A 57,671-nucleotide genomic window follows, 5' to 3' on the forward strand; every position below is an offset into this window, starting at 1 on the left:
GGCTGGCGCCGCGCCGGACCGCGGACCTGTTCGGCCTGCGCTTCGAGAGCGTCTCGCCCGTGCCGTTCGCGTTCGGCGCCGGCGTCGTCGCGCTGGCCGCCCTCGTCGTGCTCGAACGGCGGCGCGAGCGCGCCGGGCGGCCCGTGCTGGTCGACCTGACGCTGTTCGAGCTGCCGAGTTTCCGGTACGGCTCGATGGCTGCGGTGATCGTGGCGCTGGGCGAGTTCGGCATGATCCTCGTGCTGCCGCTCTTCCTGCAGTCCGCGCTCGGCTACACCGCGTTCCGCGCCGGGCTGGTCATCGCGGTGCTCGCCCTCGGGACCTTCCTCGCGGGCGGCCTGGTCCCGGCGTTGTCGAAGCGGTGGTCGCCGCGCGCGATCGTGCGGGCGGGCCTCGGCATGGAGGCCGTCGGCGCGGCCGGGATCGGCCTGTCCCTCACCCCCGGCATGGGCCCCTGGCGGCTCGTGCCGTGGCTGCTGCTCTACGGCGCGGGCATCGGTTTCGCGACGGCCCAGCTCACCGGCGTGCTCCTCGCCGACGTGCCGGCCCACCTCTCCGGCGGGGCCTCGGCCCTGCAGAGCACGATCCGCCAGCTCGGCGCGGCCCTGGGGGTCGCCGTCCTGGGCGGAGTGCTGGTGGCCGGGCTCGGCTCGGCCGTCGAGCGCGGGCTGGCCGACCGGCCCGAGCAGGTGCGGGCGGGCGTGGCGCGCGTCGTCGAGGAGAGCGCCGGCGCCGCCATCCCCTCGATCCGCGACCCCGCGATCCACGCGGCGGCGGTCGAGGGCGCCGCCGAGGCGACCCGCAGGGTCGCGCTGATCACGGCGCTGGCGCTGCTGGCCGGGGTCGGCGCCACGCTTCTCCTCCCCCGTACGCCGGCCTCCCCGGACGAACCGGACGAGCCGGGAGAACCGGTGGCGGCGGCGGGGCCCGATACTGGAGGGCGCGACCCGAAGACGTAGCAGCCCTGGAGGGGGAGATGCCGAGGATCAGCGCGGCGACCGTCGCGGACCACCGGGCCAACCAGCACGCCGCCCTGCTCGACGCGGCGCGGGAGATCCTGGCCGCCGAGGGCGTCCACGCGCTCTCCCCGGCGGCCGTCGGCGCCCGGATCGGCCTGGCCCGCTCCAGCGTCTACCGCTACTTCGCCTCCACCGCCGACATCCTCGCCCAGCTCGTGGAGGACGCCTTTCCCCGCTGGTCAGCGCGTCTGCGCGCCGCCGTCGCGCCCGCCGGCGGCCCGCTGCCCGACCGGATCCGCGCGTACGGCAGAGCGGCGCTCGACTTCGTCGGCAGCCCCGACTACGCGCTGATCCCGGCGCTGCAGGCGATCGGGCTGCCGCAGGAGTGCCGGATCAGGGTGGAGGAACTGCACGGCGAGCTGACCGCGCCGCTCGCCGACGCGCTGCGCGAGGCCGGGATGGACCATCCCGCGCTGCGGGCCGACCTGGCCTGGGGCGTGGTCCGCGCGGGGGCCCGCCGTCTGCAACCGGACCTCGCCGGGCACGGGACGCCGCCCGCCGAGGGCCCCGGAGCGGAGCCTCCGGAGAAGATCGTCGAACTCACTCTCGACGTGCTGACCCGGGCCCTGTGCTGACCCGGGCCCTGTGCTGACCCGGGCCCTGTGCTGACCCGGGCCCTGTGCTGACCCGCCGTCGATTCGTCGCCGCCGGGACCGTTCGCCCGGGGACAAGGGGGGACGCCTGAGGACGGGAGGGGACGGGCGGGGACGGCTGGTCAGGGCATGCCGCCGACCGCCCCGAAGATGCCGGTCCTGTCGTCGGCCTGCACCTCCCAGGGAACGTCGGGCCGCCACGCCTGCACGGGCACGAGGCCGGGTTCCAGGATCTCCAGACCGTCGAAGAACGCCTCGATCCGCTTGAAGGGTCTGCCCACGAGCCCGCCGGAGGAGGTGGCCGCGTACACCTTTTTGCTCTCCTCGACGACCTCCTCGGCCACCTCGTCGGTCGTCAGGATGTGCGACAGCACCAGGTGACACCCCGGGACCATCCGCTCGCGGATCCGGGCGACGATCCGGTCGGCGTCCTCGTCGTCCGTGACGAAGTGCAGCACCGAGACCAGCAGCACCGCGAACGGCCGGGCGAAGTCGATGTGGGCCCGCACCTCCGGGTCGTCGAAGACGGCGTCCGGGTCCCGCACGTCCCCGGCCACCGCGATCGTCTCGGGATTGTCGGCCAGCAGCGCCCGCGCGTGCGTGAGGACCACCGGGTCGTTGTCCACGTACACCACCCGCGCTCCGGGGGCGTGCCGCCGCGCGACCTGATGGACGTTCTCCTGCGTCGGCAGGCCCGCGCCGATGTCGACGAACTGCGTGATCCCCGACTCGGCCAGGTGCCGCACGGCACGCTGCAGGAAGCCGCGGTTCTCCCTGGCGACCTCCCGTCCGTCGTTGCCCATCTGCCGCCCGATGGCGAGCATCTTCTCGGCGGCCTCGCGGTCGGCGGCAAAGTTGTCCTTGCCGCCCAGGTAGTAGTCGTACATCCGGGCGATGTTCGGGACGGTGGGATCGACGCCCTCCGGTGCCCGCCTCGAATCGTCCAAGCGTCTGCCCCTCGCCTGTGGAACCGCTTTCATGCATTGTAGGCGAGGAGCCGACGGAAGATCATCACCCTCGGGTCACGCTCCGGGATTGAAGAAGGGCGCGCGGGGCAGCGGCCGGACGACGATCTCGGGACGATTTCGGGAGGACGCGTGACGCCACGCATGACCCTGTCCGCGACGGTGCTCGACGCGCCGGACGCGCGGGAGCTCGCGGCCTTCTACCAGCGGATGCTGGGCTGGACGATCGACTCCGACGAACCCGGCTGGGTGACGATGCACGCGCCCGGAGGCGGCGCCGGGTTGTCGTTCCAGACCGAGAAGGAGTACGTCCGGCCGGTCTGGCCCGCCGGTCCGGGAGACCAGCGGATGATGCTGCACCTGGACATCGAGGTGGACGACCTGGAGACGGCGGTGGCGCACGCGACCGGCGCCGGGGCGACGCTCGCCGGCCACCAGCCCCAGGACGACGTGCGGGTCCTCCTCGACCCCGCGGGGCATCCCTTCTGCCTTTGGGTCAGGACGGACGGCTCCACACCGGAACCGTGATGATCCGGTGATGCGGGCGGCGGCCCGGTGAGAGCGGATTAATGCGGACGACATTCCACGCACGGTGACCGCGTAACAGCGCCGGGTCAGACTTCTGGGCATGAGCGAACCGAGAAACGCCGCCGACGAGAGCGGCCATCCGACTCCCGGCCCGCTTCCCCGGCATCACGGCGTCCGATCCTGGCGGCGGGAGATCGCGGAACTGGCCGCGCTCTTCCTCGCCGTCGGGCTCGCCCACGTGCTCGCCACCCTGCTCGGCCACCGCGACCCCGGCCCGGTGGTGCTCGTCGGCGTCGGGCTGGCGTTGATCGTCGGCTCGGCCGTGCACAAGAGACTGTCGGTTCCGGGGGCCGTACGCGGGCGCGTCCGCCCGGGCACGGATCACGCGACCAGCCTGTGGCGGGTGCGGGCCAGGGTCGCTGAGCGCCCCGGCCGCCTCGCCGCGCTCGCCGGGGCCTTCGCCCGCCTGGGCTGCAACATCCTCTCCCTGCAGATCGCCCCGGCCGGCAGCGCGGCGATGACGCGGGGAGGCTGCGACGCCCTGGACGAATTCGTCGTCGAGGCCCCGGCCTCGCTCACTCCGCAGGACCTGTGGCGCGCCGTCGACGCGGCCGGCGGCGCCGACGCCGTCATCGTTCCCGCCCAGGTGAAGGACCTCATCGACCCCGGCATCCAGGCGCTGCTGCTGGGTCAGCGCGTACGGGACGATCCGGGCGAGCTGCTCCCGGCCATGACGGAACTGCTGCGTACGACGGACGTCCGGTGGCGGGAGCCCGGTGAGCCGGCTCCGGACAGGACGCCGAACACCGTGATGACGGTTCCGGTGAATCCCGGCGCCGCCCTGGTCGTGACGAGACGGGACCTGCCGTTTACGCCGACGGAGGCGGCGCGGGCCGCCGCGCTCGCGGCGGCGGCCCGGCACCGTCAGTGGGCCGACGACTGGCCCGGCGAGTGAGACGGCGCTCAGCCGGCGGCGTCGAGGCGGCCCAGCTCCTCGGGAGTGAGCTCCAGGTCCACCGCCTTGACCGAGTCGAGAATCGTCTCCGGCCGCGACGAGCCGGGGATCGGGATCACCACCGGCGCCTTGGCCAGCATCCAGGCCAGGCACACCTGCTGCGGGCTCACCTCGTGGGCCTTCGCGACCTCCGCGAACGGGGCGAAGCGCGACCCCAGGTCGCCGGCCTTGGAGATGCCGCCCAGCGGGCTCCACGGCAGGAAGGCGATGCCCATCCGCGCGCAGAGTTCGAGCTCGGCCTCGCTGGAGCGGAACGCGGGCGAGAACTGGTTCTGCACGCTCACGAGGCGACCGCCGAGGATGTCGCCGGCCTGGCGGATCTGGTCGGGGTTCGCGTTCGAGATCCCGGCGTAGCGGATCTTGCCCGCGTCGAGCAGGTCGCGGAGCGCCCCGATCGACTCCTCGTACGGCACCCGCGGGTCGGGCCGGTGGAACTGATAGAGGCCGATCGCCTCGACCCCCAGCCGCTTGAGGGAGGCGTCGCACGCCTGCTTCAGGTGCTCGGGCGAGCCGTCCTTCGTCCAGGAGCCGTCGCCCGGGCGCAGGTGGCCGCCCTTGGTCGCTACCAGCACGTCCGAGGTGTCGCCGCCGTAGCCTGCCAGGGCGCGGGCGATCAGCGATTCGTTGTGGCCCACCTCGTCCGCGTGCAGGTGATAGGCGTCGGCCGTGTCGATCAGCGTCACTCCGGCGTCCAGCGCCGCGTGGATGGTCGCGATGGAGCGCTGCTCGTCGGGCCGCCCCTCGATCGACATCGGCATGCCGCCGAGACCGATCGCGCCGACCCCGAGATCACCGATGCGGCGAGTCCGCATGAAGGATCCTCCTTGCGAGAAGAGACAGAGACGTGTCCCCTATCCTGCGGGTCCCGTATCAAGCCCGCCATCCGAAGATCCTCCTTACATCGGAACATATCTACCCAAATACGGATAGTTCACGAACAGGCCAACCTATATTGGTACGAAGCGCACGAGAGGTCCCGGGTTCGCCGCCGGGGCTCGCCGACAGCAAAGGCACAACCATGAGCGTGCATGTTCACGTCCGCCTCGACGACGGCCTGGCCGTGACCGAGGACGGCCGGTTGCTGGAGCTGACCCGCTGCCGCTGCGGAGCCTCGTGGACCAGGACCTACCACGTGCACGAGGGCGAACCGGAGGCCTGACCGCCCGTCCGTCCGCCACCGCACCGGTCAGGAGGGGTAGCCGAAGCGGCCGTGCAGGCGGACGAAACTGGCCAGCGTGAGGACCTGACGGGGTTCGAGGCCGATGACGGTGCGCTCGAAGAGCACGACCTCCTCCCGGCCGCCGGTGCCGATGGGCTGCACCAGCCGCCCGCCGGGCCGCAACTGCTCGACCAGCGGCGCGGGGACCGTGGGAAACGCCGCCGAGACGATGACGGCGTCGTAGGGAGCGTGCTCACGCACGCCCTGGCCGCCGTCGCCGACCCGCACCTCCGCGTTGCGGATGCCCTGCCGGGCGAGGTTGCGCCGCGCCGCCCGCACGAGGTCGGGCCACAGGTCGACGCCGACCACGTCGCCGGCCATGCGGGCGAGCAGCGCGGTCTGGTATCCGAGGCCGGAGCCGACCTCCAGCACGTGCTCCACGCCGGTGAGCGCCAGTCCCTCGATCATCGTCGCCGACAGGGACGGCTGGGTCGTCACCTGCCCGTGCGCGATCGGGATCGGCGCGTCCTCGTACGCGTGCGCGGCGTGCGCGGGCGGGACGAATCCCACCCGCGGAGTCGAGCGCACCGCCCGGAGCAGGCGCTCGTCACGGACCCCCGCCGCCCGGACGGCCCGGACGAGGTCTTCGGGACAGGCGGCTGCGGTCACGTCCACCACGCTCACGTTCGACGCCGAGCGCGCCTCCCCCTCCAGCGGCCCGCTCTCCCCCGGTGATGCCCCCTGAGCGGCCCCGGAACCGCGCCACCGGCTCAGGCCGTCCGAACGGCTCGGGATGTCCGGACGCCTCAGGGGGTGCCGAAGTCGACCTCCGCCGTGGGGACGGTCGCCGCGCCGCGGCCGGGCGCGGTCTGGAACTGCCAGTAGAGGTTGGTGTGCGCGATCACCTGCTCCGGAGCGGGAGCGCCGTAGGCGGTTAGGTCCTCGGTGGTGTGCGCGTCGCCGACCAGCGTCACGTCGTAGCCCCGGACGAAGGCCCCGTGGAGGGTCGAGCGGATGCACGCGTCGGTCTGGGCGCCGGTGACGACGACCCGGCCCACTCCGCGCTCGGCGAGCCGCGCCTCCAGATCGGTGTCCTCGAACGAGTCGCCGTAGATCTTGTGGACGAGCGGCTCGTCGTCACGCCGCACCAGCTCCGGCACGTACTCCCAGGCCTCGCTCTCCCGCTGCAACTCGCGCCCATCGGAGTGCTGCACCCAGATCACCGGCACGTCCTGCGCGCGGGCCCTGCCGATCAGGGTGTCGATGTTCGCGATCACGGCGTCGCGGTCGTGCGCGCCCGCCACCACCCCCTTCTGGACGTCGATGACGAGCAGCGCGGTGTTCGGGCGTTCGGCCAGGGTTGTCATGGGTGTTCCCGTCTTTCGTCACGGATCCTGTCGCCGCCCAACCCTAGGACCGGCTACCGACATTTTCGCCGGACCGGAACGTCCGGCCCACCCAAATTGGAGTGCAAAATACCGATTTGCTAGGGTCGAGACGTGCGGTTGACGAAGTTCACGGACCTGGCCCTGCGCGTGACCATGCGCCTGGCGGTCCTGGAGGAGGGCACGTCGCTCACCACCCGCCAGGTGGCCGAGGCGATGGCGATTCCCTACAACCACACCGCCAAGGCCATCGCCCGCCTGCAGCACCTCGGCGTCGTGGAGGCCCGCCGGGGACGCGGGGGCGGGCTGGAACTGACCCGGTTCGGCCGTACGGCGTCGATCGGCTGGCTGGTCCGCGAACTGGAGGGAGAGGAGGAGGTCGTCACCTGCGAAGGGGAGGTCCCCTGCCCACTCCGGGCCGCCTGCCGCCTGCGCGGCGCGCTGCGCGCGGCGCAGCATGCCTTCTACGCCTCCCTCGATCCGGTCACGGTCGACCAGTTGGTCTCCTCGCCGTCGGGGCCGGTGCTGCTCGGCCTCTCCTGACCCGCGTACGCGGGAAGAGTCCGGCAGATCCATGCCTTTTAATACGCATATTAGATACCAATTTGGAGGAATCATGCTGTCCCCGGAGTCGGCCGCGACCGTCCGCGCCACCCTGCCCGTGATCGCGGGCGCGATCCGGAGCATCACGGCCCGCTTCTACGACACGTTGTTCGCCGACAACCCCGAGCTGCTGCGCGACCTGTTCAACCGGGGCAACCAGGCCAATGGCGAGCAGCGCGTCGCGCTGGCGGGCTCGATCGCCGCGTTCGCGACCGCGCTGGTGGACCACCCGGGCGGGCTTCCCGGCACGATGCTGTCCAGGATCGCCAACAAGCACGCCTCCCTCGGCGTCACCGAGGAGCAGTACGCCGTGGTGCACAAGTACCTGTTCGGCGCCATCGGCGAGGTGCTGGGCGACGCCGTCACGCCCGAGGTCGCCCAGGCGTGGGACGAGGTCTACTGGCTCATGGCCGAGACGCTGATCGGCCTGGAGCGCGACCTCTACCGCGAGGCGGGCCGGGGCTGGACGCGGGCCACGGTGACCGAGCGGCGCGACGAGACGGCGGACGCCGCCTCCTTCCTCCTGCGCCCGAGCGCCCCGCTGCCGTTCCTGCCGGGCCAGTACGTCAGCGTCCGGGTCACGCTGCCCGACGGCGCGCGGCAGATCCGGCAGTACAGCCTGTCGAACGCCCCCGAGCGCGGCGATTGGCGGATCACGGTGAAGAGGGTGCGCGGCGGGAGCGCGCCCGAGGGAGAGGTCTCGACCTGGCTGCACGAGCACGTCCGGGCCGGTGACGTGCTCGACGTCTCCGCGCCCTTCGGCGATCTGACCCTGCCGGAGGGCGACGGCGCGCTGCTGCTCGCCTCGGCGGGCATCGGGGTCACCCCCGTGCTGTCGATGCTCGATCACCTCGTCGCCACCGGGTCGGGCCGGCGGGTGGTGGTCGTCCACGCCGACCGCTCCCCCGGTTCCCACGTCCACCGGGAGGAACTGGCGGACCTGGTCGCGGCCCTGCCCGGCGCCACCCTACACCGGTGGTACGAGAACCTGCCGGAACAGGACCTGAGCGGTCCGGCTCCGTCGGCCGGCCGGGCCGACCTGTCGGCGGTCGACCTGCCCGCGGGCGTCACCGCCTGCCTGTGCGGGCCGCTGCCGTTCATGCGGGCCGTACGCGCGCAGCTGACGGCGCGCGGCGTGTCCGCGTCCGAGATCCGCTACGAGGTCTTCGGCCCCGACCTGTGGATCGCCGGGGACTGATCCGGTCCCGCCGGGGAGGTCAGCGCAGGAGGCCGACGCCCGCGTAGCCGTCCACGCCGGGGATCCTCGGCAGCCTGGGCTCGTCGGGCTCGGGACGCCAGTCCTCGGTCACCACCAGGCCCGGCTCCACCAGGTCGAACCCGTCGAAGAACCGCAGGAGCTCGGCGTGGGTCCGGGGGGTGACGCCGGCGGCGGAGGTGCTCTTGTACAGCTCGCGCCCCTCGCGGATCTTCTCCTCGTCGAGGTCGCCGTACGACAGGTGGCTGAGGGCCATCGCGCTGCCGGGGGCGAGCCGGTCGCGCAGGGTGGCGACGATGCTCCCGGCGTCGGGGATGAAGTGCAGCACCGCGACCATGAGCAGCCCCACGGGCCGGCTGAGGTCGAGGTGCTCGTTGATCCGGGGATCGCCGAGGATGCCCTCGGGGTCGCGCAGGTCGCCGTCGACCACGATCGTCGTGGCGTTGTCGGCGAGCAGGGCCCGGCCGTGGGTCAGCACGATCGGGTCGTTGTCGACGTAGACCACCCGCGAGCCGGGGGCGGCGCGCAGCGCGACCTCGTGGACGTTCTCCTGCGTCGGCAGCCCGGCGCCGATGTCGAGGAACTGGCGGATGCCCTTCTCGGCCATGAGGGTCACGGCCCGGCGGATGAAGCGCCGGTTGCTCCGGACCCCTTCGCGCGCGTTCGGAGTCAGCTCGATGAGCTTCTCGGCCGCCGCCCGGTCGACGGCGAAGTTGTCCTTGCCGCCGAGGAGGTAGTCGTAGATCCGGGCGACGCTGGGGACCGTGACGTCGATCCCCGGCGGCCCCTGCTCCAAGTTCATCGTGCTGCCCCTGATGCCGTGCCGTACTTTGATCACCAAAGTAGCCGACAAATCGGGATTCGGCGCACCAAAATGGGAATTGACCGACATACTTGACCGCTGTCGAGCGGGGCCTCGGCCGGTCGGTCAGCCCAGGTCGCCCCCCGAACGGTCGCCCCGGGGAGTGCCCGCCACCAGGACGTCGACGGGCGGACCGGCGGCGACGGGATCGGCGACGTCGAAGTCGTCCGGGCCGTAGCCGTAGTGAGCCCTGCCGTAGCCACCCGTGCCGTAGCCGACCACGCCGGGGTCCCCGATGACGGGCCCGGCGATCACGGGATCGGTCATCACGGGATCGATGAACAGCGGCTCGGGGGCCAGGGGGCCGTCGATCACGGGATCGGCGATGAACTCGCGCATCCAGCGGAAGCTGGACTTCGGCGTGCGCTCCTGGGTCTCGTAGTCCACGTGCACGAGCCCGAACCTCGCGGAGTACCCCCGGGCCCACTCGAAGTTGTCCATCAGCGACCAGGCGAAGTAGCCCCGCACGTCGGCGCCCGCCGTCATCGCGTCGTGGGTCGCGGCCAGATGGTCGCGCAGGTAGTCGACGCGCCCGGCGTCCTCCAGCACGCCGTCGTCGCCGTAGCCGTTCTCGGTGATGTAGACCGGCGGCAGGTCCGGATAACGGGTGGTCAGGCCGACCAGCGTCTCGTACAGCCCCTCGGGCTCCACCACCCAGCCCAGCCCGCTGGTGCGGGCGTCCTCCGGCGTGACGGTGCGCACCCCGAGGTCGAACGCCGTACGGCGGCCCGGGTCGGCCTCCTCGTAGGGCGCGGCCTCCACGTGCAGCCGGTAGTAGTAGTTCACCCCGAGGAAGTCCACCGGCGTCCCGATGGTCTCCAGATCGCCGTCCCTCCGGAACGAGAAGTCGGTGATCCGGCCGAACGTCTCGGCCATGTCGGCGGCGTAGGAGCCGCCGAAGAGCGGGTCGGTGAACTGCCGGTTGACCAGCAGGTCCATCCGCCGCGCGGCCGCGGCGTCCTCCGGCGAGGTGGTCGCCGGCACCGTGGGCGACATGTTGAGCGTCACCCCGACCCGCTGGTCGGGCCGGGCCAGCGCCCGCAGGCGCGCGACTGCGAGGCCGTGACCGAGCAGCAGGTGATGGGCGGCGGCCAGTGCGCCGTGCCCCTCCGTCGCGCCCGGCGCGTGCCGGCCCTCGCCGTACCCCACGATCGACGAGCAGTACGGCTCGTTGAGCGTGATCCAGTTCGACACCGAGTCGCCGAGCGCGTCGTACATCACCTCCGCGTAGTCGGCGAAACGCTCCGCCGTCTCGCGGACCCGCCAGCCCCCGCGGTCCTCGATCGCCTGGGGCAGGTCCCAGTGGTACAGCGTGACGTACGGCTCGATGCCGCCCTCGCGCAGGGCGTCGACGAGGCGTCGGTAGAAGTCGAGGCCGCGCCGGTTCACCGGCCCGCGCCCGTCCGGCAGGACGCGCGGCCAGGCCACGGAGAATCGGTAGGCGGCCGCCCCCAGCTCCTTCATGAGATCGACATCCTCTTGCCAGCGGTGATAGTGGTCGCAGGCGATCTCACCTGACTCGCCCCGCGCCACCGCGCCGGGCATCCTGCAGAAGGTGTCCCAGATCGAGCGCCCCCGGCCGTCGACGTCGACGGCCCCCTCGATCTGGTACGCCGCGGTGGCCGTACCCCAGACGAAGCCGGCCGGGAAGGCCCGCGGCCCGGCGGGGCGGTGTTCGATCGCCGTCATCCTGTGATCGCTCCAGACTCGGCGCCCGCGCACGAGTGATCGGCCCGCGCGCCGAGACCGGCCGTGCGGGCGATGGATCCGTTCCTCCGTAAGCCGCGGGTATCGCCGTACGGGACGACGACCGGACGCGCGGGCAGGCGGAGTTTCGCAGCGGACACCTGGACTCCTTCACAGGAGAAGGGATGCGGCTGCGAGATGGCGACAGCGGCCGAGCCCGTGGCAACGAAGCAGCGTCGGCCGATGCCCGACATCACACCTAAGAAGAAGGGAATGTGTCAAGTCACAGAAACGTAACTGTGGGAAATTTCGATTACGGGTTGCGAGCGGCCCAGGAAGTACGTACTTTGTGAGAACGGTCCATGAAACCGGTTACAGCGAGATGCGATAGCGTTTGGTCCGTGGCAACGATCAGAGAGCTGGCGCGCCTGTGCGGCGTGTCCCCGGCGACCGTCTCCCGAGTGTTCAACAATCCCGAGGTAGTCAACGCGAAAACCAGGGAGCAGGTCCTGCGGACGGCCCGCCAGATCGGCTACCTGCCCAACGAGTCGGCGCGCACGCTGGCCACCAAGAAGTCCTTCATGGTCGGCCTGCTGTGGGACACCGACCACCGCCGCCCCGGCTGGCGCCATCCGTTCTTCCAGGAGATCCTGATCGGCCTGAAGACGGCGCTCAGCGGGCGCGGATATCACCTGCTCATGCTCGCCACCAGCGGGGAGCACACCGACGACGCGTACGTGCGGGCCGCCCGCAGGCACAACCTGGACGGCGTGGTGATGATCGACAGCGGCACCTGGGATCCGTCGCTGCGGCACCTCGCCGAGTCGGGGGTGCCCTGCGTCAGCCTCGACCGTCCCGTGCAGGGCCCCAAGGCCACATACGTGACCTCCGACAACGTGGGCGGCGCCCGCCAGGCCGTACGGCACCTGCACGAGCAGGGCCGGCAGGCCATCGCCACGATCACCGGGCCCGCGCACACCCGGCCGGGGGCGGAGCGCCTGCAGGGCTACCAGGAGGAACTGGCCCTGCTGCGCCTGCCGTACCGGCCCGAGCACGTGGCCGAGGGGGACTTCTACGTCACCGGCGGGGAGGCGGCGATGCGGCGGCTGCTGGAGACGGACGAACGGCCCGACGCGGTGTTCGTCGCGGGCGACGAGATGGCCGTCGGCGCGCTGCGCGCGATCGCCGAGGCCGGACTGAAGGTGCCCGAGGACATCGCGGTGGTCGGGTTCGACGACATAGAGGTCGCGGCCCTCGTGCCCCCCGGCCTGACGACGATCGCCCAGGACAAGGACGGTTTCGGCGCGGCCGCCGCGGAGGCCCTGGTCTCAATGATCAACGGCGCCGACGCCCCGCCCGCCCGGATCCTGCCGACGACACTCGTCGTACGGGGCTCCAGCACGCGCGCGATCTGACGGCCGCCGTGGCGGGACGGTTCCCCGGCGAAAAGAGCGGTTTCGGGCGAATTCGCCGCCGGAGCCGCTTATCGTGATGGGGCATCCCTGTGCCTCACCCCCGGAGACCCACGTGTCCGAGCACTCCTGGCCTGTCCGCATCCGCGCCGAGTTCGCGCAGCGTGTGCTGGACCTGCGGCACCAGCACCCGGGCGTCCTCGCCTCGCTGGACCAGCACATGGCCGCCGTCCGGCAGGCCATCTCGGGCCTCGGCGAGCGGGTCGGGCCGTCCTCGCTGCTCGCCTATCTGATCGGTTTCTGGGACGGGGCCCAGGAGAAGGGCTGGCGGACGCCCGGGCCGGACCAGCCGCTCGACTTCGCCGTCCTGCGCATGACCGCGGTCTGCCTGCTGCTCGACACCGCCGCCGAACCCGCCTGACGCCACGCCGGCCCCGCCCGGTTGAAACGGGTGCGGGGCGCCCCTGGACGGGACGCCCCGCGAAACGCGACGGAGGAGACGGCGGTCAGCGCACCGGCGGAGGCTCCTCCGGCGGCGTGGGCCACGAGGAGGCGGGACCCGCCTCACCCGGGGCCGCCTGACCGGGGTTCGGTTCACTGCGCGCCGACCGACCGCGCGGGTCCGCCGGGCTGATCGGGGTGGTCGCCGCGCCCGGAGCGGCCGGCGCGCCCTCCTGCGGGTACGCGCCCTCCTGCGGGTACCCCGTGGTCGGGCTCTCCGGGGACATCGGCTGCGGAGACACCGGGGCCTGCGGGGAGCCGGCGGTCTGCGGGTACGCGGTGCGCGCCGGCTGGGCGAAGGCGCCGGCCGTCTGGCGCGGGTAGGTCTCCCGCGGCATGGCCTCCTGCGGCACGTGGACGGTCTCCATCGCGTCGGAGCGGCCCTGGCTGTAGGCGGCCGCCTGGGCGCGGATGGTCTCGGTCTCCACCTCCGCACGGTTCAGCCAGTGCTCCCAGCGCTGCTGCATGGGCCGCACCAGCCCGCCGCCGACGCCCACGATGACGACTCCGGCGACGGCCGCCAGGAAGGCGATCAGGACCGGCGTGGTGACGGTGGTCGCGACCTCGATCTGGTTGAGCGCCGCGATGACGCCGAGGCCGATGATGAAGACCGACGCGATCGTGGCGAGCGTCCTGCCGTACGACAGGGAGCCCAGCGCCGCGCTCACGATGTCCTTGACGGCCCTGGCGATGGCGGTGGCGACCACGATGATCACGATCGCCACGGCGGCCTTGGGCAGCCAGGCCACGACGCCGGCGAGCAGGGCGCTGACCGGGTTGGGGCCGAAGACGGAGAAGGCGATCTGCAGCGTCACCAGCAGGATCGCGTAGTAGACCAGTTTCGCGAGCAGGTCGGACGCGTCGTACTTGCTGCGCGCGAGCACCCGTCCCACGCCGCCGCGTTCGACCCAGCGGTCGAACCCGACGCGTTCGAGTACGGCGTCCACCACCTTGCGCAGGGCCTTGGCGACCAGCCAGCCCACCACCAGGACGACGACGAATGCGAGGAACTTGGGGACGAAGGTGACGACCGACGACCAGGCGTCGGCCACTCCTCTTCCCCAGTCGACCGGAGCGGCCATAAGTCCTCCTGTTCAGAGCCTTCCACCGCCGGGGCGGGGACCTACGAGGGCGGCAGCTACCCGGTGACCCGCGTCTCATTCGCGGCCGGTGTCCGCCCCCGCACGCACGGCGACCGCCCTTCCCGGCGATGACGCAGGTCACACGCCGCGGGGGCCGCGCCGAAAAAGCACCGAAAAAAGCGGCAGAAAACGCGCGAACCATCCGCGCCCAGGCCCGCTCAGGACCCGCTCAGGTTCACTCAGGCGACTCAGGTCCGCTCAGGCCAGGCGGACGACCTCGACCACGACCTCCTGGCGTCCGGAGACCATGCCCTGGTAGACGCCCTTGATGGGCGGCACGTCCGTGTAGTCCCTGCCCCTGCCGACGACGACGTGGGCCTCGCCGCCTCTCGTGCGGTTGGTCGGGTCGAGGGCGTTCCACTCTCCCGTCCAGTACTCGATCCACGCGTGGCTCTGCCCGGCGACCGCCTCGCCGATCTCCGCCTCGGGCCGGGGGTGCAGATATCCCGAGACGTACCTCGCCGGGATGTCCGCGGCGCGCAGCAGCGCCACCGTGAGATGCGCCATGTCCTGGCAGACGCCCTTGCCGTGCTCCCAGACCTCCTGCGCGCTGGTGCGCACGCCCGTCGCCCCCGGCACGTACGCGATCCGCTCGTTGACGTGCCACGCGAGCGCCTCGGCCGCCTCGTGCGCGTCCAGCCCCTCCGCACGCTCCCGGGCGTCCGCCGCCAGCCCGGGCGAGATCGCGGTCTGCGGGGTCGGCCGGAGCAGTTCGCCCACGGGCCCGCCGGCCGCGCGCAGGTCGTCCCGGGCCGGCGGCACGCCGAGCGGCGGCGCGGCGGAGGTGTCCACCCGGGCGTACGACTCGATGGTCAGCGACCGGTGCGGCGCGGGCAGGTCGAAGACGCCGACGATCGTCCCCCAGTGGTCGGTGTAGGTCCAGACGGGCGCCGAGGGACGGACGACCAGCCGCCGCTCCAGCGTGGTCTGGCCTCGGTCGCTCAGCGGGGTCATCCTGACCTCGTTGTACGACGCGGAGGCCGAGCCGTCGTAGTCGAACCGGGTGACATGACTGATCTTCACGCGCCAGCCCACGAGGAGCCTCCCCTCACCCAGCCCGCCGGGGCGGCGCCGGGGAAGAACCGGTCGCCGATCGCGAGCATGGCCGCCGCGCCCGCCTCCCGGATCTCGTCGAGCAGCCGGGGAAGCCGGGCGGGCAGCGCGGCCGTGTCGGCGTACTCCAGCGTCATCCGGACCCGGCCGATCGCGGCCCGCGCGGCGTCGGCCGTGCCCGCGCGGCCCTGGTTCGGGGCGAGTTCGGCCAGGCACCGCTCGGCGGTGGCGAGGGCGTGCACGACCGACCGGGGGAACAACCGGTCGAGCAGCAGGAACTCCAGCACCTTCGTGCTGTCGCCCCGGTGCGTGCGGGTGAACGACTCGTCGGCGCCGCACGCCTCCAGCAGCATCCGCCAGGCCGCCGGATCGGCGAGGAGACCGGTCTGCACGGCGATCAGGCGCGAGGTCATGTCGGCCCGTTCGAGGCTGCGCCCGAGCACCAGGAACCGCCACCCGTCGTCCCTGCTCATCGTGGCGTCGGCCAGTCCGGCCAGCAGCGCCGCCCGCTCCCTGACGTACCGCAGGTACACGTGCGGCCCGAGCCGTTCGGCGGCGGCCCGCGTCTCCGGCAGGGCGTTCCAGGTGACGTTGAGGCACTCCCACACCTCGGTGGAGATGATCTCGCGGACGCCCCGGGCGTTCTCCCGGGCCGCGCGCAGGCAGCCCGCGATCGAGCCGGGATCGGCCGGGTCGTAGGCGAGCCGGCGCACCATCGTCGCGGCCGTCGGCGGGCCGGCGTCCGGGACGGGCAGCGGGTGGCCGAGGATCGCGAAGACCGCCGTCGCGTCGTCCTCGCCCGCCAGGGCGCGACGCAGCGAGACGTCGAGGATCCGGGCGATGTCGTCGGCGCGTTCGACGTAGCGCCCGATCCAGTACAGGGTCTCGGCGATCCGGCTCAGCAGGTCTCTCGCCACTGCCCTCTCCCTTCTGTGGGTGATGGTGCCGCCGATCACTGCTGCCCGGCGTCCCAGGCGGCGCCGCGGCTCGGCTCCCACCACGGCGGCGGCCCGGCCACCGCGGTGGGAGCCGGACCCGGCACCGCACCGGGCACGGGACCGCCCTCGGCGGGCAGCACCCAGGTGTCCTTGGAGCCGCCGCCCTGGCTGGAGTTGACCACGAGCTCTCCCTCGGGCAGCGCGACCCGGGTGAGCCCGCCGGGCAGCAGCCAGACGTCGTCGCCGTCGTTGACCGCGAACGGCCGCAGGTCGATGTGCCGGGGACGCGGCAGGTCGCCGATCAGGCTGGGGGCGGTCGACAGCGCGACCGGCCGCTGCGCCACCCAGCCCCGCGGGTCGGCCCGCACGGTCTCCGACAGCTCCCGCAACGTCTCCTCCGACGCCCGGGGGCCGATCACGATGCCCTTGCCGCCGGCGCCGTCCACCGGCTTGAGCACCAGGTCGCCGATGCGCGACAGCACCCACTCCAGCGTCTCCGGGTCCTCCAGGCGGTAGGACTCGACGTTGCCGATCAGCGGTTCCTCGCCCAGGTAGTAGCGCATGAGGTCCGGCACGTACGTGTAGACGAGCTTGTCGTCGGCGACCCCGTTGCCGACGGCGTTGGCGATCGTCACGTGCCCGGCCCTGGCGGCGTTGAGCAGCCCCGGGCAGCCGAGGGTGGAGTCCCAGCGGAAGTGGAGGGGATCGAGGTAGTCGTCGTCCACCCTCCGGTAGATCACGTGGACCGGGCGCCTGCCGTTCGTGGTGCGCATGTGGACCCGGTTGTCCTCGCAGACCAGGTCGCGGCCTTCGACCAGCTCGACGCCCATGAGGCGGGCGAGCAGGGCGTGCTCGAAGTAGGCCGCGTTGTGGACGCCCGGCGTCAGGATCACGACGGCCGGGTCGGTCACGTGCTCGGGAGCGGCCCTCCGCAGCGCGGCGAGCAGGCGGGCGGGATACTCCTCGACCGGCCGCACCCGCTGCTCGGCGAACAGCGCCGGCAGCGTACGGCTCATCGCCAGCCGGTTCTCCAGGACGTAGCTGACCCTGCTGGGCGTGCGGACGTTGTCCTCCAGCACCCGGAAGCCGCCGTCCTCGTCCCTGACGATGTCGATTCCGGCGACGTGCACGCGGACGCGCGCCGCGATGCCGTCGGCCGCCCGGTGGAAGTGCGGCGAGGAGTGCAGCAGCCGCCAGGGCACCACGCCGTCGTGGAACGCCCGGCGCTCGCCGTACACGTCGTCGAGGAACGCCTCCAGAGTCCGCACGCGCTGCCGTACGGCTCTGGCGATGAGGTCCCACTCGGCCGCGTCGAGCACCCGGGGGACCAGGTCGAGCGGGAACGGCCGCTCCTCCCCCGCGTAGTCGAAGGTCACCCCGCGGTCGGTGAACACCCGGGCGAGCTGGTCGGCCCGGTAGCGGAGTTCCTCGGCCCCGAGGGGCTGCAGGGCCGCGAACAGCGCCTGGTACGCCGGCCGGGGCACGCCCGGCCGCTCGAACATCTCGTCCCAGGCGTCGGCCAGTGCGTACGAGTCAAAGATGTCCGCCATGTGCGGAGGTTAGACAAGCGATGTTTCGCCCGGCGGCTCGCCGTGTATCAGCCCCGTGCCGCGCGCGTTGCCGTGACGTGAGCCCGCGCCCTTCCGCCGCTCCGTAACCGTTGACGTTTGTTGGGGCGCTAGTCAAACTAATCCCGGAAGATCGCACGAGGAGACACCCCCGCCCCGACGATCGGAAGGCCGGTAATGGTGCGCAAGGTCCTGGCCGTGCTCGCGGCACTGCTCGTCCTCCTGCCGGCGCCGCTCCAGGGCCCGGCCGCGGCCGCCCCCGCGGCGCCCCGGGTCACCTACGACCACTACTCGCTCATGATCGACGGCCGGAGGGTCGTCGTGCAGGCCGCCGAGATCCACTACTTCCGGCTGCCTAGCCCCGGCCTGTGGCGGGACGTGCTGGAGAAGATCAGGGCCGGCGGGTTCAACGCCGTCTCCGTCTACTTCGACTGGGCCTACCACTCCCCCAAGCCGGGCGTGTACGACTTCACCGGAGTGCGCGACGTCGACCGTTTCCTGCGCACGGCCGAGCGGGCGGGCCTGTACGTCGTCGCCCGCCCCGGGCCGTACATCAACGCGGAGACCACCGGCGGCGGGTTCCCCGGATGGCTGAAGAACGTGCCCGGCCGGGGCCGCAGCAGCGACGCCGGGTTCACCCAGGCGTACCGCGACTGGCTCCACCACATCAACCCGATCATCGCGAGGCACCAGGTGGGCCGCGGCGGGTCGGTGATCCTCTACAACGCGGAGAACGAGTACGCCGCCAACACCGACGCGGCGTACATGCAGGACATCCAGGACCAGGCGCGGGCGGACGGCATCGACGTGCCGATCACCACGAACGACTGCTGCGACGCCGCCGACTGGAGCTCCACCTGGGCCGAGGGGCCGGGCGCCGTCCAGATCCCCGGCGTGGACGACTATCCGCAGTCCTTCGACTGCGCCAACGCCGAGACCGTGTGGGGCCCGTGGGGCGAGGGGGTCACCGAGAGGCTCCGCGACGACGCCCCGGTGTTCGCCGCCGAGTACCAGGCGGGGGCCATCGACCTGAACAACGCGGGCTACGACCGGTGCCGGGACCTGACCGGCCCGGCGTACATGAAGTTCTTCTACAAGTCCAACCTGCTGGTGAGCGGCGCGACGCTGTTCAACTACTACATGGGCTTCGGCGGCACCAACTGGGGCTTCCTCGCCCAGCCCAACGACGTCTACACGTCGTACGACTACGGCGCCGCCGTGAACGAGGCCCGGCAGCCGACGGCGAAGTACGACGAGTTCAAGCGGCAGGGCTACTTCCTGCAGGCCGTCGCCCCGCTGGCGAAGACGGACCCCGCGGCGGCTCCCGGGACCGACAATCCGGCCATCGGGGTCGTCGCCCGGGCGAACCCGGACACCGGCACCCGGTTCGCGCTCGTCCGGCACGCCGACCGCGCCGCCACGACCACCGACGCGGCCACGCTCTCGTGGACCGTCCCGGACGGCACGTACGCCCTGCCCGTGCAGGTCAGGGGCCGCGACGCGCACGTCCTGGTCGGCGCGTACGACCTGGGCGGCCAGCGCCTGGCGGCGTCCAGCTCGGAGATCATGACCCACGCCTTCGTCGGCGGCCGGGACGTCGCGGTGCTCTACGGCACGGCCGGCTCCCCGGGCGCGACGATCCTGCGTTACTCCACCCCGCCGCAGGTGAAGGTGCTGGAGGGCGACGTCCGCTGGGCCTTCGAGGGCGGCGACCTCCGCCTGGACTACACGCATCAGGGCCTCGCCCGCGTGCTGGTCTCGGGCGGCGGGCGACGGCCGCTGCTGCTCCTGCTGGGCACCGACGAGACCGCCGCGACGTTCTGGCGGGCGGGCACCGACGCCGCCCCGGTGCTGGTGCGGGGCACGTCCCTCGTCCGGTCCGCCGCCGTCGAGGGCGGTGCCGTACGGCTCACCGCCGACACCGCCCGGGAGGGCGAGGTGGAGGTGTTCGCCGACGCGCGGGCCTCCCGGCTGCGCCTCGCCGGCGACCCGGGCGACACGGACGTGCGCGTCACCCGGACGCCGAGCGGATCGCTGCTCGGCCGGGTGCCCGGACCCCGCGAGGCCGCGCGCCTGCCCGCGCTCACCGGGTGGCGCGTCCACGACGAGGCGCCGGAGGCCGCGCCCGGGTTCGACGACTCGTCCTGGCGGACGGCCGACAAGGCCACCACCGAGAGCCCGATGAAGCCGAAGGCCGGGCCGGTGCTGTACGCCGACGACTACGGCTTCCACTACGGCGACGTCTGGTATCGCGGCCGCTTCACCGCGACGGGCGCGGAGACCGCCGTGGCGCTTAACGCGATCACCGGCAGGCGCGGGCGTTACCTCGTCTGGCTCGACGGGCGCTACCTCGGCTCGGCCGCGGGCGGCACCCAGGCCGACGTCGACGCGGCGAACCCCGAGCCGGGGCCGGGCCGCTTCGCGGTCCCCGCGGGCCTGCTGAAGCCCGGGCGCACCGCCACGCTGGCGGTACTGGTGCAGAACATGGGCCACAACGACGACTGGACGGCCGACGACAACCGGTTCAAGCAGCCGCGCGGCCTGGTCGCCGCCGCGGTGGAGGGGGCGGCGGCGATCGCCTGGAAGATCCAGGGCGCCCGCGGCGGCGAAGACCTCGCCGACCCGGTGCGCGGGCCGCTCAACACCGGCGGCCTGTACGGCGAGCGCTCCGGCTGGCACCTGCCCGGCTACCCCGACCGCGCCTGGAAGGAGATCGCCGCCCCGGCCGGACGGCCGCTCGCGCCCGGCGTCACGTGGTACCGCACCGGCTTCCGGCTCGACCTCCCCGAGGGCCAGGACGTCTCCGTGGGCCTGCGCTTCGGCGGCGCCGTCCCGGCGGGCTCCCGGACGCTGATCTACCTCAACGGCTGGAACGTCGGCCAGTACGGCGGCGACATCGGGCCGCAGAAGGAGTTCGTGCTGCCCGCCGGGCTGCTGCGCGGGCACGGTCACAACACGCTCGCCCTGGCCGTCACCTCCACCGCGGCCGCCGGCGGCGGGCCCGGCCCGATCGGCCTGTTCGCGTACGGAGCCGTGCGCGGCGGGGTGCCCGTCCCGGACGTCCCTGGGCCGTCGTACCCGCTCGCCCGCTGAGCGCCACGGCAGTGGCGGGCCGCCCGCGTACCGTTTCCTGGCCGGTACGCGGGCGGCTCTTTTCGTCCCAGACCCCGCACCGGACCCCACGTGAGGGAGCATTCCGGGCAGCCTCACGGCCGCGGCCACCCTGTCGTACCTGGACCGCAACGGCCCCGAGCGGCTGAGCGTCCTCGCCTCGCGGCAATCCGTCACCCAGCCGTCGATGACCCAGCTCGTGCGGCGCCTGGAGCGTGAAGGGCTGGTGCACCGGGCGGCCGACGACCTCGACGGCCGCGCGGTGCGGGTCGCCGTCACCGACGCCGGCCGCGCGCTGCTCGCCGAGCGGCGCCGCCTGCGCCGGGAGCGGCTCACCGAGCTGCTCGGCACGCTCTCCCCCGGTGAGCTGCGCGACCTGACGCGGATCGCCGGCGAGTTCCTCCCCCTGCTCCGCCGCCTGCTCCAGAGCGAGGCCGGCGAGTAGGGACCAGGGCGCTCCCCCTCGCTACTCCCAGGAGGTCCGGTGAGCTCTGCTCATGCCCCCGTAGCTCATGCCACCGTCGCCAGCCCCTTCAAGCAGCCGAAGGCGGTCTGGGCCGTCGCCTTCGCCTGCGTGATCTCGTTCATGGGGATCGGGCTGGTGGACCCGATCCTGCCCGCCCTCAGCTCGAAGCTGCACGCCACGCCCAGCCAGGTCTCGCTGCTGTTCACCAGCTATCTGGTGGTGACCGCGGTGGCCATGCTGATCACCGGATGGGTCTCCAGCCGGATCGGCGCCAAGCGCACGCTCATCGCCGGTCTGGCCCTGATCGTGGTGTTCGCCGCGCTCGCCGGCGCGTCCGGGAGCATCGGCGGCATCGTCGGCTTCCGGGCCGGCTGGGGCCTCGGCAACGCGCTGTTCATCGCCACCTCCCTCGCGGTCATCGTCGCCTCCGGCAGCGGCGGCTTCGCCGGGGCGATCATCCTGTACGAGACCGCGCTCGGCGTCGGCATCGCGGTCGGCCCCCTGCTCGGCGGGACCCTGGGCGGCATCAGCTGGCGCGGCCCGTTCTACGGCGTCGCGGTGCTGATGGCGATCGCCCTGGTCGCCACCGTCACCCTGGTGCAACGCACCCCCGCCCCGGCGCGGAAGACCGGCGTGGCCGAGCCGCTGAAGGCGCTGCGCCACCGCGGCCTGCTCATCCTGGGCCTGACCGCCCTCTGCTACAACTGGGGCTTCTTCACCGTCCTGGGCTACGCGCCGTACCCGATGGAGCTGAACGAGCACCAGCTCGGCCTCGTCTTCACCGGCTGGGGGATCCTGGTCGCCGTCTTCTCCGTCTTCGGGGCGCCGCGCCTGCAGGCGCGGTTCGGCATCGCCCGCACGCTCTACGCCAACCTCGTGCTGTTCAGCCTCGACATCCTGGTGATCGCGCTGTTCACCTCGAACCGGGTCGTGGTGATCTGCGGGGTGATCGTCGCGGGCGTCTTCATCGGCGTCAACAACACGGTCACCACGCAGGCGGTCATGACCGTCTCGCCGGTGGAGCGGCCGATCGCCTCCGCCTCCTACGGGTTCATCCGCTTCATCGGCGGCGGTCTCGCGCCCTTCGTCGCGGGCCGGCTCGCCGAGCAATTCGACAGTCAGCACGCGCCGTTCTACCTGGGAGCCGCCGCCGTGCTCCTCGGCGCGGTGATCCTCACCGCCGCGCACCGGCAGCTCGGCGAGGCCGAGCGCGCCCAGGCCGCGGAGCTCGCCGCAGCCGGCCCCGCCGCCGCCCGGCGGGAGAGGCTGGAGGAGTCGGCCCTCGCCGAGGATCTCGGCTCGGCCACCTGAGCGCGCCGGGTCAGAACCGGGCGACCAGGGCCGGGGTGAGCGCGGCTGGCCCGGCGCAGCCGGACAGGGCCAGGGTGAGATCGGTCTCCGCCAGCACGCAGCGGAGCACGTGCTCCACGCCCGCCTGGCCGTCCAGGCCCAGCCCGTACGCGTACGGCCGGCCAAGCAGCACGGTCCTGGCGCCGAGCGCGAGGGCCTTGACGACGTCGTCCCCGCCGCGGACACCGCCGTCGAAGAGCACCGTGAGCCGGTCGGCGACCGCGTCGGCGACGGCCGGCAGCGCGTCGGCCGCCCCGATCGAGCCGTTGACCTGGCGCCCGCCGTGATTGGACACGACCACCCCGTCCATCCCCGCGTCGGCGGCCAGCCGGGCGTCGTCGGGATGGAGGATGCCCTTCAGCACGATCGGGCCGTCCCAGTGCTCGCGCAGCAGGGCGAGGTCCGGCCACGTCTTGCCGGGGTCGCCGAACAGCCCCACGAAGTGCAGGACGGCGGCCTCCGGGTCCTCGTGCACCGGCCGCGCGAGCCCGGCCTGGAACGCCGGGTCGGTGAAGTAGTTGGCGGTGCCGACGCCGCGCAGGAACGGCAGGTACGCCTGGTCGAGATCGCGCGGCCGCCAGGCCAGCAGCGGCGTGTCGAGGGTGACGACGAGCACGCTGAACCCCGACGCCTTGGCCCGGGCGAGGAAGCTGAGGGTGACCTCGCGGTCGCGGCCCCAGTAGAGCTGGAACCACCGCTCGCCGTCTCCCATGGCCGCGGCGACCTCCTCCATCGGCGTGCTGGAGGCCGACGACAGCACGAAGGGCACGCCCAGCGCCGCCGCGGCGCGGGCGGCGGCCGGTTCGGCGTCCGGGTGCATGATCGACAGCACGCCGATCGGCGCGAGCGCCAGCGGCGCGGGCAGTCTCCGGCCGAGCACGGTCACCGACAGGTCGCGCCCGCGCACGTCGCGCAGCATCCGCGGCACGATGCGCCAGCGGTCCAGCGCCTCGCGGTTGGCCCGCTCGGTGCGCCCGCCGCCCGCGCTGCCGGCCACGTAGCCCACCGGCCCGGGACCCAGGCGCCGCTCGGCCATCTCCTCCAACCGGTTCAGATCCGTGGGCAGGCGCGGCACGACGCCCGCCATGCCGTTGAGGTAGATCTCGTACTGGAAGTCCGCCCAGCTCACCGCGCCTCCATTCCTCCAGATCACTGCCGTACGGCACGCTACCGGAACCGATGCGTTGATAGAGGGACGGAAGGGGTCAGCGGGGTTCGCGCGCGCCGCACCCGGATGACGGTTCTTTGCTGTGATTGTGCGGAGCTCCTACCAAGGAGCGGCGGCGGCAGGGGCACACCCTGGAGAGCGACCGCGGTGCGGCGTGCCGTCGACAGCGTCGCGACGGGCGTCCCCGCGCGTCCGTGTCCCGCGGAGGGTCGCACCCGAGCGTACGCGGGGCCACCGACGATCACGCCCACCCGTCCGTACGCGATCGGCCAAAGGGTGATCATGCCGGCTTACTTATCTCGAACAGCGCAGGCCGACGCCTCGCGGGCCCTGCCCGGGAGGTCGCCCAGACGCCTGCACCACGTCTTCGAATCCCGTTGCGACCTGACGCCGTCGGCGACGGCCCTGGAGTGCGGGCGGCTGAGCTGGACCTACGCCGCGCTCGACGCGCGGGCGAACCGGCTCGCGCACCTCCTGCGCGACCTGGGGGCCGGACGCGGTTCCCGGGTGGCGATCCTGCTGCCGCGGTCGCCGGACACCTACCTGGCGCTGCTCGCGGTGGGCAAGGCGGGGGCGGCGTTCGTGCCGCTCGACCCGCAGTCGCCCCCGGACCGGGCCGCCTACATCCTCGGCGACGCCGGCGTCGACCTCGTGCTCACCACGTCCGGGCGGGCTCCGGAGGTCAGGGCGCCGGGTCGCCGCGTGCTCGCCCTCGACACCTCCGCGGACCTGATCGCGTCGGCGCCCGCCACCCGTCCGTTCTCCGGACCGCTCAACGGCGCGGCGGACGACGACCCGGCCGCGTACGTCATGTACACCTCCGGGTCGAGCGGGCGCCCGAAGGGTGTCGAGGTGGCCCAGTCGAGCATCTGCAACTTCCTCGGCGTGGTGCCGGAGCTGTACGGCGTGCGGCCGGACGACCGCGTCTACCAGGGGATGTCCATCTCCTTCGACTTCTCCGTCGAGGAGATCTGGCCGACCTGGTCGGCCGGCGCGGCCCTCGTCGCGGGACCGGCCGGCTCCCGGCAGCTCGGCGCGGAGCTGGCGGACTTCCTGGACCAGCACGGAATCACGATCCTGTACTGCGTCCCGACGCTGCTCGCGACGATCCCGCGTGACGTGCCGTCCCTGCGCACCATCCTCGTCGGGGGCGAGCCCTGCCCGGCGCAGCTGGTGGAGCGGTGGAGCCGGCCGGGGCGGCGGATGCTCAACACGTACGGGCCGACCGAGGCGACGGTCACCGCGACCTGCGCCGAACTGCTGCCGGGACGGCCGGTCACCATCGGCAGGCCGTTGCCCACCTACACCGTCGTGCTGCTCGACGAACGGCGCGACCCGGTGCCGGACGGCGAGGTCGGCGAGATCTGCATCGGGGGCCCCGGCGTCGCCCGCGGCTACGTCGGCCGTCCCGCCCTGACCGCCGACCGCTTCGTCGAACACCCGCTGGCGCCCCCCGGCGGCAGGTTGTACCGCACGGGGGACCTCGGCCGGGTGACCGCGACCGGGGAGCTCGAATACCTCGGCCGCTCCGACGCCGAGGTGAAGATCCGCGGACACCGGGTGGACCTGGGCGAGATCGAGAACGTGCTGCTGGAGGACGCCGGCGTCGCCGAGGCGGTGGCCGCCCTGATGCCCGCGCCGGGCGTGGACGGACCGGACGGGGAACTGGCCGCCTACGTCGTGCCCGCGAACGGCCACGACGAGGCGCTGACCGGGAGGCTTCGTGATCGCCTGAGCCGCCGCCTGCCGGCCTACATGGTGCCGTCATTCCTGGACGTCGTGGCCGCCCTGCCCACCATGCCGAGCGGCAAGGTGGACCGCGGGCGGCTGCCGCGGCCGAGCGGCCGCCGGCTGGTCGGCTCGGGGCCGGTGGCGCCCGCCGAGGGCGCACTGGAGACACGACTGCGCGCCGCGTGGGCGGAGGAGTTCGGGCTCGACCCCGAGTCGCTGTCGGTCGAGGCGGACTTCTTCACCGACCTCGGCGGCCACTCCCTGCTGGCCGCGCGCATCGTGTCGCTCCTGCGGACGAGCGAGATCGGCGCGGGGCTCGCGGTGCGCGACCTCTACGCGAACCCGACCGTACGCCGCCTCGCCGCGCACCTCTCCGCGAACGGAGGCCGCGGGGGCGGACGCGCGCCGGCCTCCCGTCCCCGCCCGAGGCCGCTGCGGCACGGCGGCCGGGCGGTCGCGGCCGCCGGGGCGGCCCAGGGCGTGGTCGTCTACCTGCTGCTCCTCATGGTCACGTTGCCGGTCTCCGTCACGCTGTACGCCTGGACCACGCCCCACGGCGGCCCGCTCCCCGGGGGCCGCAGGACGCAGGAGGGCTGGATGCTCCTCCCCGGAACGGGGACCGACCTGGTCGGCGCGCTGGCGCTGGCCGCGGCGGCCGCGTACGTCTGGGTGCGCTGGCTGCTGCCCGTGCTGCTGGTGCGGCCGCTGTCGGGCGGCGTCCGGCCGGGTCGTCACCCGCTGTGGGGCGCGACCTACCTGCGGCTGTGGGCGACGAACCTGCTGCTGTCCCTGTCTCCGCTGCGGACGCTGAGCGGCTCGCCCATGATGGCCCCCTACCTGCGGCTGCTCGGCGCGAAGGTCGGGCCCGCCACCGCCGTCGCGACGGCCGACGTCAACCTCCCGGCGATGCTGCGGATCGGCGAGGGGGCCTCGGTCGGCTACCGCGCCTCGCTGCACGCCTGGCTGGTGGAGGACGGGTGGGTGGTCGTCGCCCCGGTGGAGGTCGGGCCGCACGCGTTCGTCGGGAACGGCGCCGCGCTCGGGCCGGGCGCACGGGTCGCCGGCCACGCCGCGCTGGGCGACCAGTCGGCCCTGACGCACGGCGAGACGGTGCCGCGGGGAGGGCGCTGGGCCGGATCGCCGCCGAACCCCGTCGAGTCCGTGGGACCGGCCGTCGAGGCGATGCTGCGCGCCCCCGCCGGCGCAGGGAACTGGAAGGCCCGCCACGTGGCCGCCGCCGTGGCCGGCCTCGTCTGCATCGAGGCGATCCTGCTGGCCACGATCATGCCGAGCGTCCTGGTCATCTGGACGGTCGTGGCCGCCTGGGGCCCGCAGGCCGCTCCGATCGCCGTCCTCCTGGCGGGTCCGCTGTTCGTGGCCGTCGTCTGCGCGGTGGTGGCCGCCGGCAAACGGCTCGTGCTGCCAAAGGCGCCGGCCGGCGTCCATCCGGCGCGTTCCTGCCTCGGCGTGCGCAAGTGGGCCGTGGACAAGCTCCTGGAGTCCAGCCTGACACTGACCAACTCGCTCTACGGCACGCTGTACACCTCGCCGTGGCTGCGGCTGCTCGGCGCGCGGGTCGGCCGCCGGGCCGAGGTGTCGACGGCCGCGCAGCTCGACCCCGATCTCCTCACGCTGCGCGAGGAGAGCTTCGTCGCCGACATGGCGGGCGTCGGCGCGGCCAGCTTCGCCCGTGGCCGGATCGCCCTGCGTCCCACCGAGGTCGGCAGGCGCGCGTTCGTCGGCAACGCCGCGGTCGTCCCCGCCGGGACGCGGATGGGGCCAGGCTCCCTGGTGGGCGTCAGCACCGTCCCGCCGCCGGACGGCGTGCCGGAGGGCACCTCGTGGCTGGGCTCGCCCGCGATGCACCTTCCCGTACGGCAGGACAGCGGCGCGTTTCCGGAAGACCAGACGTTCCGGCCGCCGCGCCTGCTGGTGCTGCACCGCCTGGGCGTCGAGTTCTTCCGCGCCACGCTCCCGGCGATGCTGTTCGGCGGCGCGCTCTACCTCCACCTCCTGGGCGTGCACGCGCTCGCGCGCCTCCTGCCCCTGCCCGTGGTGGCGGCCGCGGCGCCGCTCGTCGCCGGCGCCGCGTCGCTGGGGGTGATCGGTTGCTGCGTCGCGTTCAAACGCCGCCTCATCGGCGCGTACCGGCCGAGAGTGGAGCCGTTGTGGAGCCGGTTCGTCCGGCGCACCGAGTTCGTCACCGGGCTGTGGGAGGCCGCCGCGGTGCCCGCCGGGGTCGCCCTCCTGGCCGGTACCCCGTTCCTGCCGGCCGTGCTGCGGTGGTTCGGGGCCCGCATCGGCAGGCGCGCCTGGATCGCGACCACCTATCTGACCGAGTTCGACCTGGTGGAGGTGGGCGACGACGTCGCGATCGGGCCGGGGGTGTCGCTGCAGACCCACCTGTTCGAGGACCGGGTCATGAAGATGTCGGCCGTCACGGTCCGGTCCGGCTCCAGCGTCGGCGCCCGTTCCGTGGTGCTCTACGACTCGGTGGTGGGCGAGGACGTCTCGCTCGGCGCCCTGTCGTTGCTGATGAAGGGCGAGCGGCTCACCCCGGGGACGAGCTGGCGCGGCATCCCGGCGCAGGCCGCCGTCGGGGAATCGTGAGCGCGATGGGTGAGCGGCAGGGAATCGGGTGAGGGTCTGATGGGATTCGACGGCATTCTCGGCGCTGTACGGCGCGCCTTCCGCTCCGAGCCGGCCCCGCTGCGGCCTTCCGGACAGCCGCTCGCGCTCGTCTACCGGGGCCCGGCCTCGGTTCCCGGGTGCTCCGAGGCGGTCGCCGGGCTGCTGGAGGCGAGCCGCTGGGGCTTCGACGTGCGCTACACGGGCCCGCACGAGAAGGTGCCGCTCACGGCGGAGTCGCTGTCCCTGGCCGCGGTGTACGCCCAGCCGGGCGGCGGAGACCTGTCCCGGGGTTACCGGCACCTCAAACGGCACCGCGGCGCGCTGCGCGACTACGTCGCCGGAGGCGGCCGGTACCTCGGCTTCTGCCTGGGCGGCTATCTCGCCGGCGCCACTCCCGGTTTCGCCCTGCTGCCGGGCGACACCGACCAGTACATCGCCACGCCGGGCGCCACCGTGGACGACGAGGAGGACACCCTCGTCGACGTGCGATGGCGGGGCCGGGAGCGCAGCGTCTTCTTCCAGGACGGCCCCTGCTTCCTGCTGGAGCCGGGCAACCGGGCCACCGTGCTGGCCACCTATCCCAACGGCGCCGTCGCCGCCCTCGTCACCCCGTACGGCGAGGGCAGGGTCGCCGTGGTCGGCCCGCACCCGGAGGCGACCGACGACTGGTTCGCCGACGCCGATCTGCCGGTCCGGCGGGCGCAGGACCTCGGTCTCGATCTGGTGAACGAGGTGATGGCCGACGCTTGAGGTGCTTTCGCGTCTTATGTGAAGAATGTGATGAATTACCGCTTTTTCCGGAAAATCCCCATTATGGGGACATGGTGCGTAAATTAGCCGCCCTGGCCGCCAGTGTCATGATGATCGCGTCCCCGGCCGCTCCCGCCGCCGCGGAGCCGGGCGCGTTCCTTCCCGGCGCGCCGGGGATCGGCGATCCGTACTATCCCCTGCAGGGAAACGGCGGCTACGACGTCGGCCACTACGATCTGCGGCTCCGGTTCGACCCCGGCGACCACACCGCGGACGCCACCGCGACGATCACCGCGACCGCCACCCACAACCTGTCCCGGTTCGACCTCGACTTCTCGGGACCGGAGGTCAAGAGCGTGACGGTGGACGGCGCCCGCGCCGGCTTCCGCCGCGACGGCCAGGAACTGGTGATCACTCCGGCCGCCGGGCTCAAGGCCGGGGCCACCTTCACGGTCGCGGTCTCCTACGCCGGGAAGCTCACGGCGGTCTCGGACGACACCGGCCAGCAGGGATGGATCAACACCAAGGACGGCGCGTTCGTCGCGTCCCAGCCGGACGGCGCACGCAGCTGGTTCCCGGCCAACGACAGCCCGGCGGACAAGGCCACCTTCAGCTTCCGGGTGTCCGCGCCCGAGGAGCTGACCGTGCTGGCCAACGGCGAGCGCGCGAGCGCGGAAGAGGCGGCCGGCTCCGACGGCTACCGGACCGTGCGGTGGGAGATGCGGCAGCCGATGGCGCCCTACCTCGCCATGCTCGCCATCGGCCATTTCGAGGTCAGTGAGGGGACCGTCGACGGCATGCTGAACGTGACGGCGTACGACCCGGCGCTGGCGGAGAAGTCGAAGCGTCTGCACGATCTCACGGCGGAGGCGGTCAGGTGGGAGTCGTCGCTCTTCGGCCCCTACCCGTTCTCCTCCACCGGCGGGGTCGCGGACGGCCGCGGCTCCGTGACGGCGCTGGAGACGCAGGGCCGGCCCGTCTACAGCGGCGGCCCGACCGACGACTCCGAGATCGTGCACGAGCTGGCCCACCAGTGGTTCGGCGACAGCGTCGGGGTGCGGAGCTGGCGGGACATCTGGCTCAACGAGGGCTTCGCGAAATACACGGAATGGCTCTACGAGGAGCAGCACGACGGGCCCTCCGCCAGGGACACCTTCGACCGGCTCTACCGGAAGGACGGCTCCTTCTGGCGCCTGAAGACCGGTGACCCCGGCCAGGCGCACATGTTCGACGAGAACGCGATCTACCTGCGCGGCGCGATGACGGTGCACGCCCTCCGGGAGAAGATCGGCGACAAGGTGTTCTTCACCCTGCTGAAGACCTGGGCGCAGGAGCACAGGTACAGCACGGTGACAACGGCCGACTTCGTCGCCCTCGCGGAGAGGCTGAGCGGGCAGAAGCTCGGCCCCTTCTTCGACGCGTGGCTCTACCAGTCGAAGAAGCCGCCGCAGTCGGTGTTCCGCTCGACACCGGCGGAATGAGACGGGTTTGCCCTGTTCATGCGGGGGGAGGAGACGCGGCCACGGGAGGGGCGAGGTGAGCGGACTACCGACGATCAAGAGCCTGGACGAGCTGACCGAGCTGGTCGAACGCCGGCCCGGCCTCTACCTGCGGTACTCGAAGGGGCCGGACGCCGACGAGGGCAAGCCCAGCGTCGACTACGAGAGCGGCCTGGAGCTGCCCGGGCTGTCGGTGACCGTGCTCGACGCCGAGCACTGGTGGACGAGATCGACGCACGACTGGCTGGCCCGCCAGATGTGCAAGTACACACATCTGGCCGAGCAGGACGAGGAGCGGCACGCCTGGGTGCTGACCGGCCGGGTGGCGGGGCGGGGCCCCGACCACGAGCCGCTCATCGACCACGTCGAGCCGGTGGCGTGGATCGACGACGCGGTGGTCGAGCAGGCCCGCGAACACTACGAGAAGGCGTTCGACGCCGGCCGCGACTCCACGGGCTGAGCCCCTCCGCGCCAGATCTCACCGGGCCTCTCCGGGCCCCTTCCGGCCGTCCCGCGTCTCCCCAGGTCTCCCGGGGAGATACGGCGTTCGCACCCTGCGAGATGTACCATTCGCGCGGCCGCGGGGCGACGCGCCCGGCGGTGCTTTATATGCTTTCTTTTCCTGGTCAGACGGGATCGCGAGGGTGGACATGGTCGAGAGAGCTGGCACCGTCAAGCGCGCGAGAACATCCCGCGCCGCCGGCGGCGATCCGGAACTGGATCTGCGGGAACTCCTGGCGGGCCTGACCGCCGTACGGGACGGAGACTTCGGCACCCGGCTGCCGGAGGACGGCGACGGGCTGCTGCAGGAGATAGCGACCGTCTTCAACGGAATGGTCGACCAGCTCTCCCTCTTCACCTCCGAGGTGACCCGGGTGGCGCGGGAGGTCGGCACCGAGGGCCAGCTCGGCGGCCAGGCCGAGGTGCCGGCGGTCTCCGGCACCTGGAAGGACCTCACCGACTCGGTGAACGCGATGGCGGGCAACCTCACCAGCCAGGTCCGCTCCATCGCCGAGGTCACCACCGCCGTCGCCAAGGGCGACCTCTCCCAGAAGATCACCGTCGACGCCCGAGGCGAGATCCTCGAACTCAAGAACACCGTCAACACCATGGTCGACCAGCTCTCGTCCTTCGCCGACGAGGTCACCCGCGTCGCCCGCGAGGTCGGCACCGAAGGCCAGCTCGGCGGCCAGGCGCAGGTCCCCGGCGTGGCCGGGACCTGGCGCGACCTCACCGACTCGGTGAACTTCATGGCCGGCAACCTCACCAGCCAGGTCCGCTCCATCGCCGAGGTCACCACCGCCGTCGCCAAGGGCGACCTCTCCCAGAAGATCACCGTCGACGCCCGAGGCGAGATCCTCGAACTCAAGAACACCGTCAACACCATGGTCGACCAGCTCTCGTCCTTCGCCGACGAGGTCACCCGCGTCGCCCGCGAGGTCGGCACCGAAGGCCAGCTCGGCGGCCAGGCCGACGTGAAGGGCGTCTCCGGCACCTGGCGCGACCTCACCGACTCCGTGAACTTCATGGCCGGCAACCTCACCAGCCAGGTCCGCAACATCTCCCAGGTCGCCACCGCCGTGGCCAAGGGCGACCTCTCCCAGAAGATCACCGTCGAGGCCAAGGGCGAGGTCGCCGCGCTCGCCCAGACCATCAACACCATGGTCGACACCCTCAGCGCCTTCGCCGACGAGGTCACCCGCGTCGCCCGCGAGGTCGGCACCGAAGGCCGCCTCGGCGGCCAGGCCGACGTGAAGGGCGTCTCCGGCACCTGGAAGGCGCTGACCGAGTCGGTGAACGTCATGGCCGACAACCTCACCGACCAGGTGCGGTCCATCGCCCAGGTCACGACGGCGGTCGCCCGCGGCGACCTGTCGCAGAAGATCCGCGTGGACGCCCGGGGCGAGATCCTGGAGCTCAAGGAGACCATCAACACGATGGTCGACCAGCTCTCGTCCTTCGCCGACGAGGTCACCCGGGTGTCCCGGGAGGTCGGCACCGAGGGCCGCCTGGGCGGCCAGGCGACCGTACGCGGGGTGTCGGGCACCTGGAAGGACCTCACCGACTCGGTGAACGTCATGGCGTCCAACCTCACCAGCCAGGTGCGGTCCATCGCGCAGGTCGCCACCGCCGTCGCCAAGGGCGACCTCTCCCAGAAGATCACCGTGGAGGCCAAGGGCGAGGTCGCCGCGCTCGCCCAGACCATCAACACCATGGTCGACACCCTCAGCGCCTTCGCCGACGAGGTCACCCGCGTGGCCCGCGAGGTCGGCACGGAAGGCCAGCTCGGCGGTCAGGCCCGGGTGCCCAACGTGGCGGGCACCTGGAAGGACCTCACCGACAACGTGAACTCGATGGCCGACAACCTGACCAACCAGGTGCGGTCCATCGCCCAGGTCACGACGGCGGTCGCCCAGGGCGACCTGACCAAGAAGATCGACGTCGACGCCCGGGGCGAGATCCTGGAGCTCAAGACGACCATCAACACGATGGTCGACCAGCTCTCGTCGTTCGCCGCCGAGGTCACCCGCGTGGCCCGCGAGGTGGGCAGCGAGGGACGGCTGGGCGGGCAGGCCGAGGTCGAGGGCGTGTCGGGCACCTGGAAGCGGCTGACCGAGAACGTCAACGAGCTGGCCGGCAACCTCACCCGCCAGGTGCGCGCGATCGCCGAGGTCACCAGCGCCGTGACCTCCGGCGACCTCACCCGCTCCATCACGGTGGACGCGGAGGGCGAGCTCGCCGACCTCAAGGACAACGTCAACTCCATGGTGGAGTCGCTGCGCGAGTCGACCCGGGCCAACCAGGAGCAGGACTGGCTCAAGACCAACCTGGCCCGCATCTCCGGGCTCATGCAGGGCCACCGCGACCTGTCGGCGGTCGCCGAGCTGGTCATGAACGAGCTGGCTCCGCTGGTCAACGCGCAGCACGGCACGTTCCTGCTGGCGGAGGAGACCCCGGCGGGCGCGGAGCTGCGGGTGGTCGGCTGCTACGGCCACCGGGAGATCTCCCGCCGCCACGCGTTCGGGGAGTCCCTCGTCGGCCAGGCCGCGCAGGCCAGGCGGACGATCCTGGTGGAGGAGGTCCCGCCGGCCTACCTGACGGTCTCGTCCAGCCTCGGGCAGGCCGGTCCGGCCAGCCTCGTCGTGCTGCCGATCGTGGTGGAGGACCAGGTTCTCGGCGTGATCGAGCTGGCCAGCCTGGGCCGGTTCTCCACGGCCCACCGCGACTTCCTGGAGCAGCTCGTCGAGACGATCGGCGTCAACGTCAACACGATCGTGGCCAACGCCCGCACCGACGCGCTGCTCGCCGAGTCGCAGCGGCTCGCCACCGAGCTGCAGGTGCGGCAGGAGGAGCTGCAGCGCTCGAACGCCGAGCTGGAGGAGAAGGCGGAGCTGCTGGCCCAGCAGAACCGCGACATCGAGACCAAGAACACCGAGATCGAGCAGGCCCGTCAGGAGCTGGAGGACCGCGCCCAGCAGCTCGCGCTGGCCTCCAAGTACAAGAGCGAGTTCCTCGCCAACATGAGCCACGAGCTGCGCACCCCGCTCAACTCGCTGCTCATCCTGGCCCAGCTCCTCGCGCAGAACCCCACCCGCAACCTCACGCCCAAGCAGGTGGAGTACGCGAACGTCATCCACTCGGCCGGCACCGACCTGCTGCAGCTCATCAACGACATCCTCGACCTGTCGAAGATCGAGGCCGGCAAGATGGACATCACGCCGGAGCCGGTCAGCCTGCGTCAGCTCCTCGACTACGTGGAGGCCAACTTCCGGCCGCTGACCACCCAGAAGGGCCTGCGGTTCGGCGTCACCGTCGCCTCCGGCGTCCCGGCCCGCCTGATGACCGACGAGCAGCGGCTGCGGCAGGTGCTGCGCAACCTGCTGTCGAACGCGGTCAAGTTCACCGAGGCGGGCTCGGTCGAGCTCCGCATCGAACGCGCGCCCGGCGCGGACCTGCCGGGCGCCGACGGGCAGGAGGTCCTCGCCTTCCACGTGGTGGACACCGGCATCGGCATCGCCCCGGAGAACCTCTCGCAGATCTTCGACGCCTTCCAGCAGGCCGACGGCACGACCAGCCGCAAGTACGGCGGCACCGGCCTCGGCCTGTCGATCAGCCGGGAGATCGCCACCCTGCTCGGCGGCGAGATCCACGCGACGAGCGCGCTGGGCGAGGGCAGCACGTTCACCCTCTATCTCCCGCTGACCCACTTCGCCGCCCAGAACCTGGCGGACCGGGACGAGCCGGAGGCCGGCGTGCCGGAGCCGGAGCGGACTCAGGTCTCCCCGGTGACGACGGCCGGCGCCGTCGCGGCCGTCCTGGGCGCCGGACCCGACCGCAGGAACGGCGAGAAGGCAGGCGAGAACGGGGACGGCAGGAGCGACGGCGGGGCGCGCCGCCGCCTGCTGGTCGTCGAGGCCAGGCCTGGCGGCCTGCTGTCGATGCTGGCGCAGAGCGTCGCGGCGGACCTGCGCGACACCCACGGATCCGTACAGGTGTCGACCGCGAACGACCCGGACTCGGCGCTGTCGCTGCTGCTCCGGGAGAGCGTGCACTGCATCGTCCTCGACCTCGGCATGCCCCACGACATCGTGGCGGACTTCCTGAGGGGCCTGGACCGCGACGCCTCCCTGCGGACGCTGCCGGTGCTCGCGCACCACTCGCGCAAGCTGTCGCGTCCGCAGGAGGACCTGCTCCAGGTGCGCTCGCGCAACCAGCCGCTGGAGCGCCTGCCCAGCCTGGACGAGCTGCGTGAGCGGATCACGCTGCACCTGTCGGCGAACGAGCCCGGCGACGTGCTGCCGCTCGTGCAGCAGCCGCCCGCCGAGGAGGGCGCGCACGAGACCGGGAAGGTCGACAGCGCGCTGGTCGGCCGCAAGGTCCTGGTGGTCGACGACGACGTGCGCAACGTCTTCGCCCTCACCACGATCCTCGAACTGCACGGCATGCAGGTGCTGTACGCGGAGAACGGCCGCAAGGGCATCGACGTGCTGATGCGCAACGACGACGTGGACCTGGTGCTGATGGACATCATGATGCCGGAGATGGACGGCTACGCCGCCACCGCCGCCATCCGGTCCATGCCGCGCTTCGCCAAGCTGCCGATCATCGCGGTGACCGCCAAGGCCATGCACGGCGACCGGGAGAAGACGCTGTCGTCGGGCGCGAGCGACTACGTCACCAAGCCCGTCGACGCCGAGGAGCTCATCGTCTGCATGCAGCACTGGCTGGACCTGCCCGGCAACGGTGCCCGCGCGGATTCCGGCGAGGACCCCGGCAGCGGTACCGGCGACGGCTCCGGCAGCGGTTCCGGCGACGGCTCCGGCGCTCAGGCCTGACCGGCGCGGTCGCGGGCGGTCCGGCCCTGCCGGGCCGCCACCGGGCGCGTGCGCAGGTCCTCCAGCACCGCCCGGGCGGCCCGCCGTCCGGAGACCAGCGCGCCCTGGATGGACCCGGTGTCGCGGTGGTCGCCGCAGACGTAGCGCCGCGCCCCAGAGCCCTCGGCCGGCACCCGCACCGGGCGGCGCAGCGGCATCGGGGGCGGCATCGCGGGCAGGGCCGCCTCGATCGCGTAGGTGGCGACGTGCTCCCACGACGAGGTGTCGCCGTAGATCCGCGCCAGCCGGTCCCGCACCCGGGGCTCGTCCCGGTCGCCGTGCACGCCGAGGACCGAGGTGGAGATCAGCGCGCGGCCGTCGGACGAGTACTCGGGCGCGGCGTCGGTGACCACGATCGTGTCGGTGATCACGCCTTCCGCGTCCACGATCTGCGTCGGCTCCCAGAGCGGCGACGCGGGAGCGGCGTGGTAGAAGGTCGTCACCGACCGCATCGCGGGCACCGGCAGGCCGGGCAGGAGGCGTCCCGCCGTGGCCGGGTCGGCCGCGACCACGACGGCGGCCGCCTCCATCTCGCCCCCGCCCCCGAGGGCGACGCCGGTGGGGGTCAGCGCGCCGACGGGGGTCTCCAGGCGGACCGCGTCCGGCGGGAGGCGGCCGGCGAGCTGCTCGGGAATCCGCCCCATGCCGAGGGCCGGCAGGCCGATGACGCCCCGCACGAAGGACCGCCAGAGCAGGTGGAAGATCCGGCCGGAGGTCTCCAGCTCCCGCTCCAGGACCACCCCCGACAGGAAGGGCCGGAACAGGTTCTCGACGACCTCCGGGGACGCGCCCCAGTGCCGCAGTTCCTCCTCGGTGGTGCGGCGCTCGGCGCCGCCCCGCCTCCGTACGAGGGAGCCGGGCAGCAGCAGGTCGCGGGTGGTCACCGCGGCGAGCACGGCCTTGTCCACCGGCGTGCCCACCCGGGCGAACAGGCCGCTGAGCGCCTGGCGCGGATGCCGCCACGGCAGCGTCACCCGCTCGTGCCGCCCGTCCCGGAAGACGATCACCCCCGAGGTGAACGGACGCAGGCGCAGCGCCGGGATGTCGAGGATCCGGGCGGCCTCCGGATAGCCGGTGTTGAAGACCTGGAACCCGCGGTCGAGCCGAAAGCCGTCCACGATGTCGGTGCGGATCCGGCCGCCCACGCCGTCCGAGGCCTCCAGGACCCGGACCGCCACCCCCGCCCTGCGCAGATGGACGGCGCAGGCCAGACCCGCGAGTCCCGCGCCGACGACGATCACCGTGGCAGGCTGTGGCATGGACCGCTCCTCCTCTTGCCGTGACGTGCCGTACGTCTTCGCATCGGTATTCGATCCCGGCGGAGGCCGCGGATGCAGCCGGCGGCCGGTCGGGTCTGTGCACGTTCCCAGCATGGCCGTGCCCCGGAGGTGAAATTTTCAGTGATCATCACCGGCCGGCGTGGCGGGGACGACCGGTGCGGGCCCGGCCGCGAGCGCTCTCACCTGCTCGGGCGGCCGTCCGGGAACGCGGCGGGCGGCTGCGTCCACATGGGTGAATCGGGGGTGTTTGACCACAGCGCCCGTTTCGCGTTGTGATGACGCGGCACCCGGCATGGCGCCGTCGCGACCGCGGTGCGTCCCGGACGCCGTCGCGGCCCTGCCGGCACCACCGGCACCCTCGTCTGGAGTTTGGATGACCACACGACGAAGATTCGCGTCGATCGCCGCCGTGGCCTCGGCCGCCGCTCTCGCGGGAGCCGGGGCGCTGCCCGCCCTCCCCGCGTCGGCGGCGGCGGGCTGCCGGGTCGACTATCAGGTGACGAACCAGTGGCAGGGCGGGTTCGGCACCTCCGTGACGATCACCAACCTCGGCGACGCCGTCAACGGCTGGACGCTCAACTGGACGTACGCCGCGGGGCAGACGGTGACGCAGGCGTGGAACGCGACGGTCACCCAGAGCGGCGCGCAGGTGACCGCGAAGGACGCCGGCTACAACGGGTCGATCCCCACCGGCGGGACGGCGTCGTTCGGCTTCAACGGCTCGTGGAACGACTCCGCCAACCCCGTGCCCGCGAGCTTCACGCTCAACGGCACCACCTGCACCGGCGGGGTCACGAGCAGCCCCAGCGCGAGTCCCAGCGCGAGTCCCAGCGCGTCACCCAGCCCCAGCGCCTCGCCCAGCGCCAGCCCGACGCGGTCGCCCAGCGCCTCCCCGAGCCCGTCGGCGAGCCCCACGACCATCCCGGCCGGGGCGCGGCAGATGGAGAACCTCAACCGCGGCCTGATCAGCGTGCGGTCCGGCAGCGGCAACCTGGTCTCCTGGCGGCTGCTCGGCACCGAGAACGTCGGCACGGGGTTCAACGTCTACCGGGGATCGACCAGGCTGAACTCCTCGCCGATCACCAACTCCACGAACTACCTCGACTCCGGAGCAGCCGCCGACGCGTCGTACACGGTGCGGGCCGTGGTGAACGGCGCCGAGCAGGCGTCGTCGGAGACGTCGCTGCGCTTCACCGGCGGCGACCACCTCGACGTGCCCATCCAGCCGCCGTCCGGCGGCACGACGCCCGACGGGGTCTCCTACACCTACAGCGCCAACGACGCGAGCGTGGGCGACCTCGACGGCGACGGCCAGTACGAGATCGTGCTGAAGTGGGACCCGTCCAACGCCAAGGACAACTCCCAGTCCGGGTACACCGGCAACGTCTTCGTCGACGCGTACCGGCTCAGCGGCTCCCGCCTGTGGCGGATCGACCTCGGCCGCAACATCCGCGCGGGCGCGCACTACACGCAGTTCCAGGTGTACGACTACGACGGCGACGGCAGGGCCGAGGTGGCGATGAAGACCGCCGACGGCACCAAGGACGGCACCGGGAGGGTCATCGGCAGTTCCTCGGCCGACTACCGCAACTCCTCCGGCTACGTCCTGTCCGGGCCGGAGTACCTGACGATGTTCAACGGCCAGACCGGCGCCGCCCTGTCCACCGTGAACTACGACCCGCCGCGCGGGACGGTCTCCTCCTGGGGTGACTCCTACGGCAACCGGGTGGACCGCTTCCTCGCCGCCACCGCCTACCTCGACGGCGCCCGCCCGTCGCTGATCATGTCGCGCGGCTACTACACCCGTACGGTCATCGCGGCGTGGGACTTCCGCAACGGCTCCCTGACCAAGCGGTGGACGTTCGACTCCAACTCCAGCGGCAGCCAGTACACCGGCCAGGGCAACCACAACCTGGCGGTGGCCGACGTGGACGGCGACGGCAGGGACGAGATCGTCTTCGGCGCGATGGCGGTCAACGACAACGGCGCGCCGCTGTGGAACACGGGCAACGGGCACGGCGACGCGCTGCACGTCGGCGACCTCGACCCGTCGCGGGCCGGGCTGGAGGTGTTCAAGGTCGACGAGGACACCAGCAAGCCCGCGGCGTGGATGGCCGACGCCCGCACCGGATCGATCATCTGGACCAACGGCTCCTGCGGCTGCGACAACGGGCGCGGCGTCTCCGGCGACATCTGGTCCGGCAGCCCGGGCGCCGAGTCGTGGTCGTCCGCCGTCTCCGGCGTCTACAACACCAGGGGACAGAACGTCGGCCGCAAGCCCGGCTCGACGAACTTCCTCGTGTGGTGGGACGCCGACCCGGTGCGCGAGCTGCTCGACGCCACCCACATCGACAAGTACGGCACCGGTGGCGACACCCGGCTGCTGACGGCGAGCGGGGTCCACTCCAACAACGGCACCAAGTCGACCCCGTCGCTGTCGGCCGACCTGTTCGGCGACTGGCGCGAGGAGGTCGTCTGGCCGACGAGCGACAACACCGCCCTGCGGATCTACAGCACGACCACCGCGACCACCCGGCAGATCCACACCCTCATGCACGACCCGACGTACCGGCTGGCGATCGCCTGGCAGAACACCGCCTACAACCAGCCGCCCCACCCGGGCTTCTTCCTCGGCGACGGCATGGCGACCCCCGCCAGGCCGAACATCTATCTGAGGTGATCCACCGGCGGCGGCCGCGGACCCGCCTGACGAGGTCCGCGGCCGGCGCCGCGCCGAGCGCGCCGGCGCTCAGCCCGGGACCGCCAGGCACAGACCGAGCTGGGCGTACAGCTCCAACTGGTCGAAATACTCCCGATGGCTCTTGATCTTGCCGTCCTCGACGAAGGACGCGCAGGTGCCGCGGAAGGTGACCGGGCGACCGGTCCCCTGCAGTTCGCACCCGTTCGGCAGCAGGATGGGCCCGAGGTGCGTGCCCGTGGCCGTCCACTCCACTATCAGGGGCGCCTCGCAGGTGACGGCTTCGTACCACGCGAAGAGGTGGAAGTCGGGGAAGCTCTTGAAGATCTGCTCGTACATCCACCCGATCTGCTCGAGTCCCTCCGCCACACCGAAGGGCGAGACGAGGACGGCGTCCGGGCTGAAGATCTCGAGCACGCCCTCCAGATCATGTTCGTTGAGCGCGACGGTTAGCTGGCGCTTCACAGCCCATGGGTCGGACATGACGACTGTCCTTCGACGGTCGGTACGCAACGCTGGCCACCAACTTTAGCCAGCGGCCGGTCAAGCGCCGCTTTGGATTAGGTCGGCGGAGCATCACGAGCGGGTTCTGATTCCCACACGGTTCGCGCGATATACGCACAGCGGTCCCCGCGGCGTCCCGCTGACCGTGCGTCGCAGCCTCCAGGCCCTCCACAACCGCGTGACCTGTGCCTTTGTGGGTAGGCCCTGTCACAGGGACGAGGGGAGGCAGGATGCGATCGTCGATCAGTCTCGGCCGCATCGGCGGAGTCCCGGTCGGGCTCAACGTCAGCGTTCTCGTTATCGTCGTGATCCTGGTCGTCGGGCTGGCCTTCGGGCGGTTCCCGATCGCCTTCCCCGGCCTGCCGACCGCGGCGTACGTGCTGGCCGCACTGGTGTCGGCCGTGCTCTTCCTGGCCTCGCTGCTCGCGCACGAGCTCGCCCACGCCATCGTCGCGCGCCGGCACGACGTGGAGGTCACCGGCATCACGCTCTGGCTGCTCGGCGGTGTGGCCCAGCTCCGCGGCGAGCCCCGCTCCCCCGGCGCGGACCTCAGGATCGCCGGGGTCGGCCCGCTCACCAGCGTCGTGCTCGGCGGCCTCTTCGCCCTCGTGACGTGGGGGGTCTCCGCCGTTGGCGGGCCCGCGCTGGTCAGCGGGATGTTCGGCTACCTGGCCGCGGTGAACGTGCTGCTGGCGGTGTTCAACCTGATCCCCGCCGCGCCGCTGGACGGCGGCCGGGTGCTCCGCGCCTTCCTGTGGGCGCGCTGGGGCGACCGCCTCCGGGCCGCCGTCGCCGCCGCCCGGGCGGGCCGGGTGTTCGGCTACACGCTGATCGTTCTGGGGTTCCTCAACCTCGTCTCCGGGCTCGGCTTCCAGGGGCTCTGGCTGGCCCTCATCGGCCTCTTCCTGGTCAACGCCGCCAGCGCGGAGGAGCAGCAGACGCAGATCGACGCCGCGCTGCACGGGATCAAGGTGGCGGAGGTCATGTCCCGGCACCCCATCACGGCCCATCCGGGCGAGACGGTGGCCGGGCTGATCGACCGGCTCGTGCTCCGCCACCACCTGTCCACCTATCCGCTCGTCGACGACGACGGCCGGTTCGCGGGGCTGGTGACGCTGGGCCGCGTCCGGGCCGTCGATCCCGGCCGCAGGGAGGTCACGCCGCTCCGGGAGATCGCCTGCCCGCCGCCGGACGTGCCGTCGGCCCGGCCGGACGACCTCCTCACCGAACTGCTCCAGCGGATGAGCGGCTCCGCCGACGGCCGGGCGGTGGTGCTGGACGACGGCCGGATCGTCGGCCTGGTGACGCCCAGCGACATCAGCCGGACCATCCAGACCGTGGACCTGCGGGCGCGTGAGCCGTACCGGACCCCGCGCGGCGCCGACCTCGCCCCGCACGCTCCCGGCGGCCCGCCCGCGGGCGGTCCCACCTCCGGTGGCCCGTCCTCCAGCGGCACGATCCGGTCCACCGGCCGCCGCGACGCGGCCTGAGAACCGGCCGCCAGGGGTTCTTCTCCGGCCGCCCTGCCCGACCGTGTCGAGGCGTGGGTCAGGGCGGCCGCCCGGCGCCAACCGGAAAGCCGGTGGCAAGCCGTGTTGAAACAGAGACCAGGGGTAGGCGGACCCGTGCGACCGGATCGGACAAAGCGGTCGTAACTATAAGGCAGTCCCTCAAGGAGGTGGGGAAATGACGATCGTCGACGACACGACGGTCGAACGGCGGCGGCTGCGGTTCGAGCGGGACGCGCTGCCGTACATCGGCCAGATCTACGCCGGGGCCCTACGGCTCGCCCGCAACCCCACCGACGCCGAGGACCTCGTGCAGGACGTCTACATGCGGGCGTTCAGCAACTTCCACCAGTTCCGCGAGGGCACGAACCTCCGGGCCTGGCTGTACCGCATCCTGACGAACACCTACATCAACACCTACCGGCGCCAGCAGCGCCAGCCGCAGCGGGCCGTGACGGAGGACGTGGAGGACTGGCAGCTCGCCGAGGCGGCCTCGCACACCTCGACGGGGCTGAAATCCGCCGAGGTGGAGGCGCTGGAGAGCCTGCCCGACTCCCGGGTGAAGCAGGCGCTCCAGGAACTGCAGGAGGACTTTCGGATGGCCGTCTACCTCGCCGACGTGGAGGGCTTCGCCTACAAGGAGATCGCGGAGATCATGGACGTCCCCATCGGCACGGTGATGTCGCGCCTGCACCGGGGACGCCGCCAGCTGCGGGCGAAGCTGGAGGACTACGCCGCCGATCTCGGGTTCGTCCGCTCCGCGAGGACCACCTGAGAACCACCTGGGACTCGCCGGGTGGGCACGTCCGCCTCCGGCTGCCGCGCGCGAGGCCGTCCCTTCTTGTCGACGGTGGTCATGGTCGCGTACACGATGTCGCCGATGTAGGCGTCGAACCGGCTGTTGATCTCGGCGAACGATGTCACGTGTGTGGCCAACGCTCGTTCCTTCCTCTCGGTGGCCCTTGCTCAGACGGTGGTCGCGGCCTCGGCTGGTGCCGGTTGGGCTGGACCATTGGGCGTGGCGGGGGCGCGGAGGCCGAAGGCGATGACGATGGCGCCGAGTGCGGCCGCCGTCACGGGGACGATCAGCGCTGTGCGCAGGGCGTCCAGGCCCGTGCCGGCGGCGACGCTGACGGCGGTGACGGCCGACAGTCCGAGCGCCGTTCCGAACTGGATGGAGGTGTAGAGCAGGCCGCCCGCCAAGCCGTGCTCGTCCTCGGCGACGCCGTCGGTGGCGGCCATGGTGAGCGGGCCGTACGCCAGGGAGAAGGCCGAACCGAGCAGGAGCAGCGCCGGAAACATGGCGGCATAGGTCCAGTCCATCCTGACGGGCAGGAACAGCGCGTACGCGGCCGCCGCGAGGACGAGGCCGCCGAACAGCACGCGGGTGTTGCCGAAACGGTTCACCAGGCGCGGCGTCAGGACGGGCGCGAGGACGGTGTCGATGCCGATCACCAGCATGGCCAGACCGGTCTGCATCGTGCTCCAGCCGCGCAGTTCCTGGAGGTACAAGGTGGCCAGGAACTGGAAGCCCGCGAACGCGGCCAGGAACAACAGCGCGGCCACGTTGACGCGCACCAGCGGCGCCGAGTGCAGAATCCCCAGCCGCACCAGCGGGGACGAAGAGCGCCGCTCGACTGCGGTGAACAGCCCCAGCAGCGTCAGGCCCGCGACGAACACGCCGACGGTCAGGCCGGGGCCGTCACCGGGATGCTCCAACCGGACCACCCCGTAGGACATCAGCAGCATCGCTGCGGTGATGGCGAAGGCCCCCGCCAGGTCGAAGCCGCCCGAGGGCCGCTCGCCGCCGGTGCCGCGGACGAGGGCCAGGGCCGCCACCAGGATCAGCGCTGACAGGCCGACCGGCGCGAAGAACACCCATCGCCAGCCGACCGAGGCGAGCGCGCCGCCCGCGACCACGCCGAGCGAGAACCCGCCCGCCGCCGTCCCCGCGTACACGCCGAGCGCTTTGGTGCGCGCGGGCCCCTCCGGAAAGTTGGACGTGACCAGCGCCAGCCCGGCGGGTGCCATGAACGCGGCCGCGACCCCTGTGACGAACCGGGCGACCAGCAGCATCCAGCCCTCGGTGGCGAACCCGCCAAGCCCGGAGAAGACCAGGAACACCGCCAGCCACGACACGAACATCCGGCGGTGGCCCAGCAGGTCGGCGGCGCGTCCGCCCAGCAACATGAACCCGCCGTAGCCCAGCACGTAGGCGCTGACGACCCCGCTGAGCATCCCGGTGGACAGGCCCAGATCGGCGCGGATCGCCGGCAGCGCCACGTTCAGCATCGCCACGTCGATCCCCTCCAGGAAGATCGCGCCGCACAGCACCAGCAGCACGCCCCACGCGCGCCCCGACATGCGGGCGGGCCCATCAGCGGATCTGGTGACGGAATTGGACATCGGTTCCCGACTTCCTCTCGATCGGGAACCGGTCCCGGGTGGTTCCCCGAGTGCCTGCCGGTTCCCTCTTGTAATCGACAGCATCGTTAGGCACCATCGGTGACCATGGAAGACGGCACTTTCGAGTCCCTCGGTTACTGCGCGGATACCGTCGTCGACGACGACGTTCTCCAATGGGACCAGCGCGCCGACTGCGAGGTGCGGCAGATCCTCGACCGCATCGCCGACAAGTGGTCGCTCCTGGTGATCGCGCTGCTCGACAAGCGCAGCCTGCGCTTCACCGAGCTGCGCCGCGCGATCGACGGGGTCAGCCAGCGGATGCTGACCCGCACCCTGCGGCACCTGGAACGCGACGGGCTGGTGAGCCGAACGGTGCACCCGACCGTCCCGCCACGCGTGGACTACGAACTGACGCAGATGGGCGCGACCCTGCACAGCACCATCCGCGCCCTGGTCCACTGGACCGAGGAACACCAGAACGCCATCGCCGCGGCCCGCGCCGCCTACGACAGGCGCACCGCCGCCGAACACGAGGCCGCCGAACACGAAGCGGCCAAACGTGACGTCATCGCCCGCGCCGCCCTGCCAACCAGGGACTGACCTGCCCTAGCCGGGCAGGTTTCTCGTCGGGGTGCCTTTGAGCAGGAGCCCAGCGGCGCGCACCGCTGACCTCCAAGGCCCGCACACCCGCGGCCCCTTTCTGGCGTATTCCGGCTGACCCCCACGTGGAGGGCAGGCTAGGCGTCCTCCCGGCCGGGGTTCTCCAGGCGGAAGAAGTTACTCGGGCTGCCGTCCTTGCGATGTTCCTGGTAGACGAAGTCGAGCCGGCGCTCCTCGAACGTCCTGAACCACTCGTCCCAGGAGATGTGCTTCAGGTCCTCGCCGCCGTAGCCCGGGAAGTCGAAGCGGAGAACCCCCGGACGGCCCTCGTGCTCGGTGCCGGGGACGGTGGCGGGAGTGGCGTCCCGGTCCCCCGCCCATCGCCTGATCACCTCGTGGTCGGTGGTGACCAGGCTGCGTCCCGGCCGCTCCTCGTGCTCGTCCGCCGAGGTGATCTCCTGCTCGTACCTGTGCTCGCCGGTGACCGGATGCCGCCGCCCGGCCTCCCCGCTTCCACTGGGACCGCTCATGGCCGCACCTCCCCTACCCGGCGACTACCCCGCGCCGTCCCCCTTACCCGGCAGGCGCACCCAGGCCGCGGACTCCTCCCCCGGCGCGTACGCCGAGTCGAGCCGTTTGCCCACCACGCCCGGCAGGCCCTGCTCGGCCGCCGCCCGCCGTACCGCGTGGACCTCCCCGGGCCAAGACGGCGCGGTCTGCCAGCGCGGCCCGTTCACCGCGAGCGCCTCCAGGCGCGTACGGCGGCGCTCGAACGGCTCGTCCAGCAGCGACCGCCCGTCGTCGTAGAGCAGGTCGTAGCAGACGTAGACGAGGGTCGCCCCGAGGGCCGCCACCTCGCCGTCGAGGATCACGGCCCGGCTGCCGAGCGACTCGGCCAGCGGGCGCAACCAGCGGTGCTCCGCGGTGACGTCGGCGCCGTCCGCGTCGCGCAGGGTGAGCCTGCCGCCCTCGACATGGGCCAGCGCCCGCCGCCCGCCCCACCAGAACTCCCAGGCGTACCGTTCGGGGTCGCGGGGGACGCGGGTCCGGCTCACCGGGGTCATGGGCGCCGGCCGCGCCGGCGGGGGCTCCCACCCGCCGTCCGGCGGGTCCATCCGGTGGATCATCCAGTTGCGGCCGCGGGTCCGGAAGAGCACGTAGCGCCCGGCCACCCGGGAACCGCTCAGCACGACCTTCACCTCGCGGTCGCTCCACTTCTCGGTCGCGTAGTGGCCGCGGTCCCAGATCGTCATCGTGCCGCCGCCGTACTCGCCCCTGGGGATCTCGCCCTCGAAGTGGGCATACTCCATGGGGTGGTCCTCGGTGTGGACGGCGAGATGGTTGGTCGCGGGGTCGGGCGGCAGGCCCTTGGGATCGCCCACGAGACCAGCACGCCGCCCCGCTCCAGGCGCAGGTCCCAGTGCAGGGACCGGGCGTGGTGCTCCTGGATCACGAACGTGTCGTCCTCACCCCGCGGCGACGGGCCGTCGGCGGGCATGGGCTCGCCGGTGCGCGCAGGGTCGCGTTTCGCCCGGTACGTCTCGAGTTTGTCGGCCACCTCATCGGTCCTACCCCGGCCTCAGTGAGAAGCGTGTCACCTTGTAGCGACATGTCCGGTTAAGAACTTCGTGACCACTTGGTAATTGCGTGACACTATCGTCACCCACCATGAGTTCAGCGATCAGGCTGACCGCGGGCGCCACCACCGTGGCCCTCGGTCTCCTCCTGCCCGGCGCCGCCGCCTCGGCGGCACCCGCCAAGACGGTGAAGATCACCGTCATGGCCAGTTCCGACATCCACGGAAACGCGCTCAACTGGGACTACTACAAGAACGCGGAGTACGACGACAGCGCGCACAACGACGTGGGCCTGGCCAAGATCTCGACGATGGTCTCGCAGATCAGGGCCGACCGCGGCGCCGGCCACACCCTGCTCTTCGACTCCGGCGACACCCTCCAGGGCACACCGCTGGACTACTACTACGCCAAGATCGAGCCGATCACCTCGACCGGCGAGACCCACCCCATGGCGAAGGCCATGAACGCCATCGGGTACGACGCCGTGACGCTCGGCAACCACGAGTTCAACTACGGCCTGCCGCTGCTCGGCGCGTGGGTGAAGCAGATGAAGGCGCCGGTCCTCGGCGCGAACGCCGTCTCCGCCGGAACCGGCCTTCCGGCCTACCGGCCGTTCGTCATCAAGACGATGAACGTCAAGGGCGAGAAGCCGATCAAGGTCGGGGTGCTCGGCCTCACCAACCCCGGCGTCGCGATCTGGGACAAGGCGAACGTCGACGGGAAGCTGAAGTTCCTCGACCTCGTCGCGACCGCCAAGAAGTGGGTGCCGGTCATCCGCGGCCTCGGCGCCGACGTCGTCCTGGTCACCGCCCACGCGGGCGACAACGGCCTGTCGTCGTACGGCTCGGACCTGCCGGTGGAGAACGCCGCCGCCATGGTCGCCGAGGAGGTGCCCGGCGTCGACGCCGTGCTGTTCGGGCACGCCCACAACGACGTGCCGCAGCGGTTCGTCACCAACAAGGCCACCGGGCGGCAGGTGCTGCTCACCGAGCCCGGCAGGTGGGGCCAGCGCCTCAGCGTCGTCGACTTCACCCTCGCCAAGGAGCGCGGGAAGTGGACCGTCACCGGCAAGTCGTCCACCACGCTGAACACCAACGGCGTGGCCGAGGACCCGAAGATCGTCGCGCTGATGAAGAAGCAGCACGACAAGACCGTCGGCTACGTCAACCAGGTGGTCGCGCAGTCGAAGGAGCAACTGTCCGCGGCCGAGTCGCCGTACAAGGACACGCCGATCCTCGACTACATCCAGAAGGTGCAGACCGAGCTCGTGAGCAAGGGCGTCGCGGGCACCGCCGACGCCTCGCTGCCCGTGCTGTCCATCGCCGCGCCGTTCAGCCGCACCGCCGTGTTCCCGGCCGGCCCGGTCAGCGTGCGTGACATGGCCGGGCTGTACGTCTACGACAACACCCTGCTCGGCATCAAGATGACGGGCGCCCAGATCAAGGACTTCCTGGAGTATTCGGCGAAGTACTTCGCCCAGGTCGCCCCGGGCGCGCCGATCGACCTCGCCACGCTCACCAACGCCGGCGGCACGCCCGACTACAACTACGACCAGCTGTCCGGCGTGACGTACGACATCGACATCGCCAAGCCGGTCGGCCAGCGCATCGCCGGCCTGTCCTACCAGGGCAGTCCCGTCGCCGCCGACCAGCAGTTCATCGTGGCGATCAACAACTACCGCCAGTCGGGCGGCGGCGGGTTCCCGCACGTCAGCACGGCTCCCGTGGTGTACAACGCCCAGGTGGAGATCCGCCAGGCGCTGATCGAGTACGCCGCGGGGACCGGCACCATCGACCCGGCGACCTTCGCCGAGGCGAACTGGAAGCTCGTCCGCGACGGGGTCCCGGTCTTCTGACCCTTCCTTCCCGTCAGGGGTGGCCCGCGTCCTCGCGGGTCACCCCTTCCTCACTGAGCGGTCCTACTCAGACGATCCGGGTGATCATGCTCATGCCCGTGCCGCGGTCCGGCGGCGACACTGGTGCCCGGAACACCTGAGGGAAGGGCCGTCGTGAGCAGAAGCGGAATCGTCTTTCTGACGATCATTTCGACGATCGCCGGGATCGTCCTGGTCTACGTGGTGGACGTCCCACTGCCGGTGGTCGTCTCCCTCGGATTCGGGGCGCTGTGCCTGATCTGGCTGATCGTGCTCCTGACCCTTCCGTGGAACGTGTACTTCCAGGCGCACGCGCTGATCCACGAGATCCGGGTCAGCCGCGAGCGCGGGATGACGGTCCCACCGGAACGGGAGGCCGAGGCCCGCCGCATCGCGGTCCGCATGCGCCGGGCCGCCGTCGCCGCTCATCTGGTGTCGGCCGCCCTCCTCGCGGTGATCACGTACTTCTCCGGTGAGACGGTCGGCTACTACTTCGCGGTCTTCTACCTGCTCGCCACGTTCCTCCGGCCGGCGGGCGCCTGGTTCGCCCACCTGCGCGGCCGGATGACCACGATGCTGGAGGAGGTCCGCTACCCCCGCGAGGACGCCGTCGCGCTGGCCGAGCGCGTCGCGGCGCTGGAGGCCCGGGCCACCGAACTGGCCGAGCGCCTCGACGCCCTCGTCCCGGAGACGCGCGCCGGGTTGCACGCGGCCACGGCCCGCGCCGACGACCTCGATCGCCGCCTCGACGCGGTGGGCAGGAAGTTCGAGGACTCCCTCAGCCGTCTCACCGACAACCAGGAGGTCCTGTCGGGCATCAAGGCGTTCCTCCGCCTGATCAGGTCCGAGACCGCCTGATCCGCCGTACCGACCTCGGCCTTTATCGGGAAATTCCGGATCTCATGCACGACCCTGCCGCCGCCGGATAACCTCTGCCGGGTCAAGATTGTCGGATCTTCAACCAAGCAGGTGGGGACGGCGTGATGGCGCGGTCGTGGAACGATCTTCCCGTCGGCCGGGTCGTGCACGTCGGCGAGGACGCCGGGGCGGTCGCCCTCGCGCTGGAGCCCCTCCCCGACGACGCGCCCGCGCTGGTCGCCTACGCTCCCCGCCCCGCCCGGACCCCCGCGGACCTCGTCGCCGACGTGCTGGGCGAGCTGGAGACCGCGGCGGTGGCGATGTTCCCCGCCTGGCTGCCGGACGCGGACGGCATCACCGGGGCCGGTGGCGCGGCCGTCCCCGCCGTACGGGCGCTCGCCCTGCGCACGGCCTCGACCACCCGGCACTTCGCCCCCTTCCTCGCCCACCTCGCCGAGCGGGCCCTGCGTGAGCGGGCCGGCGCGAGCGGGGTCGCGGCCGGTGACCGTACGGCGGGCCCTATCGGGCCTTACCCGCCCGAGGTCCGCGCCGCGGGGCTGGCCCGGGTGCTCCGCGACGGCTACCGGCGTCCGGAGGCTGCGATCCTCGTACGGCCGTCCTCCGGGCTCTCCCCCGCCGCCGAGGAGGTGCTGGTGACGGGGTGCGAATGGCTCGCCCAGCACGGCCGGTTCGGCGTCTGGCTCACCGGGCCGCCCCTGCGGGCGGTCGATCGCGTCGAGAGCATGACCGCCCCGATCCCCGACGAGGTGGCGGCCCTCGCCCGCGATCTCGCCGGCCCCGGTCCCGCAGCCGACGGCGGCGAAGACCCGGGCAGCCCCGTACGGCCGGCCGGGCGGCGGCCGGCGCCGGTCCTCACCTATCCCCCGCTCGCCGGGCTGCCCCACCCCGCGAGCGAGGCGGAGAGGCGCCTGGAGAAGGCGCTGTCGTCATGCACGTGGGCGGCGGGCCGGGCCTGGAACCAGACCCACAGGTCGGGCCCGCTCACCACTCCCATCAGGGTCGACCTGCTGTTCCGCGCGGAACGTTGCGTCGTCGAGATCGACGGCCCCGAGCACCGCGAGGCGCTCAGGCTCGCCGCCGACCGGCAGCGCGACCGGCGCCTGCGCGAGGATGGCTACGCCGTACGCCGCTTCACCAACGACCAGGTCCTCGGCCACGTCGGCACCGTCCTGGCCGAGATCGAGCATTTCCTCCACACCCGCCGCAATGGAACGTTCGAAGGGTCCCCCCATGCCTGACAAACCCCTCTCCCAGCGCGAGACGGCCATCCTCCTTCTCCTGATGGCGGAAGCCCGAGAGGTCACCAATCCGGAACTCAAGGAGCAGTACGGCGTCGAGATTGAGAAGCAGGAGCGGGAGCACCTGCTTGAACTCAGGCTGATCGATGTAGGGAAAAAGGGCCAGGCGTACACCTACACGCTGTCCGACGGCGGTTGGCTCATGGCAGCCAAGATCTTCCGTGAGGGCCTTCCTAAGTCCGGCCGCCCCGCCGGCCGAGTACTTGAAGCGTCCCTCCGCGCCATGGTGACCGGTGTGCAACGGCACATGCAGCAGACCGACTTTCGTCTCGCCGAGATTTTCGGGCGGGAGCCTGGCCTCATTCCTACGATCACCAAAGTGCCGGTTGAGGAACCATCGGTTGCCGAGGTGGTGGCGGAACCGACAGCGATCGTGGAGACGCCTCCCGCGAGCGTGGTCGCGCAGTCGTGGGACGACATAGAGACGACGATCCGGAAGGCGTACGCACAGCTCGCCGACAAGCCGAACGCCTGGGTCAGCCTGACCCTGCTGCGCCCGCATCTGGGCGACGCCCCCAGAGACAAGGTCGACGACGCCCTCCGCCGGATGATCACCCAGCCCGACGTGCACATCGTCCCCTGGGAGAGCCAGAAGAACCTGTCGCAGGAGGACCGCGACGCGGCGGTGATCATCGGCGACCAGCCCAAGCACCGCATTCTGATCGGAGCATGATGACCGGCAGGGAACTGGACGCCCTGGCGGCGCTGAGGTTCAACTACGCCAAGGTCCCCGACGACGTGTGGCGACCGCTGCCGTTCCACGTCGGGGCTCTCCACCAGCAGACCGCCAAGGCGATCCTCAACGGCTTCATCGAGGCCGAGGAGAGCGCCGACGCGAGCCCCATCGGCCTCGTGATACAAGGCCAGAGAGGCGCGGGCAAGACGCACCTACTCGGTTGGGCCCGGCAGGCGGTGCACGAGGAGGACGGCTACTTCTTCCTGGTCAGCCTGCTGGACGCCAGGAGTTTCTGGGAGAGCGTGCTGCTCTCCATGCTGGACAGCCTCTCGCGGCCCATGCCAGGGTCGGGGACCCAGCTCAAGGAACTCCTGTGGCGGCTCTGCCTGCTGACCGAGGTGCCGTCCGACGCCCGGCAGTCCGTGATCGGCGAGGCGTCGCTCTCCCGGCAGGACCTGGACGTCTTCGTGCACGCTCTTCGCCGGTACGACCGGCACGTCGGCCGTGACGCTCAGGACGTCGCGAGGGCGCTCGTCCTGCGCGCGTCCATCGACCTGTCCGCGCAGGACGTCGGCGACGCCTACCTCGCGTGCGCAGCGGAAGGAGAACCGGGTGAGCGGGCAGGCTGGGGCTTCACCACGATCGGAAAGTCCCCGCAGGAGATTGTCAGCGACCTGTCCCACCTGGTGGCGTTGACTGGGCCGTCCATCATCGCGATCGACCAGATCGACATCCTACTGGCGCAGTCGTCCATCTCCCTCGCGGACAACGACCTCAAGGAGTCGTGGCAGCAGGCACTTATCCTCGAACGCGTCGCGGGCGGCTTGATGACACTCCGCGAGGTGACTCGCCGCGCACTGACCGTGCTCTCGTGCCTGCCCGCTACGTGGAATCTGATTCAGACCAAGGCCACTGACACGGTACAGGACCGCTTCCGGGAGACGACCCCCCTCAAGACGATCCCGGACGCGGAGACCGGGCGGACGCTCATCGAGAAGCGTTTCTGGGCACAGTACGAGCGTGCGGGTTTCACGCCGCCGTACCCGACGTGGCCGGTGAGGCCGGAGGCGTTCGAGGAAGCACACCAGTACACCCCTCGCCAGTTGCTCATCCGGATAGACACGCACGTGCGGGCATGCCTGGCGAGCGGGCGGGTCACGGAACTCGCGCGCCTCAGCGAGCAGTCGCGGGCAATCACCAAGCGGATCATCGACCCGCCGGACGACCTCACGGCGCTCGACAGGCGGTTCGCGGAGTTGCGGGAGCGGGCGGACGTGGCGGGGGCGCTGGACCCGGTCACGGAGGACGCAGTGATGCCCGGGCTGCTGTCGGCCGGACTGCAGGCGTGGATCGCCGAGCAGGGTGAGACGGGACGTGTGTTCAGCCAGGACCCGTCGCCGAGTTCCAAGCCGCCCCTGCACGCCCGCCTGCGGCGGACACTGGATGAGGCGACCGAGAACGAGGCGCACTGGTGCTTCCGCGCTATTGGAGCGTCCAATCACACCTCCGCGCTCAACCGGCTGCGTTCCGCGTCCACCGCAGCCGGGCTCGACGGGCGGACACCCACGCGCAGACTGTTCATCCTCAGGAACCACGGCTGGGCGAAGGGACCGGTCACGCAGGAGGCGCTGACCGCTTTCGAGCAGGCAGGCGGCCGGTTCCTCCAGATCGTGGAGGACGACCTCAGGATCTTTGCCGCTCTCCGGAACCTTCTCGCCGCCAACCCGCCCGATCTCCAGGCGTGGCTCGTCTCTCGCAGACCGACGAGCGAGGTCAAGCTGTTCGCCGAGGCGTTGAGCGACGCCGCCGTTCCGCGGGTGTCCGACCCAGGTGCCAGGACGTCCTCGCGGGCGACCCGGTCGCCGGACCAGTCCCGGCGCACCGCCAATCCCGATCGGCGAGTGCTGCAGCCGGCCATCGTGCCGCAGCCGGTTCTACAGCCGGTGGCGCAGCCCGCGCCATCGCCGAAGGCAGACGCGCCGTCCCCGGTCTCCGGCGCTGCGCCCTCATCGCCCCCTACCGATGATGTGCTGCCCAGCGACGTGGGCAACGGCCCGGCTGCTTCCGATCAGCGGTTCGGGCCTCCGCCGTCCTTTGCCGAGGCACCACCGGCCGAGGTGCCGACTGCGGAGCTGACTCCTGCGGAGGAACCGGTGGTTCCTCGCCCGCGCAGGCCACTGTCGCCGATTGACGCACTGACGACTCCGTACCTGACGATCGGAGCGGCGAGCTCGGACGACCGGCCGGTGCGGATCGCACTGGACGCCCTGCGGAAGCATGTGGCGATCTTCGCCGGTTCGGGGTCGGGGAAGACCGTCCTGATCCGGCGGCTGGTGGAGGAGTGCGCTCTGCAGGGGGTCTCTTCGGTCGTCCTCGACCCGAACAACGACCTGGCGCGGCTCGGCGACGCGTGGCCCGAGCCGCCCGGCGCGTGGGGCGAGGACGACGCGGCCAGGGCCGCCGACTATCTGGCGAACACCGATGTGGTCGTCTGGACGCCCCGCAAGGAGCAGGGACGCCCGCTGAGCTTCCAACCGCTGCCGGACTTCGCCAGCGTGCTCGACGACCCCGACGAGTTCGGGGAGGCGGTGGACGCCGCCCTCGCGGCGCTCGTGCCCCGGGCCAAGGTCGACGGGAGGACGGCGAGGGCGCACCTGGGCCGGGCGGTGCTGCGCGAGGCCGTCGTCCACTACGGACGGCAGGGTGGCACGGCGCTCAACGGGCTCGTCGCCCTGCTCGACGACCTGCCGGACGGCGTGAGCCGCCTCGAGGGCGCGGCCAGGCTCGCGACCGAGATGGCCCAGCACCTGCGGGCCGAGATGATCAGCGATCCGCTGTTCGCGGGGAAGGGGGTTCCGGTCGACCCCGGCCTCCTGCTGACCCCGGCGGAGGGGAAGCGAGCCCGCGTCTCGGTGATCAGCCTCACCGGCCTGACCTCCGACGCCCAGCGGCAGAGCTTCGTCAACCAGCTGCAGATGGCGCTGTTCTCCTGGATCAAGCGGCACCCTGCCGGAGACCGGCCGCTCGGCGGGTTGTTCGTGATGGACGAGGCGCAGACCTTCGCGCCGTCCGGGGCGGCCACCGCCTGCACCCAGAGCACGCTCGCCCTCGCCGCCCAGGCGCGCAAGTACGGCCTCGGGCTGGTGTTCGCGACCCAAGCGCCGAAGGGGCTGCACAACCAGATCACAGGCAACGCGGCCACGCAGTTCTTCGGCCTGCTCAACGCACCGGCGCAGATCACGGCGGCGCGCGAGCTGGCCAAGGCCAAGGGCGGCGACGTCCCGGACGTGTCCCGGCTGCGGTCCGGCCAGTTCTACGCGGCGGTCGAGGGCGGGTCGTTCACCAAGGTGCGTACGCCGCTGTGCCTGAGCCACCACCCCAGCAGCCCGCTCACGGGCGAGGAGGTCGTCACCCGGGCCCGCAGGTCCTGAGGGCACCGGAGCCGGCGCCGCCTTCCCGGGCGGCGCCGGCGCGCACCGATCGGACTCGGCGCGGAGTGGTCACCCCGCCGGGTGCTCCACCAGTGGGGTGACCGGCCGGCCGTAGAGGATGGACGTCCAGGCGTTGGTGAGGACGTCGACGAGCACCTCCTCGTCGTGGAACGGGGGAATCCCGGCCGCGGCGAGGTAGTAGAGCCGTTCGCCCATCCAGGTGAGCGACGCGGCGACGGCGCGCACGTCCAGGTCCCCGAGCCGCCCGCGAACCTGCGGGTCGGACTCGATACGGGCCGCGGCGGCGTCAGTGAACAGGTTCATCTGCTCCAGCCAGAGGGCTCGCAGACCCTCGTCCGAGCCCTGGTTCTCCACGATGGCCATGAGGACGCCGGCGTTGTCTCGCCACAGCCGGGCGCCGTCCCGTACCCCCGCGCGCATGGCGGCGACGGGGTCCTGCAGCCCCTCGACCCAGGGGCGCGCGGCCTGCTGCCCCTGCGCCACGGCGTCGCGCACCAGTTCGCCGAGCACCGCCTGCCTGCTCGGGAAGTAGAAGTAGAAACTCGCCCGGGAGACCTCCGCGGCGGCGAGGATGTCGGCGACGCTGAGGGTGTCGAACCGGCGCTCCCGGAGCAGTTCGCGGGTCGCGGACAGGATGCGCTCCCGCAGCCCGGTGGACGCCGGCTCCGCGACCGATCTGCGGGCCGACTGCGCGCCGCGCTTCGAAGGCATGCCCCTCAGAATACGACGAGCTCTAGGGACTCCACGGCGCTCAGGCCGGTGCGGATGAGACGGTTCCCGCCGGCCCCGGCCCGTCGTGATAGCTGTGGACGAGAGGGAGGAAGATCTCGTCGACGATCGACGTCACGCGTGCGGGCTTCAGGGACTTGAGGTCCATGAGCAGGTCGTGGCGCACCAGGTCGAACGGCATGGCGAGCACCGCGGGAGGGATCCGTTCCAGGTCGATCTCGCCGCGGTCGTGGGCGCGCTGGTAGATGACCCGGACGCGCGAGAGCGGCTGGTCGCCCAGGATCCGTTCGCGTACCTGTGCGGGGGTGAGCCCGGTATCGGCCAGCAGCCCCGAGAAGGCCGCGGCCGCGGCGATGGCGGAGAAGGCGGCGCGGGCCTCGCCCATGCCGGTGAGTGCGGCGAGGAGGTCGCCGCGCAGGGTGCCGGTGTCGGGGAGATCGACCGGGTGGCTGTTCCGGTAGTGCTCCAGCGCGGCGAGCACGAGCTGGTTCTTGTTGGCCCAGCGGCGGTACAGCACGGCGACGCCGGTGCCGGCGCGGGAGGCCACGGACTCCATGGTCAGCTTCGCGAAGCCGGCCTCGAGCAGCTCGTCCCAGGCCGCGTCCAGCAGCGCGGCCTCAAGCTCGGGCCCGCGCCGGCGCTGACGAGAGGGCGCGGCGGCAGATGTCACGACTCCATCATAAGAGAGGTTTACATTTCTTAGCAACGCGTCCTAGTCTCTTAAGAGATGGATTCCACTCTTATCTCAGGGACGAGACGATGACGGAGACCACCGAGGCGAAGCTGTCGCCACAGGTGAAGAACGCGCTGATCGCGCTGGTCGTGGGTGGGATCGCGGCGATCCTCGACTCGACGATGGTGACGCTGGCGATCCACACGCTGGTCGTGAAGCTGCACTCGACCACCGGCACGATCCAGTGGGTCACCACCGGCTTCCTGCTGGCGATGGCCGTCGCGATCCCGGTCACCGGGTGGGCGGAGCGCCGCTGGGGCGGCAGGCGGGTCTGGATGGCCGCGCTGGTACTGTTCGCGCTCGCCTCGGTGCTGTGCGCGGTGGCGTGGAACGACGCCGCCCTGATCGGCTTCCGGGTGCTGCAGGGCCTCGCCGCCGGGCTGATCTTCCCGCTGATGCAGACGCTCGCGGTGAGAGCCGCGGGCGGGTGGGTCAGCAGCCGGCTGATGGCGGCCGTCAGCCTGCCGGTCGCGCTCGGCCCGATCCTCGGCCCGGTGATCGGCGGCGTGATCCTCAACTGGCTGAGCTGGCGCTGGCTGTTCCTCGTCAACGTGCCGGTGATCGCCGCCGGGCTGCTGCTGGCGTGGCGCTTCCTGCCCGCCGGCCGCCCCGGCCCCTCGGATGGGCGCGGGCGCCTGGACTGGATCGGCCTGGTGCTGCTCGCGCCGGCGCTGGCGGGAATCCTGCTCGGCCTCTCGCAACTGTCCGAGAACGGCGGGATCGCCCACGCCGGAGTGCTGGTGCCGCTGCCGGCCGGGCTCGTCCTGCTGGCCGCGTTCGTCGCCTGGGCGTCGCGGCCCGGCGAGCGGGAGCCGATCGTCGACGTACGGCTGCTGCGCGTACGCTCGCTCGGCAGCGCCTCCACGGCCCTGTTCGCCGCGGGCGCGGCGATGTACGCCGGAATGTTCCTGCTTCCGCTCTACTACCAGCAGCTACGCGGTGACAGCGTGCTGGACGCCGGACTGCTGATGATTCCGCAGGGTGCCGGGGCGCTCGTCTCGCGCTTCGTGATCGGCAGGCTGGTCGGCCGGTTCGGGGCGCGCGCCGTGACGATCGCCGCCTTCCTGCTCGCCGCCGTCGCCACCGTCCCGTTCGCGCTCGCCGGACCGGACACGAGCCCGTGGTGGCTGGGAGCCGTGCTGCTGGTTCGCGGTCTGGGGATCGGGGCGGTGCTGATCCCGCCGATGTCCGTCGCCTACCGGGACATCCAACCGGCGGGCATCCCGCACGCCACCATGAACACCCGCATCGTCCAGCAGGTGGGCGCCTCGTTCGGCACCGCGATCGTGGCCGTCGCACTGCAGTCGCTCCTCGGCCACGGCGCCACCGGCGCCTTCCAGGGCGCGTTCTGGTGGGCGATCGGCATCACCGCCGCCGCGGTCGTCCCCGCCGTCGCTCTCCCGGCCGACAGGCCGGCGAGCCACGAAGCGGCCGCGAAGCCGGTGCAGGACCGCGGGACCCCGAGCGACCGGACGGCAAGTGGCGTCGGCACGCCGTGAGCGGCCATCGGGGGCAGACACGTTGTCCATACAACGTGTATTGTCTTGCCCATGACACAGTTATCCGGTCAGCCGCTCGATCCGTGCGCGCGCCGCTGGGCACTGGACCAGGACGTCCGGGGATCGGCCACGGCATGAGATACCGCACCCTGGGCGCGAGCGGCCTGCGCGTGTCCGATCTGATCCTCGGCGCGATGACCTTCGGCGAGCAGGGCGGGGTCGGCGCGCCTCCA

The 57,671-nt window shown here is 72.0% G+C and carries 47 protein-coding genes and 1 pseudogene (2 of these 48 running past the window's edge); 28 read left to right on the plus strand and 20 right to left on the minus strand.

All coding sequences use genetic code 11. The features are described 5' to 3' along the window. On the plus strand, positions 1-959 hold the 3' portion of the coding sequence (locus tag FED44_RS23425) for an MFS transporter (RefSeq protein WP_138462058.1). Its footprint begins 667 nt before the window's first position; 959 of the gene's 1,626 nt are visible here — the last part of the coding sequence; its start codon lies beyond the left edge, outside the window; it ends in the stop codon at positions 957-959. A 17-nt stretch (positions 960-976) separates the two neighbouring features. Next, entirely contained in the window at positions 977-1,594 is a 618-nt protein-coding gene (locus tag FED44_RS37575) for a TetR/AcrR family transcriptional regulator (protein WP_111700910.1), read from the plus strand. A 140-nt stretch (positions 1,595-1,734) separates the two neighbouring features. Here the strand turns inward: FED44_RS37575 and FED44_RS23435 are convergent, their stop codons facing one another. Beyond that, positions 1,735-2,559 carry an SAM-dependent methyltransferase gene (locus FED44_RS23435; RefSeq protein WP_244302175.1) on the minus strand — a complete coding sequence of 275 codons (825 nt, stop codon included), beginning with the start codon at positions 2,557-2,559 and terminating at the stop codon, positions 1,735-1,737. A 150-nt stretch (positions 2,560-2,709) separates the two neighbouring features. Between FED44_RS23435 and FED44_RS23440 the strand changes: the two genes are divergently transcribed. Together FED44_RS23440 and FED44_RS23445 are read left to right on the plus strand one after the other, a co-directional pair. Continuing rightward, positions 2,710-3,105, plus strand: a complete 396-nt coding sequence (locus FED44_RS23440; protein ID WP_222867875.1) for a VOC family protein — start codon at positions 2,710-2,712, stop codon at positions 3,103-3,105. A gap of 100 nt (positions 3,106-3,205) precedes the next feature. Further along, a complete protein-coding gene (locus FED44_RS23445) occupies positions 3,206-4,060 on the plus strand; it encodes an ACT domain-containing protein (RefSeq protein ID WP_138462060.1) in 855 nt (284 codons plus the stop codon). Between the two features lie 8 nt (positions 4,061-4,068). On the opposite strand, the gene FED44_RS23450 is transcribed toward FED44_RS23445, so the two are convergent. Continuing rightward, entirely contained in the window at positions 4,069-4,932 is an 864-nt protein-coding gene (locus tag FED44_RS23450; RefSeq protein WP_111700914.1) for an aldo/keto reductase, read from the minus strand. A gap of 206 nt (positions 4,933-5,138) precedes the next feature. Between FED44_RS23450 and FED44_RS35980 the strand changes: the two genes are divergently transcribed. Continuing rightward, positions 5,139-5,279: a hypothetical protein gene (locus FED44_RS35980; protein WP_165900687.1), complete on the plus strand. Its 141-nt coding sequence runs from the start codon at positions 5,139-5,141 to the stop codon at positions 5,277-5,279. A gap of 27 nt (positions 5,280-5,306) precedes the next feature. Here the strand turns inward: FED44_RS35980 and FED44_RS23455 are convergent, their stop codons facing one another. Beyond that, positions 5,307-5,954 (minus strand): protein-L-isoaspartate(D-aspartate) O-methyltransferase, encoded by a 648-nt coding sequence (locus FED44_RS23455; RefSeq protein WP_244302177.1) that lies wholly within the window; start codon positions 5,952-5,954, stop codon positions 5,307-5,309. Positions 5,955-6,085: 131 nt separating this feature from the next. Beyond that, positions 6,086-6,646, minus strand: a complete 561-nt coding sequence (locus tag FED44_RS23460; RefSeq protein ID WP_111700915.1) for a cysteine hydrolase family protein — start codon at positions 6,644-6,646, stop codon at positions 6,086-6,088. 132 nt (positions 6,647-6,778) lie between these two features. Between FED44_RS23460 and FED44_RS23465 the strand changes: the two genes are divergently transcribed. Both FED44_RS23465 and FED44_RS23470 read left to right on the plus strand, forming a co-directional pair. After that, entirely contained in the window at positions 6,779-7,207 is a 429-nt protein-coding gene (locus tag FED44_RS23465; RefSeq protein WP_111700916.1) for an RrF2 family transcriptional regulator, read from the plus strand. A 73-nt stretch (positions 7,208-7,280) separates the two neighbouring features. Beyond that, on the plus strand, positions 7,281-8,465 hold the full coding sequence (locus FED44_RS23470; RefSeq protein WP_138462061.1) for a globin domain-containing protein: 1,185 nt from the start codon (positions 7,281-7,283) through the stop codon (positions 8,463-8,465). 19 nt (positions 8,466-8,484) lie between these two features. Here the strand turns inward: FED44_RS23470 and FED44_RS23475 are convergent, their stop codons facing one another. Both FED44_RS23475 and FED44_RS23480 read right to left on the minus strand, forming a co-directional pair. Beyond that, positions 8,485-9,321, minus strand: coding sequence for an SAM-dependent methyltransferase (locus FED44_RS23475; RefSeq protein ID WP_316246849.1), 837 nt, complete (start codon positions 9,319-9,321; stop codon positions 8,485-8,487). 90 nt (positions 9,322-9,411) lie between these two features. Next, positions 9,412-11,034, minus strand: coding sequence for a GH1 family beta-glucosidase (locus FED44_RS23480; protein ID WP_138462062.1), 1,623 nt, complete (start codon positions 11,032-11,034; stop codon positions 9,412-9,414). A 398-nt stretch (positions 11,035-11,432) separates the two neighbouring features. On the opposite strand from FED44_RS23480, the gene FED44_RS23485 reads away from it, so the two are divergent. Together FED44_RS23485 and FED44_RS23490 are read left to right on the plus strand one after the other, a co-directional pair. Beyond that, complete coding sequence (locus FED44_RS23485) at positions 11,433-12,446, plus strand: LacI family DNA-binding transcriptional regulator (RefSeq protein ID WP_208759138.1); 1,014 nt, start codon at positions 11,433-11,435, stop codon at positions 12,444-12,446. A 112-nt stretch (positions 12,447-12,558) separates the two neighbouring features. Beyond that, entirely contained in the window at positions 12,559-12,864 is a 306-nt protein-coding gene (locus FED44_RS23490; protein WP_111700919.1) for a DUF6401 family natural product biosynthesis protein, read from the plus strand. An 85-nt stretch (positions 12,865-12,949) separates the two neighbouring features. Here FED44_RS23490 and FED44_RS23495 read toward each other — a convergent pair whose 3' ends face one another. From FED44_RS23495 to FED44_RS23510, 4 genes are all read right to left on the minus strand, one after another. Further along, entirely contained in the window at positions 12,950-14,026 is a 1,077-nt protein-coding gene (locus FED44_RS23495) for a mechanosensitive ion channel family protein (protein ID WP_138462064.1), read from the minus strand. A gap of 258 nt (positions 14,027-14,284) precedes the next feature. Continuing rightward, on the minus strand, positions 14,285-15,121 hold the full coding sequence (locus FED44_RS23500) for a transglutaminase family protein (protein ID WP_138462065.1): 837 nt from the start codon (positions 15,119-15,121) through the stop codon (positions 14,285-14,287). Next, positions 15,106-16,056, minus strand: coding sequence for an alpha-E domain-containing protein (locus FED44_RS23505; RefSeq protein WP_111700922.1), 951 nt, complete (start codon positions 16,054-16,056; stop codon positions 15,106-15,108). The genes FED44_RS23500 and FED44_RS23505 overlap by 16 nt, the downstream gene beginning before the upstream one ends. Positions 16,057-16,091: 35 nt before the next feature. Further along, positions 16,092-17,627, minus strand: a complete 1,536-nt coding sequence (locus FED44_RS23510; RefSeq protein WP_138462066.1) for a circularly permuted type 2 ATP-grasp protein — start codon at positions 17,625-17,627, stop codon at positions 16,092-16,094. A gap of 195 nt (positions 17,628-17,822) precedes the next feature. Here FED44_RS23510 and FED44_RS23515 point away from each other — a divergent pair, with 195 nt between their 5' ends. The 3 genes from FED44_RS23515 (at position 17,823) to FED44_RS23525 (ending at position 22,533) form a co-directional block, all read left to right on the plus strand. Continuing rightward, on the plus strand, positions 17,823-20,738 hold the full coding sequence (locus tag FED44_RS23515; RefSeq protein ID WP_138462067.1) for a beta-galactosidase: 2,916 nt from the start codon (positions 17,823-17,825) through the stop codon (positions 20,736-20,738). 100 nt (positions 20,739-20,838) lie between these two features. After that, positions 20,839-21,201: a MarR family winged helix-turn-helix transcriptional regulator gene (locus FED44_RS23520; RefSeq protein WP_138462068.1), complete on the plus strand. Its 363-nt coding sequence runs from the start codon at positions 20,839-20,841 to the stop codon at positions 21,199-21,201. Between the two features lie 39 nt (positions 21,202-21,240). After that, positions 21,241-22,533 (plus strand): MFS transporter, encoded by a 1,293-nt coding sequence (locus FED44_RS23525; protein WP_244302178.1) that lies wholly within the window; start codon positions 21,241-21,243, stop codon positions 22,531-22,533. 10 nt (positions 22,534-22,543) lie between these two features. Here the strand turns inward: FED44_RS23525 and FED44_RS23530 are convergent, their stop codons facing one another. Further along, on the minus strand, positions 22,544-23,701 hold the full coding sequence (locus FED44_RS23530) for a lactate 2-monooxygenase (protein WP_310738171.1): 1,158 nt from the start codon (positions 23,699-23,701) through the stop codon (positions 22,544-22,546). A gap of 321 nt (positions 23,702-24,022) precedes the next feature. Between FED44_RS23530 and FED44_RS23535 the strand changes: the two genes are divergently transcribed. The 5 genes from FED44_RS23535 (at position 24,023) to FED44_RS23555 (ending at position 35,687) form a co-directional block, all read left to right on the plus strand. Next, positions 24,023-28,081: a Pls/PosA family non-ribosomal peptide synthetase gene (locus FED44_RS23535; protein WP_138462069.1), complete on the plus strand. Its 4,059-nt coding sequence runs from the start codon at positions 24,023-24,025 to the stop codon at positions 28,079-28,081. Between the two features lie 39 nt (positions 28,082-28,120). Next, on the plus strand, positions 28,121-28,852 hold the full coding sequence (locus tag FED44_RS23540) for a BPL-N domain-containing protein (RefSeq protein ID WP_111697304.1): 732 nt from the start codon (positions 28,121-28,123) through the stop codon (positions 28,850-28,852). Between the two features lie 71 nt (positions 28,853-28,923). Continuing rightward, positions 28,924-30,333: a M1 family metallopeptidase gene (locus FED44_RS23545; protein ID WP_138462070.1), complete on the plus strand. Its 1,410-nt coding sequence runs from the start codon at positions 28,924-28,926 to the stop codon at positions 30,331-30,333. Positions 30,334-30,388: 55 nt separating this feature from the next. Next, complete coding sequence (locus tag FED44_RS23550; protein WP_138462071.1) at positions 30,389-30,811, plus strand: DUF6098 family protein; 423 nt, start codon at positions 30,389-30,391, stop codon at positions 30,809-30,811. 190 nt (positions 30,812-31,001) lie between these two features. Then, positions 31,002-35,687: a HAMP domain-containing protein gene (locus FED44_RS23555; RefSeq protein WP_138462072.1), complete on the plus strand. Its 4,686-nt coding sequence runs from the start codon at positions 31,002-31,004 to the stop codon at positions 35,685-35,687. On the opposite strand, the gene FED44_RS23560 is transcribed toward FED44_RS23555, so the two are convergent. Continuing rightward, positions 35,678-36,985: an NAD(P)/FAD-dependent oxidoreductase gene (locus FED44_RS23560; protein WP_138462073.1), complete on the minus strand. Its 1,308-nt coding sequence runs from the start codon at positions 36,983-36,985 to the stop codon at positions 35,678-35,680. The two genes, FED44_RS23555 and FED44_RS23560, sit on opposite strands and share 10 nt — an antisense overlap. Positions 36,986-37,379: 394 nt before the next feature. Here FED44_RS23560 and FED44_RS23565 point away from each other — a divergent pair, with 394 nt between their 5' ends. Then, on the plus strand, positions 37,380-39,686 hold the full coding sequence (locus FED44_RS23565) for a rhamnogalacturonan lyase family protein (protein WP_138462074.1): 2,307 nt from the start codon (positions 37,380-37,382) through the stop codon (positions 39,684-39,686). A 69-nt stretch (positions 39,687-39,755) separates the two neighbouring features. Here FED44_RS23565 and FED44_RS23570 read toward each other — a convergent pair whose 3' ends face one another. Next, positions 39,756-40,187, minus strand: coding sequence for an ester cyclase (locus FED44_RS23570; RefSeq protein WP_111697299.1), 432 nt, complete (start codon positions 40,185-40,187; stop codon positions 39,756-39,758). Between the two features lie 251 nt (positions 40,188-40,438). Here FED44_RS23570 and FED44_RS23575 point away from each other — a divergent pair, with 251 nt between their 5' ends. Then, positions 40,439-41,698 (plus strand): site-2 protease family protein, encoded by a 1,260-nt coding sequence (locus FED44_RS23575; RefSeq protein ID WP_138462075.1) that lies wholly within the window; start codon positions 40,439-40,441, stop codon positions 41,696-41,698. 196 nt (positions 41,699-41,894) lie between these two features. Further along, positions 41,895-42,491 carry a sigma-70 family RNA polymerase sigma factor gene (locus tag FED44_RS23580; RefSeq protein WP_138462076.1) on the plus strand — a complete coding sequence of 199 codons (597 nt, stop codon included), beginning with the start codon at positions 41,895-41,897 and terminating at the stop codon, positions 42,489-42,491. Here the strand turns inward: FED44_RS23580 and FED44_RS36550 are convergent. Together FED44_RS36550 and FED44_RS23590 are read right to left on the minus strand one after the other, a co-directional pair. After that, positions 42,446-42,652 (minus strand): pyridoxamine 5'-phosphate oxidase family protein, encoded by a 207-nt coding sequence (locus FED44_RS36550; protein ID WP_187406026.1) that lies wholly within the window; start codon positions 42,650-42,652, stop codon positions 42,446-42,448. The genes FED44_RS23580 and FED44_RS36550 overlap by 46 nt on opposite strands. A gap of 30 nt (positions 42,653-42,682) precedes the next feature. Next, the gene (locus FED44_RS23590; RefSeq protein WP_244302180.1) at positions 42,683-44,122 is read right to left on the minus strand and encodes an MFS transporter; all 1,440 of its coding nucleotides are present in this window, start codon (positions 44,120-44,122) and stop codon (positions 42,683-42,685) included. A gap of 105 nt (positions 44,123-44,227) precedes the next feature. Here FED44_RS23590 and FED44_RS23595 point away from each other — a divergent pair, with 105 nt between their 5' ends. After that, the gene (locus FED44_RS23595; RefSeq protein ID WP_111697295.1) at positions 44,228-44,722 is read left to right on the plus strand and encodes a winged helix-turn-helix transcriptional regulator; all 495 of its coding nucleotides are present in this window, start codon (positions 44,228-44,230) and stop codon (positions 44,720-44,722) included. Positions 44,723-44,859: 137 nt separating this feature from the next. Here FED44_RS23595 and FED44_RS23600 read toward each other — a convergent pair whose 3' ends face one another. The 3 genes and pseudogenes from FED44_RS23600 to FED44_RS38520 form a co-directional block, all read right to left on the minus strand. Next, entirely contained in the window at positions 44,860-45,252 is a 393-nt protein-coding gene (locus FED44_RS23600) for a hypothetical protein (protein ID WP_138462077.1), read from the minus strand. A 24-nt stretch (positions 45,253-45,276) separates the two neighbouring features. Continuing rightward, the gene (locus FED44_RS23605; RefSeq protein ID WP_416360973.1) at positions 45,277-45,849 is read right to left on the minus strand and encodes an ATP-dependent DNA ligase; all 573 of its coding nucleotides are present in this window, start codon (positions 45,847-45,849) and stop codon (positions 45,277-45,279) included. A gap of 78 nt (positions 45,850-45,927) precedes the next feature. After that, positions 45,928-46,220 (minus strand): annotated as a pseudogene (locus FED44_RS38520) (DNA polymerase ligase N-terminal domain-containing protein); the annotation flags it as partial. A 170-nt stretch (positions 46,221-46,390) separates the two neighbouring features. Between FED44_RS38520 and FED44_RS23610 the strand changes: the two are divergent. From FED44_RS23610 to FED44_RS38190, 5 genes are all read left to right on the plus strand, one after another. Beyond that, complete coding sequence (locus FED44_RS23610) at positions 46,391-48,154, plus strand: bifunctional metallophosphatase/5'-nucleotidase (RefSeq protein ID WP_138462078.1); 1,764 nt, start codon at positions 46,391-46,393, stop codon at positions 48,152-48,154. Between the two features lie 153 nt (positions 48,155-48,307). Beyond that, complete coding sequence (locus FED44_RS23615; protein WP_111697291.1) at positions 48,308-49,030, plus strand: hypothetical protein; 723 nt, start codon at positions 48,308-48,310, stop codon at positions 49,028-49,030. A 125-nt stretch (positions 49,031-49,155) separates the two neighbouring features. Beyond that, positions 49,156-50,289 (plus strand): endonuclease domain-containing protein, encoded by a 1,134-nt coding sequence (locus tag FED44_RS23620; protein ID WP_138462079.1) that lies wholly within the window; start codon positions 49,156-49,158, stop codon positions 50,287-50,289. Continuing rightward, positions 50,282-51,022 (plus strand): hypothetical protein, encoded by a 741-nt coding sequence (locus tag FED44_RS23625; RefSeq protein ID WP_138462080.1) that lies wholly within the window; start codon positions 50,282-50,284, stop codon positions 51,020-51,022. The genes FED44_RS23620 and FED44_RS23625 overlap by 8 nt, the downstream gene beginning before the upstream one ends. After that, entirely contained in the window at positions 51,019-54,456 is a 3,438-nt protein-coding gene (locus FED44_RS38190) for a helicase HerA domain-containing protein (RefSeq protein ID WP_262367272.1), read from the plus strand. The genes FED44_RS23625 and FED44_RS38190 overlap by 4 nt, the downstream gene beginning before the upstream one ends. A 69-nt stretch (positions 54,457-54,525) precedes the next feature. On the opposite strand, the gene FED44_RS23635 is transcribed toward FED44_RS38190, so the two are convergent. Both FED44_RS23635 and FED44_RS23640 read right to left on the minus strand, forming a co-directional pair. Then, the gene (locus FED44_RS23635) at positions 54,526-55,188 is read right to left on the minus strand and encodes a TetR/AcrR family transcriptional regulator (protein ID WP_138462081.1); all 663 of its coding nucleotides are present in this window, start codon (positions 55,186-55,188) and stop codon (positions 54,526-54,528) included. Positions 55,189-55,228: 40 nt separating this feature from the next. Then, positions 55,229-55,876: a TetR/AcrR family transcriptional regulator gene (locus FED44_RS23640; protein ID WP_138462082.1), complete on the minus strand. Its 648-nt coding sequence runs from the start codon at positions 55,874-55,876 to the stop codon at positions 55,229-55,231. Between the two features lie 89 nt (positions 55,877-55,965). Between FED44_RS23640 and FED44_RS23645 the strand changes: the two genes are divergently transcribed. Beyond that, on the plus strand, positions 55,966-57,438 hold the full coding sequence (locus FED44_RS23645) for an MDR family MFS transporter (protein WP_138462083.1): 1,473 nt from the start codon (positions 55,966-55,968) through the stop codon (positions 57,436-57,438). A gap of 134 nt (positions 57,439-57,572) precedes the next feature. Beyond that, on the plus strand, positions 57,573-57,671 hold the beginning of the coding sequence (locus tag FED44_RS23650) for an aldo/keto reductase (RefSeq protein ID WP_138462084.1). Its footprint extends 930 nt past the window's final position; the window shows 99 of its 1,029 coding nt (coding positions 1-99); it begins with the start codon at positions 57,573-57,575; its stop codon lies off the right edge, out of view.

This window comes from Microbispora triticiradicis, from assembly GCF_005864065.1.
GTDB classification, from domain to species: Bacteria; Actinomycetota; Actinomycetes; order Streptosporangiales; family Streptosporangiaceae; genus Microbispora; species Microbispora triticiradicis.

Coding starts and splice junctions, on each gene's coding strand:
- FED44_RS37575 (WP_111700910.1), top strand. CDS start 977: ATGCCGAGGATCAGCGCGGCGACCGTCGCGGACCACCGGGCCAACCAG.
- FED44_RS23445 (WP_138462060.1), top strand. CDS start 3,206: ATGAGCGAACCGAGAAACGCCGCCGACGAGAGCGGCCATCCGACTCCC.
- FED44_RS23450 (WP_111700914.1), bottom strand. CDS start 4,932: ATGCGGACTCGCCGCATCGGTGATCTCGGGGTCGGCGCGATCGGTCTC.
- FED44_RS35980 (WP_165900687.1), top strand. CDS start 5,139: ATGAGCGTGCATGTTCACGTCCGCCTCGACGACGGCCTGGCCGTGACC.
- FED44_RS23460 (WP_111700915.1), bottom strand. CDS start 6,646: ATGACAACCCTGGCCGAACGCCCGAACACCGCGCTGCTCGTCATCGAC.
- FED44_RS23470 (WP_138462061.1), top strand. CDS start 7,281: ATGCTGTCCCCGGAGTCGGCCGCGACCGTCCGCGCCACCCTGCCCGTG.
- FED44_RS23480 (WP_138462062.1), bottom strand. CDS start 11,034: ATGACGGCGATCGAACACCGCCCCGCCGGGCCGCGGGCCTTCCCGGCC.
- FED44_RS23495 (WP_138462064.1), bottom strand. CDS start 14,026: ATGGCCGCTCCGGTCGACTGGGGAAGAGGAGTGGCCGACGCCTGGTCG.
- FED44_RS23510 (WP_138462066.1), bottom strand. CDS start 17,627: ATGGCGGACATCTTTGACTCGTACGCACTGGCCGACGCCTGGGACGAG.
- FED44_RS23515 (WP_138462067.1), top strand. CDS start 17,823: ATGGTGCGCAAGGTCCTGGCCGTGCTCGCGGCACTGCTCGTCCTCCTG.
- FED44_RS23535 (WP_138462069.1), top strand. CDS start 24,023: ATGCCGGCTTACTTATCTCGAACAGCGCAGGCCGACGCCTCGCGGGCC.
- FED44_RS23540 (WP_111697304.1), top strand. CDS start 28,121: ATGGGATTCGACGGCATTCTCGGCGCTGTACGGCGCGCCTTCCGCTCC.
- FED44_RS23545 (WP_138462070.1), top strand. CDS start 28,924: ATGGTGCGTAAATTAGCCGCCCTGGCCGCCAGTGTCATGATGATCGCG.
- FED44_RS23555 (WP_138462072.1), top strand. CDS start 31,002: ATGGTCGAGAGAGCTGGCACCGTCAAGCGCGCGAGAACATCCCGCGCC.
- FED44_RS23560 (WP_138462073.1), bottom strand. CDS start 36,985: ATGCCACAGCCTGCCACGGTGATCGTCGTCGGCGCGGGACTCGCGGGT.
- FED44_RS23565 (WP_138462074.1), top strand. CDS start 37,380: ATGACCACACGACGAAGATTCGCGTCGATCGCCGCCGTGGCCTCGGCC.
- FED44_RS23570 (WP_111697299.1), bottom strand. CDS start 40,187: ATGTCCGACCCATGGGCTGTGAAGCGCCAGCTAACCGTCGCGCTCAAC.
- FED44_RS23575 (WP_138462075.1), top strand. CDS start 40,439: ATGCGATCGTCGATCAGTCTCGGCCGCATCGGCGGAGTCCCGGTCGGG.
- FED44_RS23580 (WP_138462076.1), top strand. CDS start 41,895: ATGACGATCGTCGACGACACGACGGTCGAACGGCGGCGGCTGCGGTTC.
- FED44_RS23590 (WP_244302180.1), bottom strand. CDS start 44,122: ATGTCCAATTCCGTCACCAGATCCGCTGATGGGCCCGCCCGCATGTCG.
- FED44_RS23595 (WP_111697295.1), top strand. CDS start 44,228: ATGGAAGACGGCACTTTCGAGTCCCTCGGTTACTGCGCGGATACCGTC.
- FED44_RS23600 (WP_138462077.1), bottom strand. CDS start 45,252: ATGAGCGGTCCCAGTGGAAGCGGGGAGGCCGGGCGGCGGCATCCGGTC.
- FED44_RS23605 (WP_416360973.1), bottom strand. CDS start 45,849: ATGATCCACCGGATGGACCCGCCGGACGGCGGGTGGGAGCCCCCGCCG.
- FED44_RS23610 (WP_138462078.1), top strand. CDS start 46,391: ATGAGTTCAGCGATCAGGCTGACCGCGGGCGCCACCACCGTGGCCCTC.
- FED44_RS23620 (WP_138462079.1), top strand. CDS start 49,156: ATGGCGCGGTCGTGGAACGATCTTCCCGTCGGCCGGGTCGTGCACGTC.
- FED44_RS23625 (WP_138462080.1), top strand. CDS start 50,282: ATGCCTGACAAACCCCTCTCCCAGCGCGAGACGGCCATCCTCCTTCTC.
- FED44_RS38190 (WP_262367272.1), top strand. CDS start 51,019: ATGATGACCGGCAGGGAACTGGACGCCCTGGCGGCGCTGAGGTTCAAC.
- FED44_RS23635 (WP_138462081.1), bottom strand. CDS start 55,188: ATGCCTTCGAAGCGCGGCGCGCAGTCGGCCCGCAGATCGGTCGCGGAG.
- FED44_RS23645 (WP_138462083.1), top strand. CDS start 55,966: ATGACGGAGACCACCGAGGCGAAGCTGTCGCCACAGGTGAAGAACGCG.